The organism is Evansella sp. AB-P1 (genome assembly GCF_029688925.1).
GTDB lineage: Bacteria > Bacillota > Bacilli > Bacillales > Salisediminibacteriaceae > Evansella.
Window position 1 is genome coordinate 57672 of sequence record NZ_JARUKY010000012.1, and the last position, 57671, is coordinate 115342.

A 57671-nucleotide genomic window follows, 5' to 3' on the forward strand; every position below is an offset into this window, starting at 1 on the left:
TAACAATCAGTGGAGTGGATAATGATTTTCAACACCCCATAGGGTCATTCACTTTAAGGAAATCTTCCTTTCTATTTAGGAATGTTTCTAAGTTAGAAGATTTTCATCAATTACATTCATTAGAGCTACCAGTAGGTAAATATGAAATTAATGTAATGGCTATTTTCTCTGAAGATGATACACATAAAGCGGACATAAAGATTCCGTTAATTTTACATATAGAAGTAGTAACGTTGGATACGGTTGACAAATAAAATAGTGATTTGAAGATTGTTACAAAAGATCGTTTTATAATGGTGAAAGAGTTTAAAGAATTAAAAGAACTTAAAGAACTTTGACGTGCAAAAAAGGCCACAATTAGGTCTTTTTTTGTTGGTACCTTTAAACGAAGAGTTTTCAATGTCTTCTTTTAATTCTTTTTTCTATGTAAATCCAAGTATAATAAACTACCCAAAACACTAAGACTACTATTAGTACATTATGTTTTTGACCTAATGGTAGATAAAAGATTAAAAAAAGTCCAATAAGTATAAATGGTGGTAAAAGTATCAAATATTTTTTCCAATGCATTATCTCGCCTCCTTTACATATAACCATATTTAACCATATGATTACTGTGTTTCAAGGTATAGTGTTAAAAACCATAATATTTAATAAATAGATTATTGTTTCACTTGGACGGGTATGACTGATTATAAATTAATTATAGTATATTTTTTTATGAATGTGTTTATGGGAGTGTTTACATGAGGTTAAAGATTTGGATTGCTGGTAATCTATTTATTGGTGTGGGGGCTATTGTTTCTTTCCTATATATCTTGTTTGGCCTTTTTTGGGATAATCCTCATTTAGTACCTTGGTATCCAGTTTTCATATTAGTCCTTTTTCTTGTGTTCAATTTCTATATTTTAAAGCATCAGAAGATATCTGATTGGATAGTCTCATTAATTATAATGCTTGGTTCAGCAGTATTAACGTATTTCATTCATGTTTTGTTTGTTTTATAATTATGGACGTTATTTAAAGGGATCAATTTTGTATTAATTGATCCCTTCATTGCCTATTCATTTATGTTTTTCTCTTTTGATGGTGATCCGATGATATCAATCAGCAAATAATTATTTCAAGTCTACAGTAATTTCTAATTCATGAAAAAACTTTGGTGCATCTTTTTCAAAGGTTATAAAATATATATCTTCTAATTTTAAAGGAGTGGAGAAAATAGCTTCGTACTGATTAATCGTACCATCTACACGGGATGGAGGTCGATTATCAGATTCGTATCTATTACCAGATGAATCCTCTACTAAAAGGGAAATGGATTGTTCATAAAAATTATCTCCTTCCACCTTATAGACAACGTTAATGGAATCATCATCTTCTTCTACGCTTAAAATGGTCAAACTACCTATTTCTCCTTGTGACAAGGTCAATTCTTTTTCTTCCCATTTCCCTCGTACAACTGAAGGTTTATCAGTTTTCACAGGGTTTAAATACGGTGTGATTGTAATAGACTTTGGTTTTTGATCAAGGGGTTCAAAATTATATTTTATGGATTCTACCAATTTTTCACCCTTCGTTGAACCTCCACCGCCACCACCGAATGGTTGAAGTACACGACCTTCGTTATCAACCACCATGTAGGACATAAACATATAAGGATCTTCTTCATTAATAGCAGGTATATCTGTAATTTGTCTAAAAGCAATCTCTGTTGCAGTAGGGTAGAAAGTAACTTTATCATAATGGATCGTCATGTCTTCTGTTTCCCTTGTTTCATTAACGAGAAAGCTTTCATTTTCTCCTTGTAACTCAACTGGAAGCTCTACTTTCCAACTCCGGCCTACCCTCGGCTGTATTCCAAGTAAAAACTTATCTGGCACCTCATCGCGAAAACGAATGTTAATTGTTCCTACATAGTTCCCATTATCTAATAATTCTCCTCGTCCACCCATGCCATAACTTCCAACGTTACGACCATTTATGGTCATTTCAATATCTGAAGGAAAGGTAGATTGACTCATTTCATTTGTAGGATCAAGTGATTCAATAATGTAACCAATATGAACTTCTGATCCGTCATATAAGCTTTCTGTAAATGTTATAAGATGGCCATCCATTTCTACTTGTTCACCTAACATGGTAGTTAATCCTTGTTCATTTCCCCGTTGTACCCCGATACTTCCTACTGTGTCGAAAACAGAACCAATTATAGGAACAGACCGCATTGTATCAGCAACTGCTGGAGAGAAAAAAGATACTGCTATTGTAATAAGAAAAGCTAATGCTGCTGCAGTAGTCGTGTAATAAAGTTTAAAATAATGGCTTCTCTTTCTAGGAAGCTGCTGTAAGGATTTACTAATTGTCTTTGTAATATCTTCGGGAGGATCTTGATTTACATGTTTTTTTATTTTATCTTCCCATTTATCCATTTAGAATCGTCCTCCTTTTGGAAAATATCTCTTACGTTTTCTCTAGCTCTTCGTAGTCTAGTTTTTATCGTGTTTTCTGGTACTTCGTATATAACTGACAAATCATAAATGGAAATATCCTCTATATGATAAAACTGTAATAATTCCCTTTGTTCAGAAGGTAATTTATGAAGAAGTTCCGTAACTTCAATTTTTTCATACCCACTGTCTAAGCTAGAAGGTTCAACCCATTCCTCTATGGAAACAACTCTTTTTCTTTGCCTTCCTATTTGATAACATTCATTCATTAATATTCTTATAAGCCAGGACTTAAAATATTTAGGCTCTCTTAATGTAGAAATTTTTTCATATGCTTTTAAAATCGTTTCCTGTATAGCATCAGCACAATCTTCATCCCGGGAAAGAATGGTCTTTGCCACACGATACATCATTACTTGATAGTAAAGTACTAATTTTTCAAAAGCTCCACGATGGCCCTTTTTTGCCTTTTTCACCTCTTTTTGTATGTCCATTTCTTATAACTCCTTTCGGTCGACCTATCTATTAGATACATAAGTAGTGTTTGAGGTTTCGTTGTTTAAAAAATTATACACCATTTGTCTATTTATACGCTGATATACAATGAAAAAATGGATTAAACATTCTGAAATGAAATGTTAAACTAAAATAGGACATTTAAATTGGACGAGGAGGAATGCTGTCATGACAATAGCGGATATTACTTTTTTTATTATTCTATTGTTTTGGTTATTTGTTATCGCTTTTGTTGCAATATTAATTATAACAAGGAAAAAAAGTGATAATGACAGAGAGTTAAAAGGAAGAGAGCATGATAGAGAATTGGATGTAGAAAAAAAGAGAAAGAAAAATACAGGGAATAATGACTGATTATTCGTCGACATAGTCTTACCATCATTATCATTTACATCTATAATTTTACCGGAGGAAAGAAAAATTAAGGAAGGATGGTCGTTCTTGGAACAATGGGACATATATGATAGCAATCGAAATATAACAGGAAAAACAATGATGAGAGGGGATTCTTTTGAGGAAGGGGAATACCATTTAGTCGTTCATGTTTGTATGTTTAATAAAGATGGCCAGATGTTAATTCAACAAAGACATCCTGATAAGCGTGACTGGGCAAATATGTGGGATATAACGATAGGAGGTAGTGCTGTTACAACTATGGCACAAGAAAGCCCCTTCATTCATTGATGGGGATGAATTGTGCCAATTCTTTTTAGCTATTCATTAGTTTATTATGTAACAAAATAATTATGATATGGTTTAATTAGTTGTGGAGAGGTGGTGGATCTAATGGCTACAGAATATACCCATAAAAAAGGGATAGTTTATAAAAATCAATTCCATATCATTTTTTGCCCTAAGTATCGTAGGAAAGTTCTTGTTGATGATGTAGAACACGATCTGAAAAAGACTTTCTATCAAATTGCAGAGGAAAAAGACGTAACTATTAAATCGTTAGAGGTCATGCCTGACCATGTGCATATGTTTATTGAGTTTGACCCTAGACTAATGCTTCATAAAGTAATTAAAGACTTTAAAGGTATTAGTAGTCGAATTCTTAGGGAAAAACACCCGCACCTAAAAAGTAGGTTGCCGAGCTTATGGACAAGGAGTTATTTCAGTTGTACGGTAGGACATATTTCTGAAAAAACGATTCACGAGTATATTAAAAACCAAAAAAATGTGTAAGTAAGGTGGTGATACCATTGGCTAAACAATCCTATACTTTGTCTCTCCCTCTCGTAACAGAGGAATGGCAAGAAGATGTATTATCCAAGCGATTAGAGATTGCTAGAAACATGTATAATGCCTGTCTAGGAAGGTTAATGAAGCGTTATAGACGTATGAAGCAAGATAAGGAATATAGGTGTTGGATACAGCAGAAAGCATCTAAGGAACGTTCTCAGGCTTTGAGAGAGTTAATAAAAAAGCATGAGTTAAGCGAATACTCTATTCATGCCTTTGTAAAGCCAATGCAACATCACTTCAAGAAAAATATAGATAGTCTCACAGCTCAAAAAATAGCGACACGTAGTTGGTTGACCTTTGAAAAATACATATTCCATAAAGACACTAAAAGAGTGATCTTTAAACGTCATGGAACGATGAATTCTGTGGAAGGAAAGTCTAATACATCAGGGAAAAAACAGGTAGGATAAATCGTAAAAAACGTTATGGAAAGTCCTTATTAAATAAAGCCCCATCCATGCTTCTGACCATTTTAGATAACAAGTTGAAATATGCTGGTAATGAGTTGAAAAAGATAGATACCTTTAATGTAAAAGCAAGTCAGTTCAATCATTTTAACGGAGAATACCTAAAGAAAAAAGTAAGTGAACGATGGAACGACTTTAACGGAATGAAGGTACAGCGTGATTTGTATAGTGCCTTTTTGATTATGAATGTGAAGGATAATTTATGTGAAATCGACAGTGGTGATTGTAACGAAAATTGGGTAACCTTTAAGACTTCCCACGACATCGAGATTGATAGATTAAGAACAAGTGAACATACATTGGCAAGTATGGGACTATAAACAACTCATTAGCAATAAGGTTTTGAACCGAGCCGACAGGACGGTAACGTAGTCCAATAGGACAAGCGTTGTCCATGAAAGTCTAAGGGAACAGCATTAGTCTCTAAAACAGATACCATAGTTTTAGAGTAAGTGCCTTTAAGTACCTTAGAACCCACCAAATTCATTCGTGTGGAGGTTCAGTGTTTAGTATGAGGAAGCACTTGGGAGGTCACAGCGTGTAAACCATGGCACTTCAATTTCTAATAAATTTTGTGAAAGTGAGGTGCATTCTGAAGCAGAAGAACATTAGTTCGCTAGGAGGGTGTAAATGGTACAACGAACGGTGGGAATTTTATTATTTAATGAAGTGGAAGTATTAGATTTTGCGGGACCATTTGAGGTTTTTTCTCTAGCAGCTATACCTGATACAGATAATAAACCTTTTAAGGTAAAAACAATATCAGAGAATGGAGAATGTATTTCTGCCAAAAATGGCCTTAAAGTAATTCCAGATTATAGTTTTGCAAATCATCCTAAATTGGATATTGTTATTGTTCCAGGGGGATATGGTGCGGAAGAAGTGGAAATTAATAATCCGAATATCATTCAATGGATAAAACAACAACAAACCAAAGTAGAATTTATGACTTCTGTTTGTACAGGAGCACTCCTTCTAGCAAAGTCAGGTCTATTAGATGGAAAAAAAGCTACGACGCATTGGATGGATATAGATAGACTAGAAAAGGAATTTCCTTTTGTATCTGTACAACGAAATGTGAAATTTGTAGACGAAGGATCGATTATTACATCTGGAGGGATATCAGCAGGAATTAATATGTCCTTCCATCTAATTACTAGACTTTATGGAATAGAAGTTTCAAAAGAGGTAGCGAAGAGGATGGAATATGATATCAATATATAATTAAGTATATTAGATGCTTTCACCTGAACCCTAGATGAAAATGAATGTTAGAAAAATAGAATGTAAAGTCAAAAGTGAGCACAGATATTTCTGTGTTTTTTTTGACTTTATAAAATTCATCAGTTTTCTATGATGAATTTTAAAGTACTAATCCTAATATGGAAACTAATGTCCTATGTTTCTAGAAATAATAAGGAGGTAATATATTTGAAGGAAGAAAGAAGCCGGTATTCTTCCCGCAAATTGACTCTAGCTACGAGCAAATCCCAGAATGACATAAAGAAGTATGAAATTGTATCATCAAAATTATAAATAAATTTTAAAAATATTGTCACAAGTTAGTTGATTTTTTTAACTAACTATAATAAAATTACCTTTAATCTGATAATTCATACCTTTTTTATTGGAATAATAACAGAATGACAAAGGTGGGGAAACATATTGGCTAGTTTACAAGAAAGTTTCATTAAAATTATTGATGTACATAAAGAATTTTATTCCCAAGGGCAGACAGATAAAGTTTTAGAAGATATAAATATTGATATTAAAAAGGGCGAGGTTATATCCATTCTTGGGAAAAGTGGTTGTGGAAAAAGTACGCTATTAAACCTCATTGGAGGGTTTGAAAAGCCAACAAGTGGATCTGTATTTTTTGATGGGAAGGAAGTAGAACGTCCTAGTAGGCGCGCTATTATGCTGTTTCAGGATTACGGACTTCTTCCATGGAGAACAGTCAGAAAAAACGTAGAACTTGGTCTAGAGCCAGATAACACATTAACACCTGAGGAAAGAAAGGACAGAACCCTTGAATATATTAAACTAGTAGGCTTAGAAGATAGTATTAATAGATTTCCAGTTCAGCTATCAGGGGGAATGAAACAGCGAGTTGCCATCGCACGAGCTTTAGCAATTCAACCAGAATTAATTTTAATGGATGAACCTTTTGCAGCACTTGATACGTTTAATCGTTATTTCCTACAGGATGAATTACTTCGACTTCAGAAAAAGGAACAAAAAAATATTATTCTTGTAACACACGATATAGATGAAGCAGTATATCTGTCCGATCGAGTAATTATTATGGACTCCCAGCCAGGGAAAATTAAGAAGATATTGAAAATTAATTTAGCAAAACCAAGAGATCGCAGTCATAGTGATTTCCAATATTATCGTAAGGTGATTTTTGATTCGTATGAATTTCCAACTAATACGCAAGCACCAGATTACAATATATAAAATAATTCAAGGGAATTAGGTGAAAAAATGAGTCCATTGATAAAAACTATTTCTATATTATTACTTACAATTGTGTTAATTATTTCAGGCTGTGTGAGAACAAGTACCCATGAAGAAAATGTCATTCGAATAGGTTATTTACCAATTACTCACGCTGCACCATTATATTTTGAAAAAGAATTTGAGGATGAATACTTAAATGGTGCAAGAATAGAACTTGTCAGATTTGGATCTTGGATTGAATTAATGGATGCTCTAAATACAGGAAGAATTGATGGTGCATCAGTTTTAATGGAGCTTGCCATGAAAGCACATGAAAAAGGAATTGATTTAAAAGCTGTAGCACTCGGTCACAGAGATGGAAATGCTGTAGTAGTTGGACATCATATTAATAGTGTTCAAGATTTAAGTGGGGAAACAGTTGCCATTCCACATACTCTTTCAGCACATAATATTCTTTTAGATGAAATGCTTCAAAATGCTGGAATAAACTATGAAGATGTTAACGTTGTGGAAATGCCACCGCCAGAGATGCCATCTGCATTGTCGGAAGGACGAATTTCTAGTTATGTTGTTGCAGAACCATTTGGAGCATTAGGAGTTACCTTAAACACTGGTAGAGTCCTTTTTCAATCAGAGGAAATTCGTGCTAACTCTTTGTGCTGTGTTCTCGTATTAAGAAGTGATTTTATGGAAAGAGATCCTGATTTAACAGAACTTTTTGTAAATGGTTATATCGAAGCAGGGAAAAAAGCGCATGACTATCATGTTCACGTTAATAATGTGAATGAATTAGAGACTGAAAACGGTCCATTTACATTAAGTTTAGAGGAAATTAAAGAAACACATTTAAATTACCTAACTATTCCAGAAGAAGTACTTGCTCTATCCTTAAGCTGGATTTCTTATGATGATTTACAAATTAGAGAAGAAGATTATGAGTATTTAAGACAACGAGTTGTTGAGATGGGATTATCTGATAACCCGCCAGCATACGAAGATTTTGTGGATCAATCATTCTTCGAAAAAAGAGGTGAGTCTTATTAAACACTTAAATAAGCTATTTAATGTAGTCATCGCATTTGTGCTAGTTATTGCCGTTTGGCAGCTCGTCATTATCATAGGAGATTATCCAGAAGCACTTTTGCCGTCACCTCTTGCTGTGGGAAGTGGGATTATCTCCTTAATTCAAGATGGAACATTATTTGAACATCTTCGCGTAAGTATGTTTCGATTTTTAAGTGGCTATTTAACAGCTGCAGTGGTAGCAGTCGTGTTAGGACTCATCCTTGGTCAAACAACACGTGTTTGGGGCATTGTGGATCCAATCGTTCAGGTTGTCCGTCCAGTTGCACCAGTTGCTTGGGCACCATTCATCGTGTTGTGGTTTGGTATAGGTAACATGCCTGCTATCGTTGTCATTTTTATTGCAGCCTTTTTCCCAATCTTATTATCTACTGTTTCTGCTGTAAAAAAACTAGATCGTACGTATTTAAAATTAGCACAAAACTTAGAAATCAAACAGCCAGCAATGATGTATAAAATCATCTTGCCAGCAGCTTTCCCGTTTATTGTTAATGGATTGCGTATTGCAGTAGGGACAGGGTGGATTTTCCTTGTAGCAGGTGAAATGATTGGTGCACAATCAGGACTGGGATATTTAATAGTGGATAGTCGAAACGCATTAAATTTAGACCTAGTACTAGCAGGAATCTTTTTTATCGGTATTCTTGGTTTTATCCTTAATTCCTTAATCGGTGTTTTTGAAAAATGGGTAGGAAAACAATGGGGAGCACAGCTTTAATGGAAAGGAAATATAAAGGGGTGTATCATAACCCCTGTATATACTCTATAGTTTTTCAGGTTTAACTTCCTCTTTTGGAACATGTTTATTACAAGAGGGACAAAAATAACGCATTTCTATTTCATGATTACAGGAAGTATGAATGAGCTTCTTATAACACTTTTCTAAATTATTCCGTCCCCATAATATGAGGGCATTGAATACATCCTCCAATTCTCGACCGCTTTCTGTTAGGGAATATTCATTTCGAGGTGGATGAGTGGAATAGATTTTTGATTCGATCAAATTCACTTCCTCCAGCAATTTTAAGCGATCGGAGAGGAGGTTTGACGAAATACCGTCTAAGTTCTTTTTGATTTCGTTAAAGGTTGTATTACCGATTAGTATTTCATGGATAACCAACAACGTCCAACGATCTCCGACAAGATTTAATGTTTGGGCAATATTACATTGCAATTTATAACGTTCCTTCATACGTATCGATCTCCTTGATTGAAATAATAATAAAATATGTATGAGAATAGTATAACATAAATCAAGTAAGTTGTTTTTTTAAACTAAGTATATTAAAATAACCGTATAGTGAATGTTTTGAAAAATAAGGAGGAATACACAATGGCATTATTTTTAGTGGAATTAGAATTCAAAGGGGAAGTAAAGGATAAAGCGAGTTTTGAACAAAAGGTTTCCGCATTACAGGAAAATCTACATGGTGACGAATTAATTGAAGTTCAAGTTTCAAAAGGGTTCTCACGTGCATTTTTCATCATTGAAAGTGATAATCAAGAAAAGTTAGAAGCTACTTTAAAGGAAAAGGATTATCAAGTAGCCTTAGTAAAGGAAGTCCGTATTGTAGGTCAAGACTTAGAAAAAGTAAAGAAGCAAAAGGATAAAATTAACTATTTAGTTGAGTGGAACTTACCAGAAAACTTGACGATGGACCAATATTTAAATCGCAAGAAAACAAACTCTGTACACTATGCAGAAGTTCCAGAAGTAACTTTCTCTAGAACGTATGTATGTGAAGATATGTCAAAATGCTTATGCTTCTATGATGCGCCAGACGAAGATGCAGTCATCCGTGCTCGTGAAGCTGTAAAAGCACCAATCGATGCAATTACAGAGATTAATTCAGACAAAGAATAATAGCTTAGTAGACAGAGAGGAGAGACAGAGGCGTGACAGTAACGATACAAGAGCACCTTGCAAACCTATTTCAAAAAGAGCTAAAGTCACATGTTCGTGATATTGATTGTGGTGACGTATACCTTAAAGATATATTTAAAATTCTTGGGCATGAAGGTCATTTTCAATCGCAAGATATCTCTATAGATACTGTTGTTCAAAGAGAGATCGAAGTGGTAAAACAAGCATCTACTTTTTGTATGACAACAGGATTTATTATATGGTGCCACCTAGCTGCATTGACTTACATTCGAAATTCAGTAAATGAGAAGCTGAAATCAAAGGTATTGCAAGGGATGGAAAATGGAGAAATCATCGCTGGAACAGGGCTTTCGAACCCAATGAAATATTATGCTGGGCTAGAAAAGCTACATTTGAAAGCAAAGCCGGTAGATGGGGGCTATATTGTATCGGGCACGTTACCTTCTGTATCCAATCTTGGTGATGGTCATTGGTTTGGTGCTATTGCTGAGGTCAATGAGAATAAAAGAGTAATGGTATTTGTACCTTGTGACGATCCAAAATTATCTTTAAAAATAAAAGTTGATTACATGGGTATAAACGGTAGCGGGACGTTTGCATGTCGTTTTCAAGATGTTTTTATACCGGATGATCAAGTGGTTGCAGAGGATGCAGACTCCTTTGTAAAAAACATTCGTCCATATTTTGTGGTCTACCAAATACCTCTTGGATTTGGGGTTACCGACTCCGCTATCCAATCAATCAAAAAAAATAAAGATCCACAGCAATGTAATCAATTCTTACCAATTCAGCAGGAAGAATTAGAACAAGAGCTTATATTACTTGAGTCTAATTTGGAGGAACTTTTTAACAAACCATTTAATGGTCTAAACTGGAATGAGCTCTTGACAATCAGAAGAGATATTGCAACGTTAACAACAAAAGCAACTCATGCTGCCATGCTACACAACGGTGGTTCTGCATATTTACAAACCAGTCCTGATGGTAGAAGATTACGAGAAGCATACTTTCTAATAAACCTTACTCCAACATTAAAGCATTTAGGGAAAATGATTCATCATCTTTAAAACCTTAAATAGCAAAACGTGATTCTTAATGGAATCACGTTTTTTTCTCTTAACGAATGAATGCTGCCTCTCTTTTAGATAGAGCATCATATAACCATTGGGGATGCATTTTCAATAAATCGTTTGGTAGTTTACATGCATTAAAATATTTTATTTCTAAAGACTCATCTGAATTACAGTGCAGTTCACCACCTATAACTTCAGCAAGGAAACAAGTGGTTATAAAATGTACTGTTTCTCCATTTGGGTATTCGAATACTTGTGAATGTGGATCAGAGTATACACCAATTATCTTTTTTAACCTTATATCTAAATTGGTCTCTTCTTTTATTTCTCTAATAGCTGCTTCAGAAACTGTTTCTCCTATCTCTATATGACCTGAAGGAATCCCCCAAAGTCCTACATCAGACCGTTTCTGTAACAAAACTTGGTTCTCCTTATTCAATATAATAACTGCAACTCCAGCTTTTAAAGCATCAATTCTTTTCATATTAAAATCCTCCTTAAAATAATAAAAAAGGTCCGAAGACAAAGAATTCAACGCATAACAAATACGCTGAACCTTTCCCCTCGGACCTTTTATGTCAATAGGTGCCATTTACTTATTGTAAAAGATGTAGCCCTCGGTCACAGTCCTACTTAAATAGCGGAACCCTAGCTACAATTTTCCAGTTCTCTTTCATTTTACTATTGATTATTGGAAAATGAAAGACTCTTCATATAAAAATGGAGCAAAACAAGTCCTTCTTCCTAATTAAAAACAAAATTATTTAATATTACCAAATAAATGCATATTTTTTGAAACTTTTTGTCTATTAAACTCGTATTTTGTATAAGTGGTTTTTTGCAATAATTATAATTTTTTTCACTATTGAATATGGAAGGTGATGTAGAGTTGGAATCAATGATTTCTGTAAAGAATGTAGGTAAATTTTTTAAAGACAAGAAGGTGTTAAACAATATTTCCTTCGAGGTTCACAAAGGGGAGATAATGGCTATTTTAGGTCCTAATGGGGCTGGGAAGTCAACGACCATTCGTAACATAATGGGCATTATGTATCCAGATGAAGGGAGTATTACCTTTCGTGATCACAAAGATATTCCACGGAATAAAATTGGATATTTGCCCGAGGAACGTGGATTATATAAGAATGTGAAAGTGATGGATATTCTGTTGTATTTGGCAGACTTGAAGGATTACCCGTTAAAGAAAGCAAAGGAGAGGGCTTTGGCATACCTTGAAAAGTTTGATTTAAAAGGGAAAGAATTTGTTTCGGTGGAGGAGCTTTCCAAGGGGATGGGTCAAAAAGTTCAATTTATTGCCTCTATTATTCATGAGCCCGAGCTCTTAATTTTAGATGAACCTTTTTCAGGATTAGATCCAGTAAGTCAGGAGTTATTTAAGGAGGAAATTCGTCAATTAGCAAATCAAGGAACAGCTATTCTTTTATCTTCTCATCAAATGAATCTTGTAGAAGAGATGGCCGATCGCTTATTTATGATACATAAGGGACAAAAGGTAATCTACGGAACGATGGATGAAGTGAAACGGGAGTATGCCAATTTCAAATGCACCATTCGTGGAAAAAATGAGCTTTCTGAATTAGAAGTATTACCTGAGGTACAACGGATAAAGCAGGAAGAAAATAAGTCTGTTCTTTATCTATCAAAGGATGTACAGCCTGCTATGTGGCTGAAAAGTTTGCCAGACAATGTGAGGATTGAAGAATTAGTCCTTGATAGGATAACACTTCATGAAATTTTTATAGATGTGGCAACAGGAAAGAATTTGATTTTGGAAGCAGGTGAACTAGATGCGTAATACATGGAAAGTTGCTCGGTGGGAAATTAAGAGGAATATGAAAAATAAAACATTTCTTATTGGCTTATTATCTACACCTGTAATATTTATTGCATTTATGCTATTAGGGAGCTTGTTTGGTGGATACGATGTGGACGAAACGAGAGTAACAGAAGTATTTGTGAACGATGAACTTAATATTTTTTCAGAACTACAAATGTCTGTAGAGGAAAGCGATTTAAACTGGAATCTGCAGGAAACAGAGATGCAGGAGTCTCAGGTTTTAAATAAATTAGAAGATAGGGAAGATACAGCATTTCTATTTATTGATGAATCTACTGTGAATGAAGGTTTAGTTTCCGTATATACAACGGATGAGATAGACAACTTTTTTATGAATCAGCTTCAAATATTTGTACCACAAATCCAATCAATACAGTTAGAGAGACTTAACCTATCTATGGAGGAATTATCTCCATTTTTAAATGGGATTACATTTGTAGAAGAAACTTTACAAGGAAATGGTGAAAATGGGAATGGCGAAGTAACAGCTGAAGGTGGACTTACTAGCTTTATGGAACGGCTTGTGCCAGGAGCCTTTGCTGGATTTATTATGATTTCTATTGTATTTACAGGAATGGCCATTTTCCAAAGTGCCTCTCAGGAAAAGAAGGATAAACTTGCTGAAATTATTTTATCATCCTTGACGCCTGGTGAATTGATGCAAGGAAAAATAGTAGGGTATTTTGTTCTAGGTATCATTCAGTCTCTTGTATCTATTGTCTTTATTTTGCCTTTCTTGATTTGGAGATATGATTTACCGATTATGGAATATTTATTTGTCCCAGAATTGCTAGTACTTCTTGCTATAGCTGTATTAGGATTTTTGTTATTTGCTGCTATTTTTGTGGGAATTGGTGCAACTATGGAGGATGTCACAACTGCTGGTAACTTCCAAGGGTTAGTCATGATGCTACCATTTTCACCAGCAATCTTTATTGGACCTGTTTTAAATGATCCAAGTGGGTTATTTGCTCAAATAGGTACTTATATTCCATTTACATCTCCAGGAGTGTTAATTTTACGTCTAACAATGCTCGAAGAATGGCCTTGGATTGAAGTAATCATTGCTCTAGTGATTCTAGTAATCAGTGTTTGGTTCTTTATGAAACTAGCAGGAAAAATCTTCAAAGTTGGAATATTACTGTACGGAAAGAATGCCACTCCAGGAGAAATTTTAAAATGGCTTAAAGCATAATCGTGGGGACGGTTCTCGCGAGTCGTTTTTTGTGAAGTGTGAATAACAATTGACGAATAAATGATAAATGATAAATGTATTATATATGACGTAATATCATTGAAAAGTTAGTGGATTTTTTTTAGTGCCTGAACGATATGTATGAGACTTATTGTGCTAGCGTTCAGGTGCTATTTGGTAGGTAATATATTATGTTGCTGACAATGCCATTGTACGAGTTTATAATACATATGTATAAGAAATGAGAGTATATAACACTTTTGAATATAGTTCTACTGGAAATACAACAATGCTAAAAACGCCTACTTGAAACGTATCTACCGGCTTCCTAAATATTTCTTTCTGAATAAAGCAATAAATGCTTACTTGGGAAGTCTATCTTGAAAATAGAACTGTCTACTGCAAAACCACAAAATAATGAAATGCGGGATGATAGAAGCAGCCAATGTTACCATAAATAGGATAAAAAAGGTTTGCGGTAATATAGAAGGCCGCCAATAAGCCTGCAAATAAAAAAAGAAGGTTTGCGGTAAAATAGAAGGCCGCCAATAAGCCTGCAAATCAGAAAAAGAAGGTTTGCAGTAATATAGAAGGCCGCCAATAAGCCTGCAAATAAAAAAAGAAGGTTTGCGGTAATATAGAAGGCCGCCAATAAGCCTGCAAATAGGAAAAAAAGGTTTGCGGTAATATAGAAGGGCTCCAATAAGCCTGCAAACCAGAAAAAGAAGGTTTGCGGTAACATAGAAGGGCTCCAATAAGCCTGCAAATAGAAAAAGAAGGTTTGCAGTAATATAGAAGGGCTCCAATAAGCCTGCAAATCGGAAAAAGAAGGTTTGCAGTAATATAGAAGGTTGCCAATAAGCCTACAAATAGGAAAAAGAAGGTTTGCGGTAAAATAGAAGGCCGCCAATAAGCCTGCAAATCAGAAAAAGAAGGTTTGCGGTAATATAGAAGGGCTCCAATAAGCCTGCAAATAGGAAAAAAAGGTTTGCGGTAATATAGAAGGGCTCCAATGCTCCCGCATATGGTGGAAAAACACAAATGCGGAAAGAATATAGCCACTAGAAAGAACATTTTCATTCACCATGGTGCAAATTTTAACTTGCATAATAAGTCTCCCTTGAAAATCCACAGGAGTGAAAGGTGACTACTTCATCAACGTGCATAAACGCGATTTCTAATATAAATGTTTGACTTGTCTGTTAGTATTAAATAGTTCATGATAAGATTCATTTACGTTGAAATTATATTAATTTAAATAGAAAATACATAAAGCTATTTGGAGGAAAATAAATATGGGGAAGTTCTTAAAGTTTGTATTTTATTTATTGTTTTTTTACACAATAGGTTATTTTTATGCAATTTTTACTGAAGGAACAGTATTTGACAATTTCATTGTCATGTTAATAAGCTTAATTATTCTTTTATTTATAATTGAAGGATTCATTAGTTACTTTAAGAAAAAAATTGCAGCTGTACAATCAGAACTAGAAGTACAAGAAAATGAATCGTTTAATGAGATTGTAGAAAATTTAATGACTGAATTCCAGAAAACATGGAATATACCATACAATGACCACCTTATAAAAGTAGTAAATCATGCAAACAAAGAAGAACTATATATTGATGATAAGCTTGTTGCTGAGAAAAAAAGAAAAGGATGGTTCTCGTGGATCGTTACTTATCAATCTTTGACAGCAGTATTAGAAGAAAATGGCGAAAATCAGCCTGTGAAAGTAAAATTAGGTGGACTAGTTAGTTTGAAATGCAAAGTATATGTAGATAATAAGTTGATTTTTAAAGATACCGTTAAATATAATTTATTTACCGGTGAAGTAAAAGAAAAAGATTAAAAGAAGAGAAAACGCGTGAGGACGGTTCTCTACCGGGTTTATTTCAAAGGTACAAACAAGCCATTCACAAGTGAAAACGTCTGAACTAAATTAAAGTTTTATAGTATATAAATCTGGGGTGGTACCATGGCAAGATATTATATCGCTGTTACGTATGACGTTTGTGAACACAATAAATTATATGAAGATATGAACGAATATCATTTAGATTCTTCTGCTGATTTTGAAAAGCAAATAAGGGAATTTGCAAAAACAGATTTTGCTCCCTTAGTAAAAGTTTATGAATCAGACACAAGAGACTTTGAAGAGATAAGACTGTACAAAGAATATAATTTTAAAGAATATGAATGTGGATGTTATCAATAGTTTTAATCCAACTAACGGGAAAGCGTTTCTGCAATAAGTAGAGATGATTTTTACAATTTATACCAAAAAAAGAGAGTGAGTTGTTAACATTAAAATAGAGCATAATAAGAAAATATGAAAATAAAGGCACGATGAATTCATGCCTTTTTAATATACAAATTTTACTGTGATTTTAGTTGTAAATGATGTTTAATTAGCGTATAAATTTGTCTGTGTTTTGCTGTTCTGCACCTCACAAGTTCACGCGTTTTTTATCTAATGTTCTTGCGCTTATCTTATTTTTCTATACACTTTTTTCTTCTTTTTTCATTTTCTTGAACGTGCCATAAAAATAAAGGCCAATAATTATATACGTAATTACTATACTACTAATAAGTTGTGTTTCTTCTTGAAGTGTTGTTAAAGATAATAAAATAGCAGGAAGATGAAGTGCTATTAAAACGACTAACATGACAGCAGTTTTTCCCCACAAAGACATTCCAATGAGCAAGATTAAAGCTATGATTCCAAGAAGAATACTTCCTAATCCTCCAATTTCTACACTTGGCGTTTCATATATCCTATTAACAATTTGTATAAGGATAAATAGAAGCATGCTTATGGAGATAGGAAGAATGATCATCATGAATTCAACCTTTTTGGATAAGTCATGATAGCTTACATAACGAAATGTTATAAAAACGCCAAAGATAAAAAGTAAACACGTTACAATTGTTCCAATGATCTGTAAGAGACTGTAACTAAGAGGTCCTTCTAGCACGTCCCCAATTATCATAAATGCCATTACCCCAAAAACGATAATTGGAATATATTTAGCCCAGGCTGTATAGTCTATATTCATTTCCTTTGATATCATGGCCATATATTGTTTTGGGGATTCACCAACAATCTGTTCGATTGGTTTCCCATCTAATTCTGCTTCATACAAATGTGCTTCAAGCTCTTCTACGATATCTTTGATTTCTTCTTCCTTTTTTCCACTCGAAAATAAATAAACGTTCAAATCATCAAGGAATTTCCTACTTTTATCAGAAAGTTTAAGTTTCTCCATTTTCTCTATTCCTCCCATTCGTTTCTTGTTTAATAACACTGTTCACACTAGTTTCTAGATGACGCCATCTTTTTAAAAAGGCATTCAATGCTTCTTCACCTTCTTTAGTAAGGGAATAGTATTTTCTTTTTGGTCCAGCGGTGGATGCTTTTCTAACAGAAGTGACTAGTTTTTCTCGTTCCATTCTCATCAATAGTGGATAAATCGTTCCTTCACTTATAGATTCAAAGCCATATTCACTAAGTCGTTCAGCCATTTCATAACCGTAAACTTCTTTACCATTTATAATCGCTAATAGACAACCATCTAAAATACCTTTCATCATTTGTGTTTGTGACATAAAATACCACCATTCTATATATCATGTATTACAAGGTATACATACATTATAATGTCATATGACTTGTAATGCAAGGTATAGGGTTAATTACTGGAATTGGATAATATTTTTGTTTCATGAATAAATTTATAAAATACAACTGTTAATTTTGATAAAATAGTATTACAGTTACAAAACGTCTTTAAAACAAGTAATTGTCATAGAAGTGAAGAAAAAACAAGAATTTTTGATTTACTGTATTTAATTGAAGATAAATGGAGGAGTTGTGTAGATGGAAGAGTATTGGGATTTGGTTGAAAATCCAAGAGATTTCATTTATCAAAATTTAATGAACATTTTATGTGATTATTCAGATACTTTTTATTTCATTACAGATTTTCCGAACGGGAAAGTCCACTACGGTGCGATAGCACCCCTTTAGGGGTGGGATGAGAGTGAGGTCAGATACGGAGTGCCACTTAAAACGAAAGGTTTGTGGTACTTCAAGTATCTGAAAAATTCACTCTTTATTTTAATGTATATCTGTTGTAGTTTATATATTTAACTGACACAATGTGTATATGATCGAATGTAGAAGAACAAACACAACTGTATCATTAATTAACTATCATTTCGTTTTTTGCCCTCGGTATAGGAGGAAAATCTTCCTTCGTTCCGATGTGGAGAAACGCTTCCAAGAATTAGTTCAAGAAATATGTGAAGAATTAAACATCATTATTGTCGCTTTAGAATGTGACACAGACCATACCCACATGTTTCTGAACGCACTACCAACGCTTAGTCCTGCTGATATTATGGCAAAAATCAAAGGAGTGACTTCGAAAAAATTAAGAGAGGAATTTTCTCACCTTAAACACCTGCCAAGTCTTTGGACACGTTCCTATTTTGTATCTACCGCAGGAAATGTTTCGAGTGAAACAATTAAACGCTATGTCGAACAACAAAAGAAAAGGGGGTAAAAAGATGTCTCAGACCATAACCGTTAAGATAAAACTACTTCCAACAAAAGAACAAGCAACTATCTTGCAGGAAATGAGTAAAGAATATATTTCTACTATCAATATCCTTGTGTCTGAAATGGTTGCCGAAAAGAAAAGCACAAAAAAATCAAGTAAGGATATTTCTGCGCCTTTGCCAAGTGCAGTCAAGAATCAAGCTATTAAGGATGCTAAAAGCGTGTTTAAGAAAGCAAAGAAAAACAAATTCACTAACGTTCCTGTTTCGAAAAAGCCCGTCTGCATTTGGAATAACCAAAACTATTCTTTTGATTTCACCCACATTTCAATGCCTATCATGATTAATGGAAAAGCAAAGAAAACACCTATCCGTGCTTTGCTAGTTGATAAAGATAACCGTAATTTTGATTTGTTGAAACACAAATTAGGTACACTCCGTATCACGAAGAAAGCAAATAAATGGATTGCCCAAATTTCTGTCACTATACCTACCGTTCAAGGAGAGGCTTTAAAAGTCATGGGTGTAGACTTAGGATTAAAGGTACCTGCTGTTGCTATAACAGATGATGATAAGGTACGCTTCTTTGGAAAAGGAAGACAAAATAAATATGTGAAGCGAAAATTCCGTTATGAACGTAAAGAATTAGGCAGAAAGAAAAAGTTAAATGCCATACGTAATTCAAAAGATAAGGAACAACGATGGATGAAAGACCAAGACCATAAAGTTAGTCGTGAGATTGTTAATTTTGCAAAAGTTAATAAGATTTCTGTCATTCGTTTAGAACGACTTGCGAATATCCGACAGACGGCAAGAACAAGCCGTAAAAACGAAAAGAATTTGCACAGTTGGTCATTCTACCGTCTATCTCAATTCATTGAATACAAAGCGAATATAGAAGGAATCACAGTTGAATATGTGAACCCTGCATACACAAGCCAAGTATGTCCTAAATGTTCTGAAAAGAACAAGGCTCATGACCGCAAATATCATTGTAAATGTGGATTTGAAAAACATAGAGATTTAGTGGGTGCTATGAATATTCGACATGCACCTGTGATTGATGGTTAAAGTCAATCAGCCTAAGATGCTATATGCACTGTCTTAGGAGGGGTAATGAGATACCCTCATCTTGAAGGCTGTTCAAAACAGAAATGGACTGCGAACGTTTAGTCATTCAAGAATCCCACCCGTTATAACCGTAAGGTTTAGGGCTTGCGACTTTAGTCGTGGGAGTCTCAATAGAAAACAACTTAACTATAATCAGTAACTACTCGAAAAGTTCAAACCTTATTTAGTACAGAGTTATGAAACAAATGAGTGGGCTAACACCATTTCAAAAGGGCCGCCAACAACAGTTTTCGTTATGGAAGCAAATAATGAAACTTGTCAGTTACTTAAGAAGTCAGCTAATTCTTTGTACGATTGGGTATCACCAAACTTACCTGAAGATTTAACGTTTATTAAAAATAACTTTGTGTGGTTTTCCTCAACAACTCATAATGATTATGCTTATTTTAGACTTCGTTCCAATTATTATAAAAATTTGATGTTGGGAATTGAAGGTTTAAAATTAAAGCAAGTAGAATAATTTATGATATAGCAAGTGGATTAATTAGGATTTGAATTAGACATCATAGATAAAAATAGGTTTCCAATTTTAAGGGAAATGGAAAAATGCTCTTTATTTGAGATTAAAGAAGAGAAGTTGGTTTAAAATTCAAGTTTAGTAGTCATTAATCTACAGATAAACAGGGGGGATAAAGTGGGAAAGCGCTTAGGTTTTACATATATTTTTTGTAGCGATTTGGAGAAAATGAAGTGGTTCTACACAGACATACTGCATTTAAATCTTATTTGGGAAAATAATCATTCCATTGCTTATATGATAGGTCAACATCAATTTAGTATCCATCTATTTAAAAATGTCCCCTTGATATCAGAAGAGTATTCCATTCAACCAGGGTGGGAAGGAGGTAAGGTGCCTAGAACAAGCTGGTCTTTAGAGTGTGATATGAAGAACTTTGAAGAAATTGTTCAAGCTAGTAAAGAAAATAAAATAAGAACATTTTTTAATGAACCGAAATGGATCGGTTATTGGAGCTATCCAATGTTAGATCCTATGAATAATACGATAGAAATAACTTGTACTGAGAGGTAACACACTAATGAATAGATCGATAAGAAAAGAACTCATTCTAGTATATAAAGTCCTTCTAATTATTATATTAGGTTTTTTCATTTTTTGGATCATTACTTCATTATCCACTTCTTCTTCTTTTCGTTTTTCAACAGAGGACGTGTTTGAGATTAGTGTAACAGAGTTTGAAGAGTTTGGAATTGTTAATGAGAATATAATAAAATCCTTCCATGAAAAAGAATACATCGCAGTAATAATAGATGCAATCAACTCCTCAACAAGGTTAAAGGGAGACGTTGATATGGGATTTGGTGATTATAATTTAACCCTCCATTTTAAGGAAAACGAGAAAAGGGTTTTTCATCTATGGATTTCTGACGATTCTGTAGCCGGGAACATAATGGATATAGAGGAAACAGAAACATTATATAGGCTAACAAAAAAATCAACGGCATATTTGAAGGAATTAATACTACATTAACTTCTCAAACTCTCTCTATCCTTATTATATTTATATTGCTTGTACTATTCAGAGTATAACGTGACAACAATAATTTCAGGGCGATTAAATACTCTTAAAGGAAAAAGGCTGTTTCCGAGTCCTCTGTTAACTATCATTGTAGTTTTCTTATTTTTATATTTTCCTGATGTGTACTTTGGAAATAATCCTTGATTTGGAGCAATTAACCCTCCAACAACCGGGAGTCTGATTTGCCCACCGTGAGCATGTCCTGAAAATACTACATCAAAGCCATATTCTGAGTAAAGGGGAAGCATTTCTGGTCTATGTGATAAAAGGATGTTAAAGTATCCATCTTCCATTTCCACTATTGAACGTTCAATAGCTTCTATCGTTTTATCCTGTTCTGAAGATGACGACCTGATTAATGTTGGGTCATCAATCCCAATGAGATAAATAATGTCGTTCCCACTTTCTACTATCTCTGTTGAGTTTCTCATTACTTCTACACCTAGGAGATTCAGTTCACTTTCTAGTGATTGGAACTTTCTAGATCGACCTTCATGATTTCCAGTAACAAAAAATGTTGGTGCTATTTGAACTAATTCCTCCATTAATGTGAGACTGTGTTTTTCATTATATCTTCTAGAGTCTATTAAATCACCTGTAAAAACAATGAGATCTGGTTTTGCATTATTGATTTTCTTTACTAATGTTTGTTGGTTGTTTCCAAAGTTTTTCCCATGCAGATCTGTTAAATGTACTATTCTATAATTATCAAAACCTACAGGAATTTTTTCTGAACGAATGGTGATCTCTGTTGTTTCGATTGAATTATTTTGAATATAAAAAAATAAGATGGACGCTATAAGTACAATGAGTATTATAATGTATTTCTTTTTCCGTAACATCCTCAAGATATCACCTCGTATTTCAAAGTTTTACAAATATTAAACGGATTCAATTTTAGATTATCACACTATTATAAAAAATGATTCTTTCTTCTACTAAAAAATGTAATGAACATTTCATTTCTACTGTAGTTCACCATTTTAGTTAGTGCTTGATGAAAGGAGAACGTACTAATGTATCATGCAGTCATTGATTCACACATTCATTTGGAAGTTTATAAAAAAGGGGAACGGTTGTTGATTATAGAAGAAATGGAAAAATACAATGTAGAACAGCTTATTTCCGTCTCTATGAATCTGGCTTCTGCTCGGAAAAATCTATCATTATCAAGGGAATACAAAAACGTAAAAACAGCTATCGGTTTTCATCCAGAACAGATTCTACCATCGGAAAAGGAAATTGAACAGTTACACGATTTCCTAGATCAGCATCAGCAAGAAATGGTGGCCGTTGGTGAAGTAGGACTCCCTTATTATTTGAGGCAAAATAATCAACAAATACCTATCGAACCATATTTGGAAATCCTTGAAAGCTTTATTATAAAGGCGAAGCAATACAATAAACCAATCATTCTACATGCTGTTTATGATGATGCACCTATTGTTTGTTCCATGCTAGAAAAGCATTCCATTGAAAAAGCTCATTTTCATTGGTTTAAAGGTGATGCAAAAACGGTGGAACGTATGATAAAAAATGGGTATTATATTTCAATTACACCCGATGTCATGTATAAAGACAAGATTCAACAGTTAGTGAAGAAGTATCCAATAACAAATATGATTGTTGAAACGGATGGACCATGGCCTTTTGAAGGTCCATTTGAAAACAAAATGACGCACCCCAAAATGATCCACAAGTCTATTGAAAAGATCTCCAGCTTGAAAGGAATAAATTTACCTGCAGCTTATAGGCAATTTTACAAAAATACGAAAGAGTTTTATAAAATTTAAAGCATTCTATTTTATAATCTTGAATTAATATATGACACAAGAAGAACTTTAAAGATAGAATCTCTTTTCTGAACTTTTAATAAAGAAATATTAAAAAGAATATTTCATTCGTAGTGCGAAATATATTACTATTGATATATACATAAAAGGGAGGGATATAGTTTGGGACAGTTGGAGCAAGAAATCGATGCTATTTTTTCCAAATGGCAGCAAGGCCTTTGTCCTGGAGGGCAGGTTGCTGTGAGAAAAAATGGGAAGGTAATTTATAAGGGGAATTTTGGTTATGCAAACATTGAATATCGTATACCAGTAAAGGACGAGACCGTATTTCATGTAGCGTCCGTTTCTAAGCAATTGACGGTTATGTGTGTCCTACTTCTCCAAGAAGACGGAAAACTGAACATTGATGATGATGTAAGGAAGTACGTTTCTGAATACATAAACTTTAAGGAACCTGTCACAATTAGACAGATGATGAACAACGTAAGTGGTATAAGGGATCAATGGGAGTTATTAGGTCTTAGTGGTGTACGAATTGAGGATACAATAACTCAAAAAGATGCACTTTCCATAATTAGTAAACAAAAACGTTTAAACTTTGAACCTCAGTCTCAATTTTTATACAGCAATTCCAATTTTACGCTACTTGCAGAAATCGTAGAAAGGTTAACAGGGAAAACACTGAACGAGTTTGCTTCGGAAAGGATTTTTAAACCACTTAGGATGAATAGGACATTTTTCAAGGATAATTATTGGATGGTGATTCCGGAAAAAGCAAGTTCCTATTATGATGATAGTATGGGTAATATTGTTTATAGTGTTCTTAATTATGGAACATACGGAGCTACGTCCCTAAACACAACAGCAACAGATTTTTTAAAGTGGATGGAAAATTTCAAAAGTCCTAGGATTTGTAGTGAAGAGACTTTGACGATCATGTGTGAGACGCGACTATTAACAGATGGAACAGATAACAACTACGCTGGCGGTCTTTTTGTAGGGGAGTATAAAGGCCGGCGCTATTTAGAACATGGTGGGGCAGATGCTGCATACAGAAGTGCGATGATGCGGTTTCCTGATGATGATGTAGATATTGTTATTTTTTCTAATACGCAAAATATGCTTATGAAGGATGCTGCTTTTGCTGTGGCTAATGTAGTTTTTGGTATTGAAGAATCAGAGGCAGGAACACAGCAGGTTGAAGCCTACAGGAAAGACTGCAATATAGAAGAGGTGGCAGGCTATTACTATCCAGTATCAGAATCTTTGTTCATGACATTTGATATAACTATTAGAGACGGTATTGCTTATTTGAAAAACCCTTACGGAGATGCACCATTGACACATGTTTCTGGTAATCACTTTAAGATCGATCAATTTAATTTTGATTTATATTTAGGTGAAAATAGTGTCCTTCAAACGTCGGATAATAGAATTATTTCTCTAAAAAAAGTAAAGCCATTTAAACCGAAAGAGACGTGTATTTATATAGGCAAATATTATAGTGGTGAGCTAGACACGTTCTATGAAGTAATTGAAAAGGATGGAATGCTCTACATGTCCCATTTCAGGCATGGTGAGGAGCTACTTTATCAAGTTGATGAAAATAAATTCGTTACAAATGTCCCTTTCACATTTACTGTAGATTTCCTTAAGGAAGGTGCTGCTGTGAATGGTTTTGTCTTTAACGGAGGTAGAGTAAAAGGTCTACAATTAACCAAAATAGACGAATAACCAATAACTTGGGTTATGTTCGAAATTTAACAATTGAGTAATGGAAACCAATTTATAAAGAAAGCAAGAAAGGATAAATGAAATGGGAATGTTTAATTCAAACCGTCCTAAAATTCCATTAGAAAAATTGCAGAAATCAACGATGGTACGATTTCTAGATATAACAAGTATCTTGGTTTTCGTTGGGAGTGTTATTTTCGTAGTTATAATGTGGAGCAACGTTCCTGATCAAGTACCTGCTCATTTTGGTTTCTCAGGTGAAGTAACTCGTTTTGGCTCCAAATGGGAGTTGATGATTATACCAGTTGTTGGATTATTTCTATATTTGTTACTACAATTTCTTGAAAGTAAACCCCATTTACATAACTATCCAATTAAGATAACAGAAACAAATGCTGAAGATGCTTATCGGATTTCACGATCGATGGTTGTCGTTATGAAGAACATTATTTTGATAATGTTTACTGTGATGATGATTAACTCCATGATTATAGCTATGGAATGGGGAGAAGGTATCGGATTCGTTCTTTTGCCATTAATTTTACTAGGAACAGGAGTACCAATTGTTATAGCATTAATAAAATTGGCTATGTTGAAATCATAAATTAAAAAAAACGAGCTGTATTCTACACAGCTCGTTTTTTATTGCGACTTTCCATTTATATGATTAGTACGATGTTATCACTAAAATAAATGAAAAAATTGTTGTGATTATGACTGTTGAGGGACAGTATTTTTTACTTGTGAAACGCCTAATGCAAGATTAGTCCAGAGTATATCCTCTACTAATTCACTTTTTGAGTCATCACATTCTATGATTAATACAACTTCTGTAAAAGGATTTGGTGTTTTTATTCGATTTTTTGTCTTTTTCTTTGTATAGAAATAGTCAATAATAAGTCCTAAAATAGCACCAACTGCAAAGCCGATTAACCCCCATATAATAGGTCCCCAAGTTAGAATAAAACCATAGCTAGCTCCCAACACAGAACATGCTGTTCCAAGTGCAGCAGCGAGGTCAAAAAGACTAATACCATCAGAACGATGAATATTATCAAATAATTTTCTTTCTTCCCTTCTTTTTTCAAAAGGAACAGCCATTATTTTATCTTTAGATATTCCGTTTTGTTCTAAATTTGCAATGGCAACTTCTAAAGAATCTGATTGCTCAAAAGATGAAATAACTAACATAAACTTCCACCTTTCAGTTTTTTCCTAACTGAATGTTTAGGTTTTGGTATTCTTTTGTTAAATACTCGGCTTGTTCCGTTTTGTACAATTTATTGTACTCAACAGCTAAAGAATAAGACTCATAAAGGGAAAATCCATAAAGGGAAGGCATAAATAAAGCCCATTGTGCATCAATTGTGGCAGTAGCTTGGGAAAAATCACCTAAAAGAGTTAAATGTAAAGCAGTAAGTATATTGGAAAAATAAGTACATACAGTCCAACACAATAACAGAAAAAATCCTGTTGGTATTCTTTTTAAATATAGATGTCCCATCCCTGGAAGTAACATAGACCAAACTAAGGAAAGCCACGGTTGTCGTCTATCTAAGAAATTTAAACCCATAGCCCCTAACTTAAACGGTACTATCGGTGCTTTTTCTTTCCTAGCTAATACATATAACTTATTGATATCAATCGTTTTTCGATAACTATCCCATATGGAAGCGATGTATACGGGAATATAAAGTAGCACCCATCTTGTATCAATTACTTCTTTTGCCATTTCAAATTGACCAGTAAAGGAATACACCATAGCAAGGTTAATTTTTGAATTTACATTAATAACAAATTCCCAGAAAAAAAGTATAAATCCTTTAATATAGGCACCGTGCATTAAGTGGCCCATTCCTGGAAATGCCGCTGACCACCATACAGGTACCCACGGGTTTTTTAGATGAAGAACATTGGTATTAAAAGAACTAACGTTAGCACGGTAATATCGAGTACGTTCATAATTTGTGTTGTTATCCATAAATATACTCCAATGGTGTTAGTAAATGTTATATAAGCTGCTTAATATTTTTACAACACTTTTATTTTAAAATTATTTTTCCATCTCAATAGGAAAATTATTCTTTATTATATGAAAGTTGCAGTGTATATGTAATGTATCAGTTTAGCTACATGATCGATATAGTTAAGAAAAATCATGAAAGTAACGCATTTCAACAGAAAACGACAAATTTAATGGAAACTAACTTGCAATTTAAAAAAACAAAGGAATATTAAAACATAATCATGGGCTGTCATTAGGCGTAATTGATACGTCTGCAGCGGAAATTGAATTAAATTTAAACTCTTTATATAATGTTCGTGTTTTAGAAAGAATTATCTCATGTCAGATAGAATACTAATGTCGTTGAATATAAACAACAACTATTTTATAATTTAATTAGAGAGAGTCATTCAACCAGTATACATGCACCTTCTGATTATTTGATTAAAGGAGGGATTGTCCATGTATGTAAAAGATGTGATGACAAAAAATGTGATTACAGTAAATGAAGAAACAGCTGTGGAAGATTGTGCGAAGCTTCTTATTGAAAATAAAATTAGTAGTTTACCTGTAACAACCATCAGAAATGAAATAGTTGGTATTGTTACCGAAAAAGATTTAATAAAACGAGCTTCACATGTTCAAGTACCAGCAGCAATTGAATTATTAGGAGGCTTTATTTATCTCGATAGTCCAAAAAAGTTTATGGAAGAACTAAAACAGGCTATGAGTCAAAAAGCCGGTGGATTGATGAGTCGAGAGGTAGTAGCAGTAAATCTGGATGATACTATTGAACATGCGGCAACAATTATGGTTAATAAGAATTTCAAAAGATTACCCGTCGTTGATCATAATGATCATTTAGTGGGCATTATTTCTCGACGAGATATTATGAGTCATCTTTATTTAGAAGATTGAGATGTTTAGAGAAACTATTGAACATACAATTTTCTTTGAAAATAGGAAAGAAGCCGCATTTTAGTCATGTGGCTTCCTATTTTTTTAAGTTGTAAGTGTAGATTAAACGTTAAAAGTCGATTACTCATCTCGTAAATCCACCCAATGCACATCATCACTTTCAATTAATGATCTAATTGTGTTTAAGTGATCCGTATCGTTGATAATTTCATAATGATCTAAATAATCTTCATCTACATAAAAGGAGAAATAATTTCTAGATGTAATTTGAATTCGGTATTTTCTATCGTAATATCGGACGTCAGCATCTCGCTTTAGTTCCACATTTGAAAAATCATCTAACACTTGTCTAATTACTTCCTCATTATGTATATTCGCTAATGCTATAGATTCTGAATAATCACTTGATACATCATTAATAATTATTTGCATTCTATGGAGATCGTCCATTTGAATGCCATTAGAAGCATACTCTTCAAACGTAGTGAATTGCCCCCTGTATCCTAAGAAAAGGAGTATTACAGTTAATAATAATACTGTGGCCATTGATAATCTGATTGCTATTTGCTTTTTGAAAAAATACATAAATATAGGAATTAATAATAAAATCAACATGATACTTAAAGTCCAATGAATCCCATCAATAGTTATGTTCATATATTCACCTCTTTACTACATTAGTTAGTCAAATCAATAGTAAATTACATGGTGTGATATTTTACATTTCTTTATTTATTCATTTACGTTTTAAGTAATAAAAAGGTTTCAAGGGATCGGTTCTTTTGAGTCTTTTTATGATGTATAAAGCTTTTCCACTTTAAAAGTACTGTTGCTAATTGATAATAAATCCTTTAGATTGTACCATTTATCTTGTTAATTATTGTTGGTATTTCTATTAAATCATCGATGATGTATTGCGTATTCATATTGTTCCATTGATCATTTTTCTTCCAAATACCAATCATTCCAGCTTTCTCAGAAGCTTCAACGTCGTTAACGAAATGATCTCCTATAAATACACTTTCCTTAGGTGATATATTAATTTTCTTTAAAGCATGAAGAAATATTTGTGATTGAGGTTTTTTCATTCCTTCAAATTCAGAGACTACTATAACTTGAAAATATTGAAAAATGCGTAGTGCATGGATATTATCCAGTTGAAAATTGCCTTTCCCATTCGTAATTATCCCTAATAGAAGATTTTTCTTTTTCAATTCTTCTAACATATCATAAAGATGGTGGAAGGGTACAACGTGGTTTTTAAAAAAAGTTATATAATCATGAAGGAGTTCTTCCCACGATATATGATTTATCTGCATTTCTCTCACTAATTGTTGATATACTTTATCTTTCCAAACGTAGCCATTGTTATCTAGCTCTATAAATCTATTTACATACTCTTTTTTTTGAATGGATAAACTAGAAAGGTCTAATCGTTCATATTGAGAATCAATGAATCGTCTTAAAGAGGTATCTCTATCTAATAATGTACCGTCTAAATCAAACAATACTGCTTTAATCATATTATTTATTCCCTTCACAAATTATTTCAGCCGAATTTTATATGGATATATAAATAAAGCGTGAATTTTCCAAGCCTTATTCACGCATACGAAAACCATATACTTCATAAGTGAATTTCATTTTGAAGTTTAGTTTATTAGCTATGGCAACGGATGGATAATTTGTCTCAGTACAATCCCAATATGGTTTTAGACCTTTTTGAAAGCATTCCTTTACAAAACAATGGGCTATCTTTTGAGCTAAACTCTTTCCTTCCTGTTCTTTTACAGTTTCTATATGAATAGAATGGATGTTATCTGCAACAAAACCAGATAAACAGACACTGACAATTTTATTTTTGTAAGTGATCATATAACCAATTCCTTTGTCAAAGAAATGTTCTAAAGAAGACCATGATTCTAGTATATTAGATTTTAATAAGGAAAGGTTTATACATGTGTTCTTACAGTTATAGTAATTTTCTTTGTTTATTTTTAGAATAGTATACTCTCTGTTAAGTATTGGTTCAGAATCCATTGTATAGTTTGATTCTTCAAGCATATAAACCCGTTGTTTCCAGCTTTCTAATTTTTGTTGCTGGAACAGTTGTTTTATCGTGTCGTCCCAAAGTTGGTGATACCCTATTCCTTCGAACCAGTTTAATCCAAACCTTTTTGCATCTGGTAAGATTTTAGTATTAATTAAGTTATTTATTTTATCGTTGAATGCTTTATTTTTTTCGTCCCCAACAAAAAAGAAGCCATCATTATTCCCTAACCATATTAAGCCAGAGGTGGGGAATTCCGTATTATCCACAAAAATACGACCGGGATTGGTTCCTTCAATAATTGCTTTTACTTCCATGTGACTCTCTGGAAGGATTAAATGATTACACATATAAAACTCTTCTTGGTTTAACTCTGAAATCATAGGTTGTCTCCTCTAAATGATTTTAAGATATAAATGAACAGTTGCTTATTGCCAATCACTTTTATAATAGTAACAATTTAACATAATTTTCAAAAAAATAAAATGATGAGTATATAATGAAAAGATCTTAGGGTGGTAGAAGAAAAGATTAAGATTAAATATGGGAATAAAGCTTTTTCAATCTCTGAATGTCCATTTATATATATTTATTAAGTAAAATGTGAGTACGTAATAAGAAGAAACATTTTCCTGTATAATGAATAATAAGGTAATGATAAGCGATAGAATTGAGATGTAGCATATTTTTCTGCGAGGTGGTCGAATAATGGCAAATATTATGGATTATATAGACTGGCGAGGGGATTTAAGTATGCTGCAGTCTCCTTTTAATGAAGTAGACAATTTAATATTATCTCATTTATCATATGTAAATTTTCATGACATTGTTCCTCCATTAGATAGTAAGGATAGTATAACAATTAAAGATGCAGCTCAATTGTTTTATTCAAAATATGATGAAGAAGAAATAATGGCACAGTTGTCGTTAACAAAAATGTCCGCCATGTTGTTAAAACGGGTAGGGGAATGTGAACGCTTTGCACACTTACGATTATCAAAGTATGTGAACATTATTGATAATGTACAACAAAAGCAATTTTCTGCTATAACGATATTGTTAGATGATGATACGGTGTACGTGGCATTTCGTGGGACAGATAATACGATAGTTGGATGGAAGGAAAATTTCAATATGACATTTATGTCTCCTGTACCTGCTCAATTAGAGGCAGTAGCATACTTAGAAGCTGCATTCGAAGGTACAGAAAATCGCATTAGGGTAGGAGGCCATTCTAAAGGTGGGAATCTAGCTGTTTATGCTGCAATTAAATGTAATTCATCCATAAAAAATAGAATCATAGAGGTTTTTAATAATGATGGTCCTGGTTTTCACCACGATATCATAGACAGTATAGATTATAAGAAAATGCTTGATCGTATTAAAACAATTGTACCTCAGTCATCTATCGTTGGAATGATGCTAGAGCATGAAGAGGAATATATCATCGTGAAAAGTTCGGAAAAAACGTTGCTTCAGCATGATCCGTTAGCTTGGGAAGTGTTAGGGAATGAATTTGTCTGTGTAACGCATATAACAAAGGAGAGTCGACTCCTTGATGCCACATTAAAAGACTGGTTAGACAAGATGACTGAAGCGGAGAGAAGTCAATTTGTAGACGCATTGTTTCTCATATTTGAAACAATGAATGTAGAAAAGCTTGAAGATCTGACACAAGAAAAATGGAAGCGAATGATTGAGATTATAAAAGCGGTGAATAACATGGAGCCAGAAAATAAAAAGGTTTTAACAAAAACAATTAAATTATTGTTTAATGAGGGTATTCGGGTGTATAAAGAAGCAAAAACAGAGGTCACAAAAATTCCAACATAAAAGTTTGACCATCCATATCCCCGTACGTAAATAATACTACGCTAGTCAATGTTCGTTCATGTACTTTAAAATTGGAAGACCACCATCTTTAAAATAAGAAGGTGGTCTTTATGATTTTTACATTCTTATATCATTTGTTCCTGATAGCGTAATTTTTTAGCACTGGCAACCATGTGTTTTAAGGATGCTATCGTTTCCTTTTCACCACGTGTTTTTAAACCACAATCTGGATTAACCCAAAACTGCTTTCTTGAAATAACTTCGGAACTATCTTTTAAAATAGTGTCTATTTCTTCAATACTTGGAACACGTGGACTATGGATATCATAGACTCCTAAACCAATGCCAAGGTCATACGGGTTCTTTTTAAGTGAACGTATAAGCTCTCCGTGACTACGGGATGTTTCAATAGATATAACATCTGCATCAAGGGAACGGATTGGACCAATAAAGTCATTGAATTCACAGTAGCACATATGGGTATGGATTTGTGTTTCGTTTTTCACACTAGAAGTGGTAAGTTTAAAGGCATTGATGGACCATTCTAAGTAACTATTCCGTTTTTCTTGTCTTAATGGAAGACCTTCCCGAAGTGCAGGTTCATCCACTTGTATAATAGATATTCCAGCGTCTTCTAATGCTTTTATTTCTTCTCTCAATGCTAAGGCTATTTGGTTTGCTACTTGTTCATCTGAAATATCGTCCCTTACAAATGACCAATTTAATATCGTAACAGGACCTGTCAACATTCCTTTAACCGGCTTGCTTGTTAAACGTTGGGCTTCTTTTACTTCTTTCAGTGTCATTGGTGATGACCACTCTACATCACCATAAATAATGGGAGGTTTAACACAACGAGAACCGTACGATACGACCCAAGCATTTTCTGTAAAAGCAAAACCACTTAGTTTTTCTCCAAAATATTCGACCATATCAGTACGTTCAAACTCACCATGTACCAATACATCTAGTCCAATCTCTTCTTGTATTGTAATCCATCGTTCCGTTTCCTTTTTTACAAAAGCTTCATATTCCGCATCTGAAATCTCTTCATTACGCCATTGCTTCCTTTTCTGTTTTACCTCATCTGATTGTGGAAAACTTCCAATTGTGGTAGTTGGAAAATCTGGTAGTTGTAATGTACTTTGCTGTATTGCTTGACGTTTTTTGTAAGGCATAGGGCGCGTGAAATTTTCAGGCTTCAATTGTGCAACGAGTTTCTTTACCTGTAAATTTTTTCTTCCAGGATGATCAGCTAATGCATTTGTAGCTAACATACTTTCAGAGACACTTTTTTTCCCTTCCCACACATCATCAAGGACATAGGCTGCCAAATTTGTAATTTCAACAATTTTCTCATTTGCAAAAGAAAGTGCGTTTTTTAATGTTGGTTCTAGCTTCGATTCTGATTGAGTAGTAACAGGCACATGCTGTAAATTACATGAGGACTGAATCCACGCTTTATTAGCCTTTATTAAGGATAAAATAGCTTCGATGTCAGTGGCTTTTTCTGCTAAATTTGCTCTCCAAATATCTCTACCGTTGACGATACCAATTCCAATAACTTTTTCTTCTGGGAAACCAAATTTACGAAGGGAATCCATGTTTTCGTTTTTTCCATGAGAGAAATCAAGTCCAATCCCTGCAACAGGTAGCTTCGTTATTTCTTCATAAGCGGATAGACCTTCGAAATAGGTTTGTAACATAATTTTAGCAGAAGGTACTTCTTCTGAAAGTTGTTTGTATATTTGTTGTACTAGTTTTATATCCTCTTCAGACAGGGAAAGAACTAATGCTGGTTCTTCCATTTGAATCCATTCAGCTCCAGCGTTTACTAACTCCTTTAATATTTCAACATAAAGAGGTAAGAGCTTTAGATAAAAGGATGCTTTTGACTTCAAATCGTACCCTTTTGCTAATTGAACAAACGTGTATGGTCCAATGATTGTAGGCTTAGTGATTAATCCTAGATCCTCTTTTGCTTCATTAAAATAATCTAGGATATAGTTTGTTGTTAGTCTAAGTGGTTGATCATTTTCATATTCAGGGACAATATAGTGGTAATTGGTATTAAACCACTTTGTCATTTCACATGCTACCACGTCTTTAGCACCACGACTCATGGCGTAATAAGTAGGGAGAGTTACTTTTTTCTCTAACCAATTATATCGTGATGGGACCATTCCAAACATGGCTGCATGGTCAAGCATACGATCATAAAAGGTAAAATCTCCAACGGTTAATAATTCAAGTCCTAATGCTTGCTGGTCCTTTAAATGTTTCATGCGAAGGCTTTTCATTGTATTTAAGAATTGTTCCTCAGAAATATTATCCTTCCAGAATGCTTCTACAGTTCGCTTCCATTCCCGGTTTTCACCAATGTATGGATAGCCAATTACGGTACTAACTAAATTCATCTCATTTCCTCCTTACGAGTTTTTCATTACATATTTTCCAAATACAAAAAAGCCATCTCCACGATAGGGAAATGACTATAACATGCGACTGAACGGAATGCTAAAAAATACACGAAAAGCAATACTGCTCGATTGTCGTCTGTCGTACAATTAATGTCACCACCTATTTCCTCGTAGGTATTTGGTGTGTACTAGAAATTGGCAGGTCTCCTGGCTTATCATCATCGATCCTCACACCTTCCCGTCTCATGACAGTGGATAAAGTGATTCACTCCGATTTACAGTTGCGGGACAGCGACGGATTTTCACCGTTCTTCCCTTTTAATCCAAACCTCAGTTTGGCACCAACTCTTACACGATATGTAATTTGTTAAAACTATATCATATTAGAAAAATCAAGTACATATTTTTTTAGAATAGTAAAATACAAGAGTGGGTTTCCATACTAATATAATACTAATAAAATAATCAGGTAGATCTTTATTTTATATGTATATCTATTTGCATCATCAAGTTACTGTCTACACTAGCGCAAAATATTCCACCTTTTTTCCTAACTATATATCCTATTACTTAACTTACTTCCAGTTTTGAAACAAGTAGTATTTACTAAATGAAAAATCAATTACTCTACTAGATAATTATTTTGGTATTTAATGGAGGATTTTACTAATTCTATCATCATATCAACCCAATACGTATGTTTAATTATATCCGTGGTAACATGGTACTCGTTAGTTACTACATTCCAGGAATAGATCGTTTCATATATTGGTTCTAAAAGTCCATAGGGTTCTGATGAAAAACTTATCCTGTCTAATCTATATAGATCTGATTCCAAAAAGTTATCTTCTATATATTTCAATTGATTTAATATTAAATGAGCTGTTACTTTTGTGGCGTTTTGCAGTTCTTTTGCACGATAAGGATAAAAAGCTCTTGCCATTTTTTCCATTTCATAGATGTTGTCTTCAATCATTTCAACACCATTTTTTAATTGAATCCATTGGGCATACGGTATTTCATTTTCTGTTATTACAGTATTTAATATACTGGAGGTTGTGTGGACTTCATTTCGAATAGTATGCATCTTTTCCATTAATAATGGGTTTAAGTATTCTCGCTGGCTATTACTTTCAAGATGTTTAATATATCCGAATACTATTGCAACAAATAAACAGAGAAGTAGAATATAGTATTGCTTTTTTGATAGCTGTATCATGGGGAATCTCCTATATCTGAATGAATTTTTTTTGATGAAAATATGATGATGACACTTACTTTTAATGACGGCAGCAGTTACTGAATTTAATTATGCTTTTTTAAACATCACTATTTGGTAGAATAAATGTCGTTAACTTTTTTCCTAAAACTAGTGTTAAGGGAATAATAAATAGTACGAATATGGCAATGGATACAACTGTCGTAAAACTGTTCCACGGAATATATAAATCTACAATGAAAAAGTATATTTGAAAAAATATAATAAACAAAATTATTGTTAAAACCCAAAATAAAATGCTGTTTTTTTCCATCGTCCTCCTCCTTAAAGAAATTATTTAAAAGATAGAATGTAAATCTCTTTATACGATTAAGAACGTTAAAATGATCCGCTTAGCAGCTTTCCGAAGAAAATGATATAAGATAACACGCCACTTAAACTTAAAGTTAATACGATGCTTAAGGTTGTTCGTAAAATGCTTTGCCAACTGTTTGCACCCATTGAACCAAAAACGGCTAATATAAATGTTAGTACAGTTAAAGTAAGGATGATATACAGTGGATGTACTCCTAATAGATTTGTTCCTAATAGATCTATAGAAAGATATAGGATAAATAGCATGATACATAGTATCGTCAATATAAAGGAAATGACATTTAATTTTATCTTCATATTTATAATTCCACCTCATACTAATTTTTGGTGTTACGTGTCAGTTTTTTTGTTGTAATCAGTTTAACATTATATTCCTTTTTGAAGGAGGGAAATGGAGGATTACTGTTAACAATTCTAAGGATACATTTTGATTTGCCTCTAGTAATGTAAAAAATATATATCCATAATATCGTATTTTAAAAAGGAATGGATAAATATATATAGAAATAAATTAAAAAGAAAAATCTTAACTTTAAAAGGAAGGTTAGATGAAAAAAGTACTCAATAAATTATAAACGCTAATTATGAGATTGGACACATTTCGTTCACGGTCCCCTCATTTTATTAATGTTTAACGAGGTGAAACTAAAATGTTGGAGGGATGTATAATGAGGAACGATCGTGAAATGATGGAGATTATTTTAAAGACTGCAAAAGAAGACGAACGTATTCGAGCAGCATATATGAATGGATCAAGAACAAATCCAAATGCTCCAAAAGACATATTTCAGGATTATGATATTGTTTTTGTAGTGTCAGAAACGGCTTCATTTTTAAAAGTTAGGACATGGTTACGTGTTTTTGGAAATCTAATAATGATGCAAGAACCAGACAAAAATGATTTTGATAGGGGTATTGATATTAATTTTAACAAGTCATACGGATTTTTAATGTTATTCACTGACGGTAATCGTATAGATCTTCGAATTCAAGTGAAAGAAGAAATGCTTAAGCTTTATGGGAATGATAAACTCACTGTTCCTTTATTGGATAAAGATCAAATTTTACCACCAATTTCTCCTCCATCAGATATTGATTATCGTGTTCAAGAACCTACGGAAGGAGAATTCAATAGTTACACCAATGACTTTTTGTGGTGCTTGCAAAATGTTGCAAAAGGAATTTGGCGAAAAGAATTGCCTTATGCAAAAGGAATGTTCGAATATGCAACTAGAGACTCATTAGTTAAAATGGTAAATTGGTGGATTGGGATAGACCATGACTTTCAAGTTTCCACAGGAAAGCTCGGTAAATATTTCCAAGATTTTCTTCCAGAACCATATTGGAAGTTGTACATAAAGACATATTGCAATGGAGATTATTCTAACATGTGGGATTCACTATTTATTTCTTGTGAATTGTTTCGAATTTTAGGGGAAGAGGTGGCTAGACGATTTAATTTCACCTATCCAATAGACGACCATAGGAATATGATACGTTACCTTGAACATATTAGAAATTTACCGTCTGACGCTAATGAAATATATTAAATAAGTGGATAATCCTAGTCCAAGGTGAAGAATTGGAGTTATCCATTGAGATACGTGACAATTTCTTAGATGGTAGTCTAGAAAAGGTTCTTGAAATGAAGTTGCCAAGTGGATGCAGTATCTTTGTTAATAAACTGATGAAGAGCTAAAAAGAATTGGCACAATTCATCCCCATCAATGAATGAAGGGGCTTTCTTGTGCCATAGTTGTAATAATTTTCTTTTTTATTCCTCATAATAAATTAGAAGGGGTGATAGGTATGGCTAAAAGAAGTGGCAAAACAGATCCTGAGCAAAAGAATAAGCAAGGGTTTGATTCTAGTAAAAGGGATTCTGAGTTTGCAAAAGAGCCAGGTAGCGCTGCTGCTAATCGAAAGCACAAAGAACAAGCGAAAAAAGCGAAATCCTCAAAAAATCAAGGGGAATGGAAAGGGATGCATTAATAACCCATTTGAATTTGATCATGTATGGTTTATGTCCTCCTACTCTGATAAACAGTAGGAGGATTTTTGGTGGCTTGGTGGGGCGTGGGGACGGTTCTAGTGAGTTTTCGACTCACTAGAACCGTCCCCAAGAGTCTAAAAATTAAGGGGTTTTTATATGTCAATCGTTGATAAATTAAAACTTGATAAATACAATCATTTAGCAGTTATTAATGAACCAGCTGATTATGATATTATTTCGGATAAGCAAACTTCTTTAACTGGTGATCATGATGCTATATTTATTTTTATTACTAGGATAGACGAAATGATTAAATATACGCAACTGGTAATAAAGGATAAACTTCTAGTTGAAAAGGGCTATTTATTTTTTGCTTATCCAAAAAAAGGGAATAAGAAATACGATTCCTTCGTACATAGAGATGAAATATTTCCGGCTATGAAAATCGACGATGATGGCTATGTTCCAAATAGTGATATAAAATTCTCCAGAATGGTAAGTATGGATGATGTTTTTACAGTTGTTGGTTTAAAGCGGGAAAAAAAGAAGGAAAAGAAATCTATACCCGCTAGTCAATGTGTTGCCGACTACGAGAACAATATAGAAGACATTGAAAAACTGTTATCCGAACATCCAAATGAGCTATCTTTTTATAAAAGCTTAACACCTGGCTATCAAAAGGATTGGGCACGGTATGTTTTTTCCGCCAAGCAACAGAAAACTCGGGACAAACGTACCGAACAAATGGTGGATATATTGTCACAAGGATATAAATCCATGGATCTATACAGACAGGAAAAGAAATAAGCGTAGCATATCAATGGGACAGGGTTTCGTAACCTTGTCCTTTTTATTATGGGTAAAATTCATAAATTTGACAATTTTAACCTGCTAACGCTTTCGAAATTGTTATACATTTAACTTAGCATAGATAGGGACTTGAGGTTTTTTAAATAGAAAAGATAACTATAAAATTATTTTTACTTTTGGAAGTCTAGGAGATAGAACGTCGATGATTTAACCTTTACCCACAGGACGTGGGCGTCCTTAGGTTAAATTGAGGCGCCAAGAGCTTTTCTAATTAGGAGGGGATTTGAAATGAATGAACCAGGAGACTTAACGCCTACGTTACAGAATGAACGGATTGTGAAGCTCGATATTATTCGGGCGATTGCTTTGTTTGGGATATTGATGGTAAATATGAAGTTCTTTTCAACACCAATTATACAACTAGAGTCCACCAATGAGTCCTTATTCACATCTACAATTGATCAAATTAGTACATGGTTTATTTTTATTTTTGCTGAGGTTAAGTTTATTTCCATGTTTTCTATGCTATTTGGAATTGGTTTTCTACTGTTCATGGAACGAGGAGAAAAGAAGGGGATTGAAGTAAAATCAATATTTAGAAGAAGGTTAGTTGTACTTTTATTTATTGGACTAATTCATCTACTCTTTTTATGGCATGGAGATATTTTAGTTATCTATGCAATTGTTGGTTTTGCCCTACTTTCAAAAAGAATGAAGGAACCACAGACACATTTAAAATCTGCATTCATCTGGATTGGTGTACCAACAGTACTAATGTTTTTACTAGCAGGATTAATGTTTTTGGCTAATCAAGCTATGACGGAAGAAGTACAAACAATGCCCCCTAATATTAGTGTAGAAGAAATTATTATCACTTATAGTGAAGGGACAATTGGAGAAATATTTATCCAACGCTTAGAAGACATAAGTTTAGTTTATGTTGGTAATATCTTTTTAGCAGCAGTTGTTTTTGGTTTATTTTCCTTTGGGATGTACTTATGGAAGACCGGAATATTTACAAAAACAGAGGAACAGCTTCCACGAATTCGCAAGATTGCTAAGGTTTCTTTTATTATTGGTCTTCTTAGTTTAATTGTGGCAAGCTTAGGTAAAACATTTGTTGATGGTGGTGATTCTCCCTGGTATTTCCTACAATACGGATCATTGTTTATCCAAGGGCCTGCATGGAGTATTTTTTATGTAATGAGCATATTATTGTTACTTCAGAAGAAAGGTCGTTTCTTTAAATACAGTAAATATTTGCAGCCAGTAGGACAAATGGCACTAACTAACTATTTGATGCAGACAATCATTTGTACCTTTATTTTTTACAGCTATGGGTTAGGGTTGTTTGGAAGAGTCGGTCCTTTTTATGGCATTCTGTTAACTTTAGGAATTTATTGTCTACAAATTGTATGGAGTAATCTCTGGATGAAGCATTTTAAGTTTGGACCTATGGAATGGTTATGGAGAAGATTAACTTATGGAAAACACGCTATTGTACAGATGAAAGAAAAGCCACTAAAGGAAGCTAACTAATAAGGAAATTGAATAAGGTTAGATTACTTATAACCCCTGTTCACACCTATTGACGATGTTAGCAGGGGTAATATTGGCAATGATATGAAGAGTCCGATACAATATTGGCATGGTGAAGATAAAGGAGAGTAGTTAACATGCCGAAAATACATATTGGAATTATTGGACTAGGAGCTATTGGGGAACGGCTAATCTCATCTTTTCAGCAACGAGATGATGTTATCATATCAGCTATTTGTGATATTTCTGAAGCTCGACTTGAAGAAATTGCAGCAATGTACAATGTAAATCAATCATATGTAGATTACACAGAACTCCTCAATAACGAGGATATTGATGCTGTTTACGTGGCAGTTCCACCAAAATTTCATGAAAAAGTTGTGTTAGAAGCTGTCAAAGCAAACAAGCATATACTTTGTGAAAAACCTTTAGCTAACTCTGTAGCAGAAGCGAAAAATATGGTCGATGTCGTAAAAAATTCTCCTCATATTGTACATGGCATGCATTTTCCATTAAATTATCAAGAAAGTATCGTTCACTTTGAGAAATTGATTCAAGACGGCTTTATCGGAGATTTACGAAGAATCAATTTAAGGATGCACTTTCCACATTGGCCAAGACTTTGGCAGCAAACAGATTGGGTAGCAAGCAGAGAACAAGGTGGGTTTATATTAGAAGTTGGTGTTCACTGGATTCAACTTATTCAAAGAGTTTTTGGTAAAATAAAGTCAGTGAAGTCGAAGCTTCAGTTTCCAAATGACCCAAAGGCATGTGAAAATAGCATTGTTGCAGAAATGATGTTAGAGAATGGAACGATAATTCTAATAGATGGAATAAGTGACATTGCTGGAGAAGAGGAACTTATTTTTGCAACATATGGTACGAAAGGAACTTTACAGGTGAAAAATTGGCGTGATCTCCTTGGAGGGGAAAAAGGAGATCCGTTAATGAAAATTAAACCAAATACCTTAGAACGATCTTCTATGATTGATGAATTTGTTCGGGCCGTTCAGGGGCATGATGCTGAATTATATGATTTTTCTGTAGGATATGAGGCCCAAGTGGTGTTAGAAGCATTAAGACATCCAATGCATGATGATTGGCTAGAGCTAAAATACTAATAGAGTTGGAAGGTCAAGGTTTGTGAACCTTGTCCTTTAGTATTGTCACTAGTCAATCCGTCGTTTTGATATGGGTAAGACTCCCTTTGTTTTGGATTTTTAATCGTTTAATTTATATTTTTTTTATTTTAAAAATAGGAAAATAATGTTAAAGTGAAACTAGATCTAATGTTGATTGAAATAAGTACAAATTATTCATTACAAAATATAGGAGGTAGAAAAAGTGGTGCAATTTTCCAAACCGGACGTGGAACAATTTTTTAGAACTTATGGTATTCAAGATTTTGCAGTAAGCCCTGACGAAACGAAATCGTTTTTAGTACAAATTTAAGTGGAAAGTATAATTTATGGGCAATGGATTTACCACATCAATTTCCTTACCCTCTAACATTTGTTGATCAAAGCTTTCAGACCATAAGCTACGATAAAACAGGTCAATTTCTTGTAGTTGGTCATGATACAGATGGTGATGAGAATACCCAATTGTATGCAATTCAATCTCAAGGGGGAGAATTAAAGCCCCTTCGTGTTACTGATGGAGAAAAACACTTTTTCACTTCATTATCTAAGGACGGTGAACGATTGTATTATAGCTCGTCTAAAGGGAATGAAACATTTTTAAATTCGTATTGTTACAATATAGATAGTGATCAAGAGGATCTTATTATTGAAGGAAGCGAAGCTGGAACTTTTTTATTCGAGGTAAGTCCAGAAGAGAAGAGTTATTTATATGTGAAGCATTTTGCCAATACGCGTGTGTTAGCATACATAAGTAATAATGGAAGAGATCTTTTATTAAATCCAGAAGGACATACGGTTACAGGTGGATTATTTGCTTCTGAAGATGAAGTTTACTTTAGCACGGATGAAGGGGATGATTCCTTCCTTTTTCGTTATAATTTAAACAATAGGGAAAAGACTGAAATCTTGTCTTTTCATAAAGAGTCTATAAACACAATCAAGATTGACAAAGATAGAAACCTCTTATATTTTGTTGCTAGTAAAGGGGTTGAAGATGTTTTATATGAATATGATGTAGCCGCTAGAACAGTAACAACATTGGATTTACCAGTAAGTGTAGTAGAAAAATTAGTAGTTTCGGAAAAAGGTAGTATTTACGTTCTTGGTAAAAGTGCCATTCGTCCACATAATATATACGAAAAAAAGGTTGGAGGAGATTGGTCTGAGCTTACAAAATTAAGAGTACCTAGTGTCTCAGAAGATGATCTTGTAGAACCAGAAGTATTGAAGTATCCATCTTTTGACAATTTAGAGATTGAGGCATTATTTTTTAAAGCAAAAGAAGAAGTTAGTAATGGTCATGTTATCTTATGGCCTCATGGTGGTCCACAAGCATCTGAGAGAAAGAGCTTTCGTGCCCTTTTTCAATTTTTAGTAAACCGTGGGTATAGTATCTTTGCTCCAAACTTTAGAGGGTCAACAGGCTATGGATTGAACTTTATGAAGATGGTGGAGGGTGACTGGGGTCATGGTCCACGATTAGATAATATTGAAGGATTAGAATGGTTAATTAAAAATGGGTATGCAGATCGCAATAAAATCTTATTAATGGGCGGCAGTTACGGAGGATACATGGCTTTACTTTTACACGGTAGACACGCAAATTATTTTAAAGCTGTGGTAGATATCTTTGGTCCTTGCAATCTTTTCTCTTTTATTGATTCTGTTCCTGAGCATTGGAAGCCGGTAATGAAGCAGTGGGTAGGGGATCCGGTTGAAGACAAAGAACGATTGACGGAGGATTCTCCAATTACTCATCTGGACGGAATGGCAAAGTCAATGCTAGTTATTCAAGGGGCTAATGATCCAAGAGTTGTGAAGGATGAATCTGACCAGATTGTTAAGGCACTACAAGATAAAGGTGTAGATGTGGAGTACTTAGTTTTAGAAGACGAGGGACATGGCTTCTCTAAAAAAGAAAATGAAATGAAGGTGTACCGCACTGTATTGGAGTTTTTTGATCGGTTTATTTAACATAAGGAAACGATAGGTGAAAAAAAAGTAAGTGTTTCCTCAATCTATCATTATCATAATTGGTTTTAGTGGCTAGTTTTGTGGTCTTTGCTTATGCAAAGACCATTTTATCTTTCCGAAAGAAACATTAAAATTTATGTAAATAAATAACACCATCTCGTCTCGTTACTTGAAAATCTAAGGAATTGTTTACTTGAAGTGTTGATCCGACATAGGAAATACCGTATCCATTATTTGAAGGATATCCGTACACATAAGCAACTACCTTCTCGTCTTGTAAAAATACGATTTGATTCATCCCTTCACTAACCGTTTCCTTAATTTTATCCCACTTATAGCCAACTGTTTCATAAATTTGGTCCTTTGGTGTGTACGGATCGAAGAAATACACCACATCCCACTCAAAAGGAGTGACCTCATTTAAATTTATCGTTTTAATTGTATCATCTAGGGATACTATTTCTTTTTTTAATAATCTAACATTTTTGTCCCATTGATCCTCGTTTAAAAAAACAATTAAGAGAAAGGTACAAGTAATAACAATGGTAAATATGAACAATGTCCTTATCTTTTTCATGTGAAGACTCCTTTCAGATGAGATTGAATATGCTAGCTCTACTATTTAATACGGATGCAATGAGAAAAAAGTTTTACATATCAGTAAAATAATTTATTCAGTCCAATTTAGAAGGAGATAGTTCTCTGCGATAGCACAAGAAGTTTAAGTGGTTCTGTACAACAAACGGGGATAAATTAGCTAGCTCAGGGGGTACTTGAATGAAAAAGTGGATTATCATACTAGGATCTCTACTAATATTATTCTCTATTTTATTTAACTATGTTTTTTCAAAAGGAGAATTTGTTATAGGGTCAACCTCTTATATCACTAAAGATGCCCAAATGGTGGAAGAAGGGCTTCCATTTTATATGGGCTACGGTCTCCATTGGGAGGGTTTTGGAAACCCAACTTTAACTAACGTAACAATAATAAAACACGATGGAACGGAGCTAAATAAAGACGATTTACAATTATCGGTCACATCGATGATTGATGAAATGGGTGTAACGGGAGTGATAGACGAAGAATACGCAATGGAAGAAGGGTATGTCAACGAATACTTACCAGTAGAAAACTATAAAGTAGAAGACAATTTCATACTCGTTTTCCGGGTGGAACTACACGATTCAAACTATGAAAATAACATAAGTCAGCTCATTATCGAATACAATAACTTTGGTTTTCAACAAAAACAAACACTGGAATTCGAAGGTTTTTTCAGGGATTAGAATGAAAAACTCAGTATAATTCTAAAAAAACTCCTTCTACATTTGAATAAATGTACTTACGTTATTTATTACTAGAAAGGAATCAAAAGGAAGATTTAAAGTTTCTTGGGATTTGAAAGTGAAGATATAGAAGTTTTAATGAGAGGATAAGAGGAAGATATCGAACCTTATCTTCTCTTTTTATTTGTAAAAGACTCAAAAGAACCGTCCCCACACATAAATATTTTTGGATTGAAATATATTTATCTTGAAGGGAGGGGCTTTTTTTGAAATTTGAGGCGAAACATGAAGAATTATTAAAGGACGATGATAAGTATGTTTGGCATTCTATGAAGCCGTATAACCCTGATAATACGATTATTGTAAAAAAGGGCGATGGGGCCTGGATCACGGATAGTGAAGGAAAGAGATATTTAGATGGGATGTCAGGCTTATGGTGTGTAAATGTTGGATACGGTAGAACAGAATTGGCAAAAGTAGCCTATGAGCAATTAAACGACTTTGCATATTACCCGTTAACACAAAGTCATGAGCCGGCTATAAAGCTTTCAAAAAAGCTGAATGGGATACTTGGTGATGAATATGTCATTTTCTTCTCTAATAGTGGTACGGAAGCAAATGAAGTAGCATTTAAAATTGCAAGACAATACCATGAACAAAATGGAAACTACCACCGCTATAAAATTATTTCACGATATCGTTCCTATCATGGAAATTCGATAGGTACTTTATCTGCCACAGGTCAAGCGCAGCGAAAATATAAGTATGAACCGTTAGCATCAGGGTTTTTACACGTTCCCCCACCTGATACTTATCGAAAACCAGAAGATCATGATTGTAATCCTAGAGAGCTTGAATCTGTTCAAGTAATTGACCAAATGATGACTTGGGAATTAAAGGATACAATCGCTGCTGTCATTATGGAACCAATCATTACTGGTGGAGGTGTTATCATGCCTCCTAATAACTATATGAAAGGGGTAAAAGCGGTTTGTGAGGAACATGGAGCCTTACTTATCGTGGATGAAGTGATTTGTGGTTTTGGGCGGACAGGTGAAGCTTTTGGATTTATGAATTATGGTGTTGAGCCAGATATTATAACGATGGCAAAGGGATTAACAAGTGCCTATTTGCCATTATCAGCTACAGCTGTAAAAAGAGAAATATATGATGCTTTTAAAGGATCAGAGGATTATGATTTTTTCCGTCATATTAATACCTTTGGAGGTAGCCCCACTTCATGTGCATTGGCATTGAAAAATTTAGAAATTTTAGAGACTGAAAAATTGTACGAAAGATCAAAGAGCATAGGAAAAAAAATAATAGGCAAGTTTAGGGATCAGCTTAAAAATCACTCATATGTTGGTGATATTAGAGGAAAGGGCCTTTTAATAGGTATAGAACTTGTAGAAAATAAGGAGACAAAAGCGCCATTAGATGTCAAATTAGTGAATAAAGTAATTGTTACCTGTAAAGAAAAAGGGTTAATTATTGGGAAGAACGGTGTTACAGTGGCAGGTTATAATAATGTTATTACATTGGCACCACCGTTAATCATTACAAAGGATGATATGAGTTTTATTATTAAAACGATTGTAGAGGCATTAAATAAACTAAATTAAATGGCTTTTATATAAGTTTCCTCATCTTTTGATGGGGTTTTTTTCTTTAAATAATGATAGTTGTTATACGAGATAGACGATTGCACCAAAGTAATGAAATGATGATGAAAAAGAATAATTCTTTTGAAAGTAAAGGTAGTATTTCATGTATTTTTCAAATATGTCTCCACTTTTATCAAAGGAGAAAAACATCATATATACCTTTAGAATCAAATTATTCAATGCAATCACACCCTTTTATAGGGTAGTTTGTACATAATAAATGGAAAATATGTACTCTTATGGATCTTTTTATTAATATTGTTTTTTTAATCATGTTTTGGAATGCTTAAACGCTGTTTGCTAGGTACAGAGGAAGGAGCCAGCGTTCCTGCAAAGAGTAAAAAAGAGATTTGCAGGCACGGAGGAAGGAGCACCGTTGCTGCAAAGAGTGAAAAGAGGTTTGCAGGCACAGAGGAAGTGGCCACCGTTCCTGCAAAGAGTAAAAAAGAGGTTTGCAGGCACGGAGGAGTCAGCCAATGAGCTTGCAGGGAGTAAAGGATTAGCGGAAAGCATCTTAGTTATAGCTATGTGCGGCTCTTGAACTCATCATGCCCTTTTCCTTTCATGACTTTTTATGTTTCCGTTGGACTATATCATTATTAATTATCATGTATAGCATAAATAATAGAAAATTCCGAATATTCCTTATTAAATTGCTTTGTTTATAGTAAAATAAAAATATTACTATATTTAGTAGAGGTGTTACGAGATGGAATGGTTACTGAATAATATAGACATTTTGGCATTAATTTTTAGCTTATTCGGTTTAGGTATGTCATTTTATGCATTATTTTTACACAAAAAGCGAACGAAGATAATGGAGAAACAATATCAAGATAAAATAGATGAATCTAAGAAAGGAAAAATTACCTTATTTTTTCAAGAGGAAGTAGGTAGAAATAATTTATTAATTTTAAAAAATGAAGGAGAAGGGAACGTAACAAACATACGTCTTAAATTCAAAAAAAATAATAAGATTAGTGAACCAAATTATACACCAATTCCTCAGAAATTGGCTGCTGGAAATAAAGTCAATATTAAGTTGAAGAAATTTAATCCACCTCCTTGGGACATTACTCTCAAGTGGGACGATGATTATAAGAAAGATAGGACCTTAGAAACAACTCTCTCATAATGTTCTTCTTTAATTTTGTAAGTTCGAATTTAAAATAGATAATCTTTCAAGAAATGCTACTATATTTTATATAAGGAGTGGTTGTAAATGGAAATTGTAACGTGTAAAGATGCTTTAGAACTTGGTATTCGTTCAGCAGAAAAATGTTCGCAAGTAATTAAGGAGGCCATTAATAAAAAGGGGACTGCTAGAATTGTCTTATCCACCGGTAAATCACAATTTGAAACGTTAAAGGCTCTTGTAGCACACGACATTGAGTGGAATAAAGTAGAAATGTTTCATTTAGATGAATATGTTTACTTGTCTGAGGAGCATCCAGCAAGCTTTCGGAAGTATTTGAAAGAACGTTTTACAAATATCGTCTCATTAAAACGATCCTATTTTGTAGATGGTGAAGGGGATCTACAAGATACAATTTCATTTTTAAATGAAGAAATTACGAAAGAGCCTATAGATCTAGCTATTGTTGGAATTGGAGAAAATAGCCATATTGCCTTTAATGATCCCCCAGCAGATTTTGATACAAAGCATCCATTTATAATCGTAAATTTAGATGAAGCATGTAAAAATCAACAAGTAAGGGAAGGTTGGTTTTCATCTATTGAAGAAGTACCAACTCAGGCAATATCCATGTCCGTCCACCAAATTTTAAAAAGTAAATGCATTGTTTCCCCAGTCCCTTATGTCACCAAAGCCAAAGCTATAAAAGCAACATTGGAGAGTGATAAGGTTTCGAATGAAATACCTGCAACCGCACTAAAAAAGCATCAAAATGTTTTTCTTTACTTAGATAATGATTCCGCGTCATTAATAAACGAAAATGATGTTCATTTAGAAGTGTAATAATGTAATGGAAAAAATAAAAGGTATACATTATGAATCAGGAAAGAACATTGAGGTATGCGTAGAAGACGGGATTATTGCTAGTATTAATGAAATTAGAGAAAAGTGCAATAGTGTCCTTGCCCCTGGATTAGTAGATATACAGGTTAATGGATTTATGGGTATCGATTTTAATGATAGGCCGTTACAGAAAAATGAATGGAACACTATACTGATCCAATTAGCAAAAGTTGGTGTTACTACATTTTTTCCTACGATTATTACTAATTCCTTTGAGAACTTAGCCTACCTATTTGAAGTAAATGTGAAGCAACTTAAGACTGTTGTTTATAATGACATGGTCGGTGGATTTCACCTTGAAGGCCCTTATATTTCACCAATGGATGGTCCAAGGGGAGCCCACTCTAGAGAATATGTACGACCTCCAGATTGGAATGAGTTTTGTCATCTGCAGGAGAAAGCTTGTGGAATGATTAAACTCGTAACTCTATCTCCTGAATGGGAGGAAGCTGTTGATTTTATCAAGAGAGCTACCGAAAGCGGTGTGAAGGTGGCCATTGGGCATACATCAGCAGCTACAAATGAAATTCGAAAGGCAGTAGAAGCTGGTGCTATTATATCAACTCATTTAGGAAATGGAGCTCATCCACAAGTACCAAGACATCCAAATTATATTTGGGATCAACTGGCAGAGGAGAGTCTTTGGGCTTCTGTTATAGCTGATGGATTCCATTTACCTTCAAATGTTCTTCATGTTTTTAATAAAATAAAAAAGGACAATATGATCTTAGTGAGTGATAGTGTTTCATTAGCAGGTATGAAGCCTGGTGATTATTCTACATCCATTGGAGGAGAAGTAACATTAACAAAGGAAAACAAACTCCATATCAAAGACAATTCTACTATTTTAGCTGGATCTGCTCATTGTTTACTGCAAGGAGTCCAATACTTAGTTGAAGAGAATATATGCCATATTGGTGAGGCATTCAAAAAAGCATCTATTTTCCCAATGGAATTAATGGGTATCCCTAGTCAGAAAGGTATCCAAATAGGTGCACCAGCTGATTTTATTGTTTTAAGTTTGGATGACTGGAAAGTAAAGAAAACGTACAAGGGTGGAGAGCTGATCTACGAAAAACCAGTTAATTTATATTGAACGTTTTTGTGCATAAATGAAAGGGCTTGGTTAAACGCTAAGTCCTTTTCTTAAGTGAAATCGTTCTAGTTATTTTGATGTTATAATCTAACACGGTATAAATTAGATTAAACAGTCTAATTAGTGTATAATTAAACTGGAAAGTCAAATAATTAATCATATTTATTAGGAGTATTGACCATGACAAATCCTGTTTCGATTTTTATTATGGATGTATCCGATTCAACATCAAAAAATAATTGGGAAGAAATTTCAACCTATTTAGATGAGTTGGAGGACTGGATAAACACTTTCGTTTGTCCTGTTGCGAAATCGATTGTTAAGCATCGACGTGGAGATGAAATTATCTTTATTGGGGAGCATTATGTTACGGCTTATACTGTGGCAAATGTTATAAATCATATATGGAAATATCCACAACAGTCACCGTATTTTGGCATTACCTTTGGAAATATTGAAAAAAGTATTGCTTCTATTGACATCGAGACATGGAATCATCCACTAATTAAAAAAGCTCGTGAAGCAAACGAAAGAATAAAATATTCAAACGAAAAATTATCCGTTTTGTTTTATCTAGATAATGATTATATTGTAGATAACAAAGTTGTAAATAGTAATGTACCACATAACGAAACGGAAAATTTATTTAACTTATTAATGGAAATGGAGTACAATTTAAGAAAAAATCAAACAGAACTCCAAAAATTAATTTGTGATCTTCACTTTATTTATGAGAAACAAAATGTAGTGGCAAATTTAGTGAAGAAATCTCCAGCAACCATTTCTAGTCACTTCAAAAAAGGAAATAGTAAGCTGATTCTCAAGACAGTTGCTCAAGTACAACAAACGATTAACTCCTACGAAAAGTTTGGGAATGATAAAGAGTTGTCTCACTTTACAAAAGCATTAGTGAAATCAATGAAGATTAATATCGGTGAAAATCTCCCTAACTTTATTAATGTAGAAAGGAATAGTTAGATGGCTTTTCTTAGTTTACTTGTAGCTCATTTTATTGGAGACTTTTATTTTCAAACGGATAAAATGGTAAAAAATAAAAAGAAATATTTTAAGGTTCATTTATTTCATCAGTTCTTAATAGTATTCACTACACTTTTTATTTTATTTTTTTTTATTGAAGAGAATGATTTTGGACTGTATGTTATTTTACCAACTATTCTTTTTACAGTTTTTCACGGCATCATTGATTGGGGGAAAATATTAGGGCAAGAAAAGCTTGAAGAAAAGTATGGGAAAGCTAGTTCTTGGGAAGGTTCGTTGTTTATTATAGATCAGATTTTACATATTGTGTCTATTGTTATCATCGCCATCATCGTTTTTGATTTTAATTTTCAACTTGTTATAAATAATGTACTTATCTCCCTTCATTTAGCAGAAGGAACAGGTCAAAGCTTCTCAACAGAAGAAAAAGTATTATTTCTATTTATAATGTTAATCATATCTACAACAGTTACTGGTCATCTCATTCGTATTATGCTTGGCTCCTTCACGAATTATTTAGCTTTATTTGAAGGGAAATATAGGATGGAAAATAAGCAGGGTGGAAGAGGATTTACGAATAAGGATCTTGATCAAACTACAAGCTTATCTGAAGAGTATACATATATGGTTGTAAAACAACAAGATTTATCTAGAGGGAAAATTATTGGGTATTTAGAAAGATTATTGGTTATCATCCTTGTGGTTGCAGATTCTATTTCATCCATAGCATTTATTATTGCTGCTAAATCATTAACACGTTTTAAACAGCTTGATGATAGAGACTGGGCGGAATATTTCCTTTTAGGGACTCTTTCTTCCATATTATTAGCCATTTTTTATGGCTTTATTATAAAATTATTAGTTTTTTAGTTTAAAAGTTGAATGTACAAGCTAATTTAAAATGTATGTAAAAGCATTCCCTATTTCTCAAATGGAAGCATAGATATCTTATTTATGAGCATCATATCTATAGAATGTTTTCAACTAATTAAGTATGGGGGATGTTGCGGATGACAGAAGAAAATGGACAATTATTACTACCAGAAGTGAGTCAATCCGTGCAACAAGCACAACAAGCAGTTGCACAGGCTCAAGGTAGTGGAAGCTATGAGGAAATGCAGGAAGCGCTACAATCAGTAGAAGAAGCACAATTACAGATGCAAAGTTTTCAGCCTTCTACACCACAAGAGCAGGATCAATATAATCAACTACAGCAAGCAGTTAAAGAGGCTTTTCAACAATTGCAAACGGAGCAACAACAGCTCTTTCAAGCACAACAGCAGGTAGAGAAGGAAAGCCACGAATTACAGCAGGCACAACAGCAAGTAAAGCAGGAACAACAGGATGTAATGGAGGCGCAGCAACAGTTTCAACAAGCACAAGATGCAGCAATGTCATATAAAAACAATCACCAGCAATAATGTAAAGTAAGTTATTATAGAGCTAACACTTATTTCCAAGTGTTAGCTCTTTGTTTTTCGTAGAACTCAGAACCTTACCTGTAGGAGAAATAGATGTGCTTCTTATTTTCTTGTTGTTAATTTAAAAATGTTGTAACAATTTTCGTATTCATTCGTCTATACCGTTGTGGGAAGGGGGAAAGGTATGGATAGTGAACTTTTAGAAGAGATCTATGATAACTATTTTCGATTGTAGAGGAAGACGGCGACTCTAGCGGGAATAACACGAGCTGAAAATCCATTTTTGACGGCTTGTAGCCGTAAAAAATTAGTTGAAGCCGTGTCCGCAGAAAGCGTCGGTCTGTAGCGGAAAACGAATTAAATTTAAACTATTTGTATAAAATGAAATAGTGAATTATGAAATTGACTCATAAAAGATAAAATTTCAACTTCACGTTTTGAAAATGGATAAAAGGAGAGCCGCAGTAGCGGTTCTTCTTTTTGTATTGATAAAGGATTTACTCAACTGTATTTATAACATCATTTCAGTGAAAGAAACTCCAATTTTATGATAATGTACTAAAAAGGTAGAACAACCATCAAAAAATATTTTGTGTGTAACTTTTTGTTTATTCAATCGTGGATAAAGTGAAAGGAGGCGTCGATGAAGAAGTCTTTAAGTTTAGAGCAAATATATTCCCTTTATATGCAGGATGTATACCGGTATATTTTTTCCCTTTGTAAAAATAAAGCATTATCTGAAGATATCGTTCAAGAAACCTTCTATCGCGCCTATTTTTACGTAGAGGAGTTTGATCAGGAGAAGGTGAAGCCGTGGTTATTCAAAGTTGCTTACCATACATTTATAGATTTTATTAGGAAAGAGAAACGTATTACATATTTTGATGACTTAACTCCATTAGATTCAAAAATTGAAAAGCAAGTAAATAGCGCTGAGCACGATTACATGGTTAAAAATCGTATTGAAACATGGTTCAACATGATGGAGGAGTTACCAGTTTCAAAGAAAAAGGTTCTAATTCTTAGAGATTACTATAACTTTTCGTATCAAGAGATCGCTGATATTTTAGATATGTCTTTATCAAAGGTAAAGATAACGCTTTTTCGTGGACGTAAAGAGCTACATATAAAGCTTGGAGATTTAGAGTGAAGGGTGGTTGAGTTAGTGTGAAATGTAATGATGTTAAAGCAAAATGGCATGCTTATATTAATGGAGAATGTACGTATGATGAAGAAAAAGCAATCGAAAGTCATATTCAACAATGTTCCGATTGTGAAAAATTATTAAATAAAGATTTAGAGGACCAAGAAGAAGAATGGTTAGGGAAAAGGAATAAATTAGATAACAAGAAAGAAAAGACCATAAACGATCTTCCTCAACTAAAACAAAGGGAGCTTATTCGAAAAGCAAAATGGAAAAATAGATACTCAAATGTAGTTACGTTCGTTAGTTTATTTATCATTATTTCCGTTATTAGTGGAATTTTTACAGCTGGATTTTATGCAATAGGAGGAGATAGGAGTATTAGTCAAACAGCAACACAAGTTGTACGTACAACAACTCAAATGACAATGCCGAATATATACATTGGAAGTGGAGGATTGAACACTAATTTCTACTTCAATTTAGACATAAATTACACTATTCATCAGCAAGTGGGTAGGGAACGACAAGCTATTGGTGAACTTAATGGTAAAATGATCCTGCATCGACTAAATGTCAATCGAGAATGGTCAGATGGACAGTTTGATGTAAAGCTTCATTTTTTGCACCCGGAATATGTTGAAAATGAATCGGATAGTGAAAAGGAGTTTTTTAATAATTGGCTAAATAAAACGTGGGAAGCATTAGATTATCTTCCAGAAGGGACGGTTTCTGAAGTAGCCATAACCTTTGATCAGTTATATGAGTTAGATGAAGTATATGATATTTTGGATGGATTTGATTTGGATATTCCTTGGTACGCTATTCACACTGGAACGGAGCATGATGGAAATGATCGAGGATCACCATATTTGAATGCAACTGGAGGAATTTGGGGATTAAACGAAAACTCCATTTTTGACTTTTCTCCCACTGGAGGTTCCGTTCCCTCAAGAGGTGGTGGAGACGTTCGTGCAGAGGCATTTAAAACAGGATTACAATTTTTGGCTGATAATGAAAGAGTGGTAAGACAATATAAACGCCACATGAGTCGAGACGTATCCATACAGGAGAGAGTAGACTATGTTAAAGAACATGGCGTTAAAACGTATGGTGTAGTTATTACTGGACCAACGAAAGAGATACTTCGATTACAAGAAAGTCATCAAATTATTTATGCAACGTTAGGAGAAGTAGACTTTTGGAATTGGAATGGTTCACCTGCTAGTGGCACGATTTATAATTAAATAAACTTAAAGTTTTCATTTCTATTATAAAGGTCGTTGTAGTATTCTCCCAACGGCCTTTTTAATTTTAATAACAGAATTTTGAATATTGAAACTTTTTCTTGTGGAAAAATATGCTAAAATGTTAATAGTTTCCTATGTAGTTTTTCTTTCCATCAGTTCTAACATTTATATTTGTTTGAGTGGTTTTATAGACGACGGTTGCATTTTATAAAAGCTTTTTGCTAAGGGAAGGTTGACGTCAAATTGATAACGGATCATTTTACAAACAGTAATGGTGTTTCTATTCATTATGTTAAGTCTTATCATAATAACAACGGCCTTACCCCAGTTGTTTATGTTCCAGGTGCTTTAGGATTTGCTGAACAATTTAAAAATGAAATGAAAATGCTATCTCCACGAACTGTCATATCTATTAGTCTAAGAGGTAGAGGAAAAAGTGCTGCTCCTCCATCTAATTATTCTTTCCAGGACCATGTTAATGATATTAAAACAGTAGTATCGGATAGTACGATTAACAGCTTTTGTTTATTGGCATATTCTATGGGAGTTCCTTTTGCTATTAAGTATGCTTCCATGTATCCAAATCGAGTAAAAGGGTTAATTTTATGCGATTATCAAGCTAAGTTTCCTCGTATACCTGAATCATGGGTAGAGAGTGTTTTAAAAAAAGGATACGTAAGTGTTGATAGAGCACATGTAGTCAAGTGCATCCAGAAGGATTCTCAAGAAATATCACTTAAGGAAGATTTAAAAAATATTAGGTGCCCTGTGCTTATTATAAAAGGAGGACAAGAAGACTCCCTTTTGAATCAAGAAGCAACTAATTTATATATTAGAAATCTGCGAAGTGTTGAAGTAATAGAATTTCCAAATTCAGGTCATGAACTGTGGGAGCCAGATTATACTAAATTCATAGAGACAATTAAACAATTTTTATGTATGTTAGATGTTACTTACAAGAATAGTTAATTCTTCAGCTGTTTCTTCTTCTAGGAAAATAGAAAACTTAGACAAGGTAGCTAAATTATATGATAGATTATCTGAATATGAAAAATTATAATAAATACAAGTATTTGAAACCTTTAACTAGATTCGTTCGAATATTACTTAAAAGGGGGTAATGTTTTGGAAAATCAAGAATTGTTGTGTAAAGTTTGCGGTAGCAATGAATTTAGTAAAGGAAAGGTCGACGGTTATGGAAGTATTAAAGCTTTAGATTTTGCTGGAATTAGTTCGCCACTAATTTATACGTTTTGTAAAGAGTGTGGGGAAGTAATGTCCTTAAAGGTAGAAAAACCTGAGTCTTTTTAATGATAGATCTATTATAAGTAACATTCTTTTATTTGGAAAATGCTAGAATTGCTCCTTTGTACACCTTATTTGTTTCAAATTCATTGCTCCATAAAAGCTAAAAAAATTAGAAATTGAAGGGGATTAACGATGAAAAAAATGTTTGCACTTTTTACCTTAGTATTTTTATTAGTAGGCTGTAATTCTGAATTATCTTTTTCTAAAGAGAATGTTAAGAAGGTAAAAAAAGACGTTCAAGAATTTTTTGAGAGAGTGGAAGATGTTAATGGAACTTATCTATATTATGATAGTGAAGATACCATTTATTTACTACTAAATGGTAAAAATGTTGTGCAAGGAGAACAAGCGATTCACTTTGAGGATTTTCATACAGATGCAATCGGTGATACGTTACATCTGTATTTCAATGAAGGATATACCGATGACTATATAAATAAATCATTGAATCATCAAATGCTATATAAAATTAGCAAGGTTAAGGACTACGAATATATTAAATTAATTAAGAATGGTATGGAAGATTCTTTTGCTATGGTGTCAGGTACAGGTAGATAATCTTATTTTAATCTTTTGTACAAATGTTCTTGTTTTAGAATGAAATAGTGAATTATGAAATTGACTCTAATGTTTAAAATTCCTTTTAAAGTGTAAAAGTTGGAATCATTGAGGAAAGGAGAACTTTTTATTTGTGTGGTATTCTGCTTTTATTATTCTAACTTTTTTAGCATGGATAATCTCAGGGATAGTATTTTTCAGATCTTGGAAACAGTTTAATACAATTAAAGTAGGAGAAGTAATTCATGATGATGTTAGCAAGAAAATAATTAAGTTTTTAAATGGAGGAATTATTTCCTTTGGAATCGGTGTTGCATTTAGTGTTGTTGCAATACTGATAAAAGGCTAATTGGTCCACGTAGTTGATGTTTGCATGCTATTAACTCAGGTAGAAGTATTTGGTAGCACCTGTTAAGAGGAGACAAATATTGGAAAAAGAAAACATCGTATTTTTTTCAAAAAAAGAATGGAAGAAATAGGATGTATTATGTTTATAATAGGGACAATTTCCTCTAATACATCCCTAACAGGAATTGGGTCATTATTTATATTTTCTTTTAATTTATTGAGTGGTATTTTTATTTTTTGTTTCGTTTATTTGGGTTTAGTGTGTAAAAGCACATTTAAGTTAAGTATTACTATCAATCCTTTTCTTCATGAATATGATACGGTATATCGATATGTTGAAGGTGGCGATCCAGTATGTCGGATCATTTGGATCTTATTGGAAACTGGGTTGAGCATGTTGGGACAGTAATTGCTGCTATAGGAGAAACAAAACAATTAGTTGGCGACAATGACAATGATATTGGCTTAGGTCTTGGTGTTTTAGGAAATAGCATCCAAGGATTAGGAAATATAATACAAGCATCATCAGAAACTGTTAGTGTAGAAGTGGAATTTGGAAACTGGATTCAAGCTGCAGGAACCATTTCTAATGCCATTGCAGAATACCAGATGCTACAAGATTCAATAACAGATATTTTAGAAGCTGGAAAAATAGAAGTAGTTGGAGATATCTTTCAATCATTAGGTTCTCTTATTTCAGCTAATGGAAGATTGGAAGAACATCGTGGCTTAGTGGATGGTAATATTGTTCAGTCTATTGGAGCAGCACTAGAGGGAATTGGTGTTGTTTATAGTACAATTTTAGGTGAAGAAAGACGTGGACAAACATTAGAGGTGATCGGTGGTTGGCTACAAGCAATTGGTACAGGATATCAATCCATAGGAATAACTAAACAATACCTCTTAGGAAACGGAAAAGATAACTAAATATTGATTTAACAAAGGTGATTAAGCCCTTTAGGAATTAGAAAAGAAATTGAAAGTCAACAACAATTTTTTAAATAGCAAATATTATCTATTGATTATTCATCATTAATGGTTTATAATTCCAAATTAACTATAGCTGATTCTATGATGAAGAGAGTAATTATGACGTTGTTTTTAAGCGAGTTAGGGATGGTGGAAGCCTAATAGACACCTCATAATGAAGCGCACTTCTGAGAAACTGCCTGAAATTCTAAGTAGGGTTTAGTCGGGTAATTCCCGTTATCAATGTGTAAAAGTAGGTTCAAATTGAACAAACAGAGTGGTACCGCGGGTAATCTCGTCTCTTATGAATAGAGGC

67 protein-coding genes, 1 riboswitch and 1 other annotated feature (1 of these 69 only partly in view) are annotated in these 57671 nt (G+C 33.6%); of the genes, 49 read left to right on the top strand and 18 right to left on the bottom strand.

What is annotated here, in order from left to right; all coding sequences use genetic code 11:
• A protein-coding gene (locus QA612_RS13730; RefSeq protein ID WP_278284390.1) for a hypothetical protein crosses the window boundary here: on the top strand, positions 1-254 show its final stretch. Its footprint begins 265 nt before the window's first position; 254 of the gene's 519 nt are visible here — the last part of the coding sequence; the start codon falls outside the window, past its left edge; it ends in the stop codon at positions 252-254.
• Between the two features lie 492 nt (positions 255-746).
• The gene (locus QA612_RS13735) at positions 747-1007 is read left to right on the top strand and encodes a hypothetical protein (RefSeq protein WP_278284391.1); all 261 of its coding nucleotides are present in this window, start codon (positions 747-749) and stop codon (positions 1005-1007) included.
• A gap of 111 nt (positions 1008-1118) precedes the next feature.
• Here the strand turns inward: QA612_RS13735 and QA612_RS13740 are convergent, their stop codons facing one another.
• On the bottom strand, positions 1119-2432 hold the full coding sequence (locus tag QA612_RS13740; protein WP_278284392.1) for a DUF4179 domain-containing protein: 1314 nt from the start codon (positions 2430-2432) through the stop codon (positions 1119-1121).
• Complete coding sequence (locus QA612_RS13745) at positions 2408-2944, bottom strand: RNA polymerase sigma factor (RefSeq protein WP_278284393.1); 537 nt, start codon at positions 2942-2944, stop codon at positions 2408-2410. The genes QA612_RS13740 and QA612_RS13745 overlap by 25 nt, the downstream gene beginning before the upstream one ends.
• Positions 2945-3134: 190 nt before the next feature.
• On the opposite strand from QA612_RS13745, the gene QA612_RS13750 reads away from it, so the two are divergent.
• From QA612_RS13750 to QA612_RS13790, 9 genes are all read left to right on the top strand, one after another.
• Positions 3135-3320 (top strand): hypothetical protein, encoded by a 186-nt coding sequence (locus QA612_RS13750; RefSeq protein WP_278284394.1) that lies wholly within the window; start codon positions 3135-3137, stop codon positions 3318-3320.
• Positions 3321-3407: 87 nt separating this feature from the next.
• Positions 3408-3650 (top strand): NUDIX hydrolase, encoded by a 243-nt coding sequence (locus tag QA612_RS13755; RefSeq protein ID WP_347568875.1) that lies wholly within the window; start codon positions 3408-3410, stop codon positions 3648-3650.
• Between the two features lie 102 nt (positions 3651-3752).
• On the top strand, positions 3753-4151 hold the full coding sequence (gene tnpA, locus QA612_RS13760; RefSeq protein ID WP_278284395.1) for an IS200/IS605 family transposase: 399 nt from the start codon (positions 3753-3755) through the stop codon (positions 4149-4151).
• A 17-nt stretch (positions 4152-4168) separates the two neighbouring features.
• A complete protein-coding gene (locus QA612_RS13765) occupies positions 4169-4621 on the top strand; it encodes a hypothetical protein (protein WP_278284396.1) in 453 nt (150 codons plus the stop codon).
• Between the two features lie 95 nt (positions 4622-4716).
• A complete protein-coding gene (locus tag QA612_RS13770) occupies positions 4717-4998 on the top strand; it encodes a hypothetical protein (protein WP_278284397.1) in 282 nt (93 codons plus the stop codon).
• A 310-nt stretch (positions 4999-5308) separates the two neighbouring features.
• On the top strand, positions 5309-5902 hold the full coding sequence (locus tag QA612_RS13775) for a DJ-1/PfpI family protein (protein WP_278284398.1): 594 nt from the start codon (positions 5309-5311) through the stop codon (positions 5900-5902).
• Positions 5903-6343: 441 nt separating this feature from the next.
• Entirely contained in the window at positions 6344-7138 is a 795-nt protein-coding gene (locus tag QA612_RS13780; protein WP_278284399.1) for an ABC transporter ATP-binding protein, read from the top strand.
• A 27-nt stretch (positions 7139-7165) separates the two neighbouring features.
• A complete protein-coding gene (locus QA612_RS13785) occupies positions 7166-8185 on the top strand; it encodes an ABC transporter substrate-binding protein (protein WP_278284400.1) in 1020 nt (339 codons plus the stop codon).
• Positions 8172-8942, top strand: coding sequence for an ABC transporter permease (locus QA612_RS13790; protein ID WP_278284401.1), 771 nt, complete (start codon positions 8172-8174; stop codon positions 8940-8942). Before QA612_RS13785 ends, QA612_RS13790 begins: the two co-directional genes overlap by 14 nt.
• A 45-nt stretch (positions 8943-8987) precedes the next feature.
• Here QA612_RS13790 and QA612_RS13795 read toward each other — a convergent pair whose 3' ends face one another.
• Positions 8988-9416 carry a winged helix-turn-helix transcriptional regulator gene (locus tag QA612_RS13795; RefSeq protein ID WP_278284402.1) on the bottom strand — a complete coding sequence of 143 codons (429 nt, stop codon included), beginning with the start codon at positions 9414-9416 and terminating at the stop codon, positions 8988-8990.
• Between the two features lie 141 nt (positions 9417-9557).
• Here QA612_RS13795 and QA612_RS13800 point away from each other — a divergent pair, with 141 nt between their 5' ends.
• Both QA612_RS13800 and QA612_RS13805 read left to right on the top strand, forming a co-directional pair.
• A complete protein-coding gene (locus QA612_RS13800) occupies positions 9558-10088 on the top strand; it encodes a DUF4242 domain-containing protein (RefSeq protein WP_278284403.1) in 531 nt (176 codons plus the stop codon).
• Between the two features lie 32 nt (positions 10089-10120).
• Positions 10121-11176, top strand: a complete 1056-nt coding sequence (locus QA612_RS13805) for an acyl-CoA dehydrogenase family protein (protein ID WP_278284404.1) — start codon at positions 10121-10123, stop codon at positions 11174-11176.
• A 49-nt stretch (positions 11177-11225) separates the two neighbouring features.
• Here QA612_RS13805 and QA612_RS13810 read toward each other — a convergent pair whose 3' ends face one another.
• The gene (locus tag QA612_RS13810; protein ID WP_278284405.1) at positions 11226-11666 is read right to left on the bottom strand and encodes an NUDIX domain-containing protein; all 441 of its coding nucleotides are present in this window, start codon (positions 11664-11666) and stop codon (positions 11226-11228) included.
• 405 nt (positions 11667-12071) lie between these two features.
• On the opposite strand from QA612_RS13810, the gene QA612_RS13815 reads away from it, so the two are divergent.
• Positions 12072-12998, top strand: coding sequence for an ABC transporter ATP-binding protein (locus QA612_RS13815; protein ID WP_278284406.1), 927 nt, complete (start codon positions 12072-12074; stop codon positions 12996-12998).
• On the top strand, positions 12991-14235 hold the full coding sequence (locus QA612_RS13820) for an ABC transporter permease (protein ID WP_278284407.1): 1245 nt from the start codon (positions 12991-12993) through the stop codon (positions 14233-14235). The genes QA612_RS13815 and QA612_RS13820 overlap by 8 nt, the downstream gene beginning before the upstream one ends.
• A 561-nt stretch (positions 14236-14796) precedes the next feature.
• Here the strand turns inward: QA612_RS13820 and QA612_RS13825 are convergent.
• The gene (locus QA612_RS13825) at positions 14797-15309 is read right to left on the bottom strand and encodes a hypothetical protein (protein ID WP_278284408.1); all 513 of its coding nucleotides are present in this window, start codon (positions 15307-15309) and stop codon (positions 14797-14799) included.
• Positions 15310-15530: 221 nt separating this feature from the next.
• On the opposite strand from QA612_RS13825, the gene QA612_RS13830 reads away from it, so the two are divergent.
• Together QA612_RS13830 and QA612_RS13835 are read left to right on the top strand one after the other, a co-directional pair.
• Complete coding sequence (locus tag QA612_RS13830) at positions 15531-16088, top strand: hypothetical protein (protein WP_278284409.1); 558 nt, start codon at positions 15531-15533, stop codon at positions 16086-16088.
• A 126-nt stretch (positions 16089-16214) separates the two neighbouring features.
• Positions 16215-16454: a hypothetical protein gene (locus QA612_RS13835; protein ID WP_278284410.1), complete on the top strand. Its 240-nt coding sequence runs from the start codon at positions 16215-16217 to the stop codon at positions 16452-16454.
• A 283-nt stretch (positions 16455-16737) separates the two neighbouring features.
• Here the strand turns inward: QA612_RS13835 and QA612_RS13840 are convergent, their stop codons facing one another.
• Both QA612_RS13840 and QA612_RS13845 read right to left on the bottom strand, forming a co-directional pair.
• A complete protein-coding gene (locus QA612_RS13840; RefSeq protein ID WP_278284411.1) occupies positions 16738-17505 on the bottom strand; it encodes an HAAS domain-containing protein in 768 nt (255 codons plus the stop codon).
• Positions 17492-17845: a PadR family transcriptional regulator gene (locus QA612_RS13845; RefSeq protein WP_278284412.1), complete on the bottom strand. Its 354-nt coding sequence runs from the start codon at positions 17843-17845 to the stop codon at positions 17492-17494. Before QA612_RS13845 ends, QA612_RS13840 begins: the two co-directional genes overlap by 14 nt.
• Positions 17846-18116: 271 nt before the next feature.
• On the opposite strand from QA612_RS13845, the gene QA612_RS13850 reads away from it, so the two are divergent.
• The 5 genes from QA612_RS13850 to QA612_RS13870 all read left to right on the top strand — a co-directional run bounded on the left by QA612_RS13850 (position 18117) and on the right by QA612_RS13870 (position 21420).
• Entirely contained in the window at positions 18117-18266 is a 150-nt protein-coding gene (locus tag QA612_RS13850) for a hypothetical protein (RefSeq protein ID WP_278284414.1), read from the top strand.
• A 139-nt stretch (positions 18267-18405) separates the two neighbouring features.
• Positions 18406-18804 (top strand): IS200/IS605 family transposase, encoded by a 399-nt coding sequence (tnpA, locus tag QA612_RS13855; RefSeq protein WP_278284482.1) that lies wholly within the window; start codon positions 18406-18408, stop codon positions 18802-18804.
• Between the two features lie 4 nt (positions 18805-18808).
• Positions 18809-19870, top strand: coding sequence for an RNA-guided endonuclease InsQ/TnpB family protein (locus QA612_RS13860; protein WP_278284415.1), 1062 nt, complete (start codon positions 18809-18811; stop codon positions 19868-19870).
• 694 nt (positions 19871-20564) lie between these two features.
• Entirely contained in the window at positions 20565-20960 is a 396-nt protein-coding gene (locus QA612_RS13865; RefSeq protein WP_278284416.1) for a VOC family protein, read from the top strand.
• A gap of 7 nt (positions 20961-20967) precedes the next feature.
• Positions 20968-21420 (top strand): YhfM domain-containing protein, encoded by a 453-nt coding sequence (locus tag QA612_RS13870; RefSeq protein WP_278284417.1) that lies wholly within the window; start codon positions 20968-20970, stop codon positions 21418-21420.
• Between the two features lie 44 nt (positions 21421-21464).
• Here QA612_RS13870 and QA612_RS13875 read toward each other — a convergent pair whose 3' ends face one another.
• Positions 21465-22310: a metallophosphoesterase gene (locus tag QA612_RS13875; protein ID WP_278284418.1), complete on the bottom strand. Its 846-nt coding sequence runs from the start codon at positions 22308-22310 to the stop codon at positions 21465-21467.
• 174 nt (positions 22311-22484) lie between these two features.
• Between QA612_RS13875 and QA612_RS13880 the strand changes: the two genes are divergently transcribed.
• The 3 genes from QA612_RS13880 to QA612_RS13890 all read left to right on the top strand — a co-directional run bounded on the left by QA612_RS13880 (position 22485) and on the right by QA612_RS13890 (position 25599).
• A complete protein-coding gene (locus tag QA612_RS13880) occupies positions 22485-23261 on the top strand; it encodes a TatD family hydrolase (protein ID WP_278284419.1) in 777 nt (258 codons plus the stop codon).
• Between the two features lie 162 nt (positions 23262-23423).
• Positions 23424-24995, top strand: a complete 1572-nt coding sequence (locus QA612_RS13885; RefSeq protein ID WP_278284420.1) for a serine hydrolase domain-containing protein — start codon at positions 23424-23426, stop codon at positions 24993-24995.
• Positions 24996-25077: 82 nt separating this feature from the next.
• Complete coding sequence (locus tag QA612_RS13890) at positions 25078-25599, top strand: DUF1648 domain-containing protein (protein ID WP_278284421.1); 522 nt, start codon at positions 25078-25080, stop codon at positions 25597-25599.
• Between the two features lie 107 nt (positions 25600-25706).
• On the opposite strand, the gene QA612_RS13895 is transcribed toward QA612_RS13890, so the two are convergent.
• Together QA612_RS13895 and QA612_RS13900 are read right to left on the bottom strand one after the other, a co-directional pair.
• Positions 25707-26186, bottom strand: a complete 480-nt coding sequence (locus QA612_RS13895; RefSeq protein WP_278284422.1) for a hypothetical protein — start codon at positions 26184-26186, stop codon at positions 25707-25709.
• A gap of 13 nt (positions 26187-26199) precedes the next feature.
• Complete coding sequence (locus QA612_RS13900) at positions 26200-26976, bottom strand: hypothetical protein (RefSeq protein ID WP_278284423.1); 777 nt, start codon at positions 26974-26976, stop codon at positions 26200-26202.
• Positions 26977-27462: 486 nt separating this feature from the next.
• On the opposite strand from QA612_RS13900, the gene QA612_RS13905 reads away from it, so the two are divergent.
• Entirely contained in the window at positions 27463-27918 is a 456-nt protein-coding gene (locus QA612_RS13905) for a CBS domain-containing protein (RefSeq protein ID WP_278284424.1), read from the top strand.
• A gap of 120 nt (positions 27919-28038) precedes the next feature.
• Here the strand turns inward: QA612_RS13905 and QA612_RS13910 are convergent, their stop codons facing one another.
• The 3 genes from QA612_RS13910 to QA612_RS13920 all read right to left on the bottom strand — a co-directional run bounded on the left by QA612_RS13910 (position 28039) and on the right by QA612_RS13920 (position 30351).
• Positions 28039-28575 carry a hypothetical protein gene (locus QA612_RS13910; protein ID WP_278284425.1) on the bottom strand — a complete coding sequence of 179 codons (537 nt, stop codon included), beginning with the start codon at positions 28573-28575 and terminating at the stop codon, positions 28039-28041.
• A gap of 194 nt (positions 28576-28769) precedes the next feature.
• Positions 28770-29441, bottom strand: a complete 672-nt coding sequence (locus tag QA612_RS13915; RefSeq protein WP_278284426.1) for an HAD family hydrolase — start codon at positions 29439-29441, stop codon at positions 28770-28772.
• A 76-nt stretch (positions 29442-29517) separates the two neighbouring features.
• Positions 29518-30351, bottom strand: coding sequence for a GNAT family N-acetyltransferase (locus QA612_RS13920; RefSeq protein ID WP_278284427.1), 834 nt, complete (start codon positions 30349-30351; stop codon positions 29518-29520).
• Positions 30352-30676: 325 nt separating this feature from the next.
• On the opposite strand from QA612_RS13920, the gene QA612_RS13925 reads away from it, so the two are divergent.
• Positions 30677-31801, top strand: a complete 1125-nt coding sequence (locus QA612_RS13925; protein WP_278284428.1) for a DUF2974 domain-containing protein — start codon at positions 30677-30679, stop codon at positions 31799-31801.
• Between the two features lie 125 nt (positions 31802-31926).
• Here QA612_RS13925 and metE read toward each other — a convergent pair whose 3' ends face one another.
• The 4 genes from metE to QA612_RS13945 form a co-directional block, all read right to left on the bottom strand.
• Positions 31927-34218, bottom strand: coding sequence for a 5-methyltetrahydropteroyltriglutamate--homocysteine S-methyltransferase (gene metE, locus QA612_RS13930; protein ID WP_278284429.1), 2292 nt, complete (start codon positions 34216-34218; stop codon positions 31927-31929).
• A 183-nt stretch (positions 34219-34401) separates the two neighbouring features.
• Positions 34402-34582, bottom strand: a riboswitch (cobalamin riboswitch).
• Between the two features lie 261 nt (positions 34583-34843).
• Positions 34844-35440, bottom strand: coding sequence for a hypothetical protein (locus tag QA612_RS13935; RefSeq protein WP_278284430.1), 597 nt, complete (start codon positions 35438-35440; stop codon positions 34844-34846).
• A gap of 100 nt (positions 35441-35540) precedes the next feature.
• Positions 35541-35753, bottom strand: a complete 213-nt coding sequence (locus QA612_RS13940) for a hypothetical protein (RefSeq protein WP_278284431.1) — start codon at positions 35751-35753, stop codon at positions 35541-35543.
• A 65-nt stretch (positions 35754-35818) separates the two neighbouring features.
• A complete protein-coding gene (locus QA612_RS13945) occupies positions 35819-36112 on the bottom strand; it encodes a hypothetical protein (RefSeq protein ID WP_278284432.1) in 294 nt (97 codons plus the stop codon).
• Between the two features lie 371 nt (positions 36113-36483).
• Between QA612_RS13945 and QA612_RS13950 the strand changes: the two genes are divergently transcribed.
• The 6 genes from QA612_RS13950 to QA612_RS13975 all read left to right on the top strand — a co-directional run bounded on the left by QA612_RS13950 (position 36484) and on the right by QA612_RS13975 (position 43273).
• Positions 36484-37365 carry an aminoglycoside 6-adenylyltransferase gene (locus QA612_RS13950; RefSeq protein ID WP_278284433.1) on the top strand — a complete coding sequence of 294 codons (882 nt, stop codon included), beginning with the start codon at positions 36484-36486 and terminating at the stop codon, positions 37363-37365.
• A 259-nt stretch (positions 37366-37624) separates the two neighbouring features.
• Positions 37625-37807: a hypothetical protein gene (locus tag QA612_RS13955; protein WP_278284434.1), complete on the top strand. Its 183-nt coding sequence runs from the start codon at positions 37625-37627 to the stop codon at positions 37805-37807.
• 157 nt (positions 37808-37964) lie between these two features.
• Positions 37965-38615: a YdeI/OmpD-associated family protein gene (locus QA612_RS13960; RefSeq protein WP_278284435.1), complete on the top strand. Its 651-nt coding sequence runs from the start codon at positions 37965-37967 to the stop codon at positions 38613-38615.
• A 291-nt stretch (positions 38616-38906) separates the two neighbouring features.
• Positions 38907-40157, top strand: a complete 1251-nt coding sequence (locus QA612_RS13965) for a DUF418 domain-containing protein (protein ID WP_278284436.1) — start codon at positions 38907-38909, stop codon at positions 40155-40157.
• Between the two features lie 137 nt (positions 40158-40294).
• The gene (locus QA612_RS13970) at positions 40295-41278 is read left to right on the top strand and encodes a Gfo/Idh/MocA family protein (RefSeq protein ID WP_278284437.1); all 984 of its coding nucleotides are present in this window, start codon (positions 40295-40297) and stop codon (positions 41276-41278) included.
• 354 nt (positions 41279-41632) lie between these two features.
• The gene (locus tag QA612_RS13975) at positions 41633-43273 is read left to right on the top strand and encodes a S9 family peptidase (protein WP_481804443.1); all 1641 of its coding nucleotides are present in this window, start codon (positions 41633-41635) and stop codon (positions 43271-43273) included.
• Between the two features lie 127 nt (positions 43274-43400).
• Here the strand turns inward: QA612_RS13975 and QA612_RS13980 are convergent, their stop codons facing one another.
• Positions 43401-43850: a hypothetical protein gene (locus tag QA612_RS13980; RefSeq protein WP_278284438.1), complete on the bottom strand. Its 450-nt coding sequence runs from the start codon at positions 43848-43850 to the stop codon at positions 43401-43403.
• A 200-nt stretch (positions 43851-44050) separates the two neighbouring features.
• Between QA612_RS13980 and QA612_RS13985 the strand changes: the two genes are divergently transcribed.
• The 16 genes from QA612_RS13985 (at position 44051) to QA612_RS14060 (ending at position 57313) form a co-directional block, all read left to right on the top strand.
• Complete coding sequence (locus QA612_RS13985; RefSeq protein WP_278284439.1) at positions 44051-44560, top strand: hypothetical protein; 510 nt, start codon at positions 44051-44053, stop codon at positions 44558-44560.
• A gap of 266 nt (positions 44561-44826) precedes the next feature.
• The gene (locus QA612_RS13990; protein WP_278284440.1) at positions 44827-46182 is read left to right on the top strand and encodes an aspartate aminotransferase family protein; all 1356 of its coding nucleotides are present in this window, start codon (positions 44827-44829) and stop codon (positions 46180-46182) included.
• Positions 46183-46506: 324 nt separating this feature from the next.
• Positions 46507-46704 carry a hypothetical protein gene (locus QA612_RS13995; protein WP_278284441.1) on the top strand — a complete coding sequence of 66 codons (198 nt, stop codon included), beginning with the start codon at positions 46507-46509 and terminating at the stop codon, positions 46702-46704.
• A 229-nt stretch (positions 46705-46933) separates the two neighbouring features.
• Positions 46934-47359: a hypothetical protein gene (locus tag QA612_RS14000; RefSeq protein ID WP_278284442.1), complete on the top strand. Its 426-nt coding sequence runs from the start codon at positions 46934-46936 to the stop codon at positions 47357-47359.
• 87 nt (positions 47360-47446) lie between these two features.
• Complete coding sequence (locus tag QA612_RS14005) at positions 47447-48202, top strand: 6-phosphogluconolactonase (protein WP_278284443.1); 756 nt, start codon at positions 47447-47449, stop codon at positions 48200-48202.
• Positions 48203-48209: 7 nt separating this feature from the next.
• Positions 48210-49358, top strand: coding sequence for an N-acetylglucosamine-6-phosphate deacetylase (locus QA612_RS14010; protein WP_278284444.1), 1149 nt, complete (start codon positions 48210-48212; stop codon positions 49356-49358).
• 180 nt (positions 49359-49538) lie between these two features.
• Positions 49539-50336: a hypothetical protein gene (locus tag QA612_RS14015; RefSeq protein ID WP_278284445.1), complete on the top strand. Its 798-nt coding sequence runs from the start codon at positions 49539-49541 to the stop codon at positions 50334-50336.
• Complete coding sequence (locus QA612_RS14020) at positions 50337-51227, top strand: DUF3307 domain-containing protein (protein ID WP_278284446.1); 891 nt, start codon at positions 50337-50339, stop codon at positions 51225-51227.
• Positions 51228-51367: 140 nt separating this feature from the next.
• Positions 51368-51778 carry a hypothetical protein gene (locus tag QA612_RS14025; protein ID WP_278284447.1) on the top strand — a complete coding sequence of 137 codons (411 nt, stop codon included), beginning with the start codon at positions 51368-51370 and terminating at the stop codon, positions 51776-51778.
• A 643-nt stretch (positions 51779-52421) separates the two neighbouring features.
• The gene (locus QA612_RS14030) at positions 52422-52928 is read left to right on the top strand and encodes an RNA polymerase sigma factor (protein ID WP_278284448.1); all 507 of its coding nucleotides are present in this window, start codon (positions 52422-52424) and stop codon (positions 52926-52928) included.
• A 17-nt stretch (positions 52929-52945) separates the two neighbouring features.
• The gene (locus tag QA612_RS14035; RefSeq protein WP_278284449.1) at positions 52946-54169 is read left to right on the top strand and encodes an anti-sigma factor; all 1224 of its coding nucleotides are present in this window, start codon (positions 52946-52948) and stop codon (positions 54167-54169) included.
• Between the two features lie 246 nt (positions 54170-54415).
• The gene (locus QA612_RS14040) at positions 54416-55141 is read left to right on the top strand and encodes an alpha/beta fold hydrolase (protein ID WP_278284450.1); all 726 of its coding nucleotides are present in this window, start codon (positions 54416-54418) and stop codon (positions 55139-55141) included.
• Positions 55142-55297: 156 nt separating this feature from the next.
• Positions 55298-55483: a hypothetical protein gene (locus tag QA612_RS14045; protein WP_278284451.1), complete on the top strand. Its 186-nt coding sequence runs from the start codon at positions 55298-55300 to the stop codon at positions 55481-55483.
• Between the two features lie 129 nt (positions 55484-55612).
• Complete coding sequence (locus QA612_RS14050) at positions 55613-56038, top strand: hypothetical protein (protein WP_278284452.1); 426 nt, start codon at positions 55613-55615, stop codon at positions 56036-56038.
• 133 nt (positions 56039-56171) lie between these two features.
• On the top strand, positions 56172-56387 hold the full coding sequence (locus QA612_RS14055; RefSeq protein WP_278284453.1) for a hypothetical protein: 216 nt from the start codon (positions 56172-56174) through the stop codon (positions 56385-56387).
• Between the two features lie 353 nt (positions 56388-56740).
• Entirely contained in the window at positions 56741-57313 is a 573-nt protein-coding gene (locus tag QA612_RS14060; protein WP_278284454.1) for a DUF6944 family repetitive protein, read from the top strand.
• Between the two features lie 135 nt (positions 57314-57448).
• Positions 57449-57661, top strand: a binding site (T-box leader).
• Positions 57662-57671: the final 10 nt, after the last annotated feature.

Coding starts and splice junctions, on each gene's coding strand:
- QA612_RS14020 (WP_278284446.1), top strand. CDS start 50,337: ATGGCTTTTCTTAGTTTACTTGTAGCTCATTTTATTGGAGACTTTTAT.
- QA612_RS13845 (WP_278284412.1), bottom strand. CDS start 17,845: ATGTCACAAACACAAATGATGAAAGGTATTTTAGATGGTTGTCTATTA.
- QA612_RS13935 (WP_278284430.1), bottom strand. CDS start 35,440: ATGATACAGCTATCAAAAAAGCAATACTATATTCTACTTCTCTGTTTA.
- QA612_RS13890 (WP_278284421.1), top strand. CDS start 25,078: ATGGGAATGTTTAATTCAAACCGTCCTAAAATTCCATTAGAAAAATTG.
- QA612_RS13920 (WP_278284427.1), bottom strand. CDS start 30,351: ATGATTTCAGAGTTAAACCAAGAAGAGTTTTATATGTGTAATCATTTA.
- QA612_RS13985 (WP_278284439.1), top strand. CDS start 44,051: ATGAAAAAGTGGATTATCATACTAGGATCTCTACTAATATTATTCTCT.
- QA612_RS14015 (WP_278284445.1), top strand. CDS start 49,539: ATGACAAATCCTGTTTCGATTTTTATTATGGATGTATCCGATTCAACA.
- QA612_RS13975 (WP_481804443.1), top strand. CDS start 41,633: ATGGATTTACCACATCAATTTCCTTACCCTCTAACATTTGTTGATCAA.
- QA612_RS13825 (WP_278284408.1), bottom strand. CDS start 15,309: ATGTTCTTTCTAGTGGCTATATTCTTTCCGCATTTGTGTTTTTCCACC.
- QA612_RS13860 (WP_278284415.1), top strand. CDS start 18,809: ATGTCTCAGACCATAACCGTTAAGATAAAACTACTTCCAACAAAAGAA.
- QA612_RS13735 (WP_278284391.1), top strand. CDS start 747: ATGAGGTTAAAGATTTGGATTGCTGGTAATCTATTTATTGGTGTGGGG.
- QA612_RS13795 (WP_278284402.1), bottom strand. CDS start 9,416: ATGAAGGAACGTTATAAATTGCAATGTAATATTGCCCAAACATTAAAT.
- QA612_RS14000 (WP_278284442.1), top strand. CDS start 46,934: ATGGAATGGTTACTGAATAATATAGACATTTTGGCATTAATTTTTAGC.
- QA612_RS13945 (WP_278284432.1), bottom strand. CDS start 36,112: ATGAAGATAAAATTAAATGTCATTTCCTTTATATTGACGATACTATGT.
- QA612_RS13915 (WP_278284426.1), bottom strand. CDS start 29,441: ATGATTAAAGCAGTATTGTTTGATTTAGACGGTACATTATTAGATAGA.
- QA612_RS13910 (WP_278284425.1), bottom strand. CDS start 28,575: ATGAACATAACTATTGATGGGATTCATTGGACTTTAAGTATCATGTTG.
- QA612_RS13895 (WP_278284422.1), bottom strand. CDS start 26,186: ATGTTAGTTATTTCATCTTTTGAGCAATCAGATTCTTTAGAAGTTGCC.
- QA612_RS13900 (WP_278284423.1), bottom strand. CDS start 26,976: ATGGATAACAACACAAATTATGAACGTACTCGATATTACCGTGCTAAC.
- QA612_RS13775 (WP_278284398.1), top strand. CDS start 5,309: ATGGTACAACGAACGGTGGGAATTTTATTATTTAATGAAGTGGAAGTA.
- QA612_RS13955 (WP_278284434.1), top strand. CDS start 37,625: ATGGCTAAAAGAAGTGGCAAAACAGATCCTGAGCAAAAGAATAAGCAA.
- QA612_RS13880 (WP_278284419.1), top strand. CDS start 22,485: ATGTATCATGCAGTCATTGATTCACACATTCATTTGGAAGTTTATAAA.
- QA612_RS13835 (WP_278284410.1), top strand. CDS start 16,215: ATGGCAAGATATTATATCGCTGTTACGTATGACGTTTGTGAACACAAT.
- QA612_RS13960 (WP_278284435.1), top strand. CDS start 37,965: ATGTCAATCGTTGATAAATTAAAACTTGATAAATACAATCATTTAGCA.
- QA612_RS13840 (WP_278284411.1), bottom strand. CDS start 17,505: ATGGAGAAACTTAAACTTTCTGATAAAAGTAGGAAATTCCTTGATGAT.
- QA612_RS13850 (WP_278284414.1), top strand. CDS start 18,117: ATGGAAGAGTATTGGGATTTGGTTGAAAATCCAAGAGATTTCATTTAT.
- QA612_RS13925 (WP_278284428.1), top strand. CDS start 30,677: ATGGCAAATATTATGGATTATATAGACTGGCGAGGGGATTTAAGTATG.
- QA612_RS13870 (WP_278284417.1), top strand. CDS start 20,968: ATGAATAGATCGATAAGAAAAGAACTCATTCTAGTATATAAAGTCCTT.
- QA612_RS13965 (WP_278284436.1), top strand. CDS start 38,907: ATGAATGAACCAGGAGACTTAACGCCTACGTTACAGAATGAACGGATT.
- QA612_RS13995 (WP_278284441.1), top strand. CDS start 46,507: ATGCTTAAACGCTGTTTGCTAGGTACAGAGGAAGGAGCCAGCGTTCCT.
- QA612_RS13905 (WP_278284424.1), top strand. CDS start 27,463: ATGTATGTAAAAGATGTGATGACAAAAAATGTGATTACAGTAAATGAA.
- QA612_RS13940 (WP_278284431.1), bottom strand. CDS start 35,753: ATGGAAAAAAACAGCATTTTATTTTGGGTTTTAACAATAATTTTGTTT.
- QA612_RS13800 (WP_278284403.1), top strand. CDS start 9,558: ATGGCATTATTTTTAGTGGAATTAGAATTCAAAGGGGAAGTAAAGGAT.
- QA612_RS13820 (WP_278284407.1), top strand. CDS start 12,991: ATGCGTAATACATGGAAAGTTGCTCGGTGGGAAATTAAGAGGAATATG.
- QA612_RS14060 (WP_278284454.1), top strand. CDS start 56,741: ATGTCGGATCATTTGGATCTTATTGGAAACTGGGTTGAGCATGTTGGG.
- QA612_RS13950 (WP_278284433.1), top strand. CDS start 36,484: ATGAGGAACGATCGTGAAATGATGGAGATTATTTTAAAGACTGCAAAA.
- QA612_RS13785 (WP_278284400.1), top strand. CDS start 7,166: ATGAGTCCATTGATAAAAACTATTTCTATATTATTACTTACAATTGTG.
- QA612_RS13980 (WP_278284438.1), bottom strand. CDS start 43,850: ATGAAAAAGATAAGGACATTGTTCATATTTACCATTGTTATTACTTGT.
- QA612_RS14005 (WP_278284443.1), top strand. CDS start 47,447: ATGGAAATTGTAACGTGTAAAGATGCTTTAGAACTTGGTATTCGTTCA.
- QA612_RS13810 (WP_278284405.1), bottom strand. CDS start 11,666: ATGAAAAGAATTGATGCTTTAAAAGCTGGAGTTGCAGTTATTATATTG.
- QA612_RS14010 (WP_278284444.1), top strand. CDS start 48,210: ATGGAAAAAATAAAAGGTATACATTATGAATCAGGAAAGAACATTGAG.
- QA612_RS14050 (WP_278284452.1), top strand. CDS start 55,613: ATGAAAAAAATGTTTGCACTTTTTACCTTAGTATTTTTATTAGTAGGC.
- QA612_RS13750 (WP_278284394.1), top strand. CDS start 3,135: ATGACAATAGCGGATATTACTTTTTTTATTATTCTATTGTTTTGGTTA.
- QA612_RS14025 (WP_278284447.1), top strand. CDS start 51,368: ATGACAGAAGAAAATGGACAATTATTACTACCAGAAGTGAGTCAATCC.
- QA612_RS13745 (WP_278284393.1), bottom strand. CDS start 2,944: ATGGACATACAAAAAGAGGTGAAAAAGGCAAAAAAGGGCCATCGTGGA.
- QA612_RS13830 (WP_278284409.1), top strand. CDS start 15,531: ATGGGGAAGTTCTTAAAGTTTGTATTTTATTTATTGTTTTTTTACACA.
- QA612_RS13970 (WP_278284437.1), top strand. CDS start 40,295: ATGCCGAAAATACATATTGGAATTATTGGACTAGGAGCTATTGGGGAA.
- metE (WP_278284429.1), bottom strand. CDS start 34,218: ATGAATTTAGTTAGTACCGTAATTGGCTATCCATACATTGGTGAAAAC.
- QA612_RS14030 (WP_278284448.1), top strand. CDS start 52,422: ATGAAGAAGTCTTTAAGTTTAGAGCAAATATATTCCCTTTATATGCAG.
- tnpA (WP_278284482.1), top strand. CDS start 18,406: ATGATCGAATGTAGAAGAACAAACACAACTGTATCATTAATTAACTAT.
- QA612_RS13740 (WP_278284392.1), bottom strand. CDS start 2,432: ATGGATAAATGGGAAGATAAAATAAAAAAACATGTAAATCAAGATCCT.
- tnpA (WP_278284395.1), top strand. CDS start 3,753: ATGGCTACAGAATATACCCATAAAAAAGGGATAGTTTATAAAAATCAA.
- QA612_RS13875 (WP_278284418.1), bottom strand. CDS start 22,310: ATGTTACGGAAAAAGAAATACATTATAATACTCATTGTACTTATAGCG.